Below are 57,671 nucleotides of genomic sequence, written 5' to 3'. Positions count from 1 at the left end.
TTGTGAATTGCTTTCAAATTATTAAGTAGCTTAGTTCTTTTACAACAGAAATTTGGTAAGTGCTTGTTTCTGAACTGTTTCAACGGATTTCCGGGATGGGAAAAATGGTTTTAACTTCGATTTTTTCAATCCTGGCCTTCCAAAAAGCTGCTTGATAAACCTATAAGGTTTGCAGGGCTGTATAGCAGGCTGCAAGCTTTATAGGTTTTTTGAAGCGCTCTAAAATAATTCCAACTGCTGTGCTACCGGCGGCGTATCCGTAAGTTCCTTTCCCCTGAAAATCTCCATCATGCTGAATTGTTTATCGGTAATGCACATAATGCCTACATGCCCTTTTTCAGGAAGGATTTTTTTCACTCTTTTAATATGCACATCGGCATTTTCCTTGCTGGCGCAGTGTCGCAGGTAAATGCTGAACTGGAACATATTGAAACCATCTGCCATAATTTCTTTACGGAATTTGGCATAGATCTTCCTGTCCTTTTTGGTTTCTGTGGGAAGATCAAAAAATACAAGTACCCACATAATGCGATATGCGTTAAGGCGTTCAAACATAAAATAAATGCGGTCGCTCCGGCTCCCCGAAGGGGGAGAGATGCTACTACGCACAGATCCATAGTTTCGGTGCGTAAAAAAGTATAAAAATGATGTATGCTGGGTTCGGTAATGAGGGTGTGCTGCAAACCTTATAGGGTTGAGATAGCCTTCAGCCCATCTCCGGGTACAGTATTTTCCTTGCCTTTCCTTCGTAACATTTTGCCAGGCTGGCGGTGGTACGCTGCACCGCATTCATTAAAGGGCTTTTCTGTCCGTCAATCTGCACATCCATTGCGGGAATTTCAAGCAGAGCTTTCTTCATAGAGGGTGTCATCTCAAGGAATTTTCCGTTGCCTCGTATAATCTGGCAGACGATCTTATCAACAAATGGCCGGTAGGGTTCCATAATATCATCTGCAAGGCAATAGGCATTGTATTGGTTACGGTGATGGATGCCAAGCGTTGGCAACAGTCCTGAGGCTGTAAGGCTTCGGGCAACCAATGCTCTCAGTATAGCATAACCGTAGTTCAGTAAGTTGTTGGGTGGAGGTCCATATCTTTCACGCCGGAATTCCAAAAATTCCGGGAATATCTTTTTCCAGTAATATGCGGCGGCTTTGGCTTCATGATTGTCGCTGTCGCCGCTTTTTACATCCCTGGCATAGGTGAGCAGTAGTTTGTGTTCTTCGCGTTCTAACTGCAATAACGCCGCCTGGTTTTCTATTTTGCAGGTTACGGTTTGCTGCCACAATTGCTTTTTTAAAGGTAAAGAAGCTTCTATCTGTGCCTGGAATTTCTGGCTTTGCAGCGTGTGCCCATCCAGGTTGAACATCATACCGGTTGGGTGATGTGTATCATCGCAGGTAATTACTGCTGTATTATTTGCCAGCAGTTTTGCCATCAGTGCCTGTGTAAGGGTAATTTGCTGATGATCCAGTATCAATAACCCTATATCTTCAATGGGCGCCGATTTTGTTTCGCCACTGTCCTGCATCTCAATCACCAATTGATCATTTCTGGTTTTGAGATAGGCCGGGTTACCGAAATAAAGGGTTCGCTTGATCATGGGAAGCAGGGTTTATAGTAAATGGATTGTATGCTTTACATTGCCGGGGTTAGCTGTGCAGTCTTCTAAGGGGTATTGCCGGAGAGTAAATATTTATCAGTAACTCAAAGTATTCTAATTTATTGTTTTTTTCTGTATTTATTGATTCTTTCCAGCTCTTCTATATCAGCTTTGTCTTTCATTCTGCCGGTGGTTAGCTTTGACAGGATCAAATGATTATAGTGTATTACAGGAATGTTTTTATTCTTCAACGGAAAATAATTTACATAGTTTATTATTTCCTCAAACTTTAGGTTGTCGATTAAAGTATGAAAATCAGTTCTGCGTGGCTTTTCTCCAATGCAGAATACAGATAATGGGTTGTTGAAATCCATACCATGGAGTGATGCTATATCTGTTTTCTCTATGCCAAAATCAATTAACGCATTTGCTAATCTTTCTTTATTGGCATTGCTCGATTTCAGCCAAATATCCAGATCTCCTGTAATTCGTTCATAACCATAATATATGACAGCATAGCCACCTACCACCATAAAATCAACCCTATGTTTGGCTAAACATAATAATAATTCCTGGTGTTCTTCTATGAGAATATTCATTATTTCTTAAATTTTATTCGCTTGCTCATGGGTTGTTTAAGCTTTTCGTCATATATATTTTTTATAAGTTTCGTAGTGTTTTTTAGATGCTCAACTGGGAGAATTACTGCCATTTGTTTGGCTTTGTCCTCATCCATTTCTTCAAAAGATGAAAATTGTTTGATTCTATAGTTAGAGTATGAGCTTTTAGATTTAGCCATAACAAAGATGGTTTTTTAGTTGTTCATCGAATTTTTATATGGTGATATATTGCCTATGCGACCAATCAATAATCCTATATCTTCAGTCAGCGCCGATTTGGTTTCGCCGCTGTCCTACATCTCAATAATCACGGATTGTTATTGGTTTTAAGAAAAGCAGGATTGGTGAAGTAAAGAGTTCATTTGATCATACTATTTCCATTGAATTGTACCGTCCATATTAACCACGAAATCATATTCTTCACCTTCAACTAAAAAATCATATTTGCTATAGCTAAACCTCAATGTTGGTTTTGGATTTTCCCAATCAATTTCTGATTCTAAATACTTTTCCTCTATTTTATTTCTTGCTTCTAAGTGATATTTAAAATTCAATCTTCCGTCCTTTTCAAAATTAGTATATACATAAAGTCGATTAAAAATATCAGCATGGCTTAGATCTTCCCTTATTTCTTCGTCTTTTACAAAAATTACCCTTGCCCCAGGTGTTAAAATGTATTTTAAATCTAATTGCTTCTCTGTTTTTCCTTTCTTGATGGAAATAAATGGCGTAAATAAATCATTCTCGGTTTCAATATTCTCTACCGAAAGTGCCTGTGCTACCTCCATTAGGTTTCTGAAATCAAAATCTTTTTTCGTTTTTTCTTTATCCTGATACAATGCAAAATAACTGTTGGTTGCATTTGCAGCGTAATAATGTTGCTTGTATACTTTTGAAGAAAGATAGGTTTGCTTCTTGATTTGCAATGGTTCGGAAACGCTTGCCCACACACGGATATGGCGAATTTTGCTACCATGAGGATCACCGTTTTTATCTAATAAATGAATACCTGCTTCAAAGGCTTCTTTCAAACCTCCAGCTTTATCAATTTGCTTTTTTATTTGGGCTTTCAATCCATTATCAACAACTTGTTTTTCGATTTCTTCCCAAGTTTTAAACCCAGGTGCATCAGGTTTCGATTTGTATTGAAATGGTACACGGATGGTAAACTTCAACTTGTCTTCCTGCATAAAATTACCGTTTTCATCTTTTTGCATTCTTCCATTTTCGTCAAGTTTGGCAGGTTTCATTGCCCCGTAGAATGTTTCCTGATGCAATTGCCCACGGATGCTATCGCCGGTTGCTATTTTCACCTTATCGGTGTCTTCTATAAATTGAATCTTTCCTCTTTTGCGAATCACTCTTTTTGCCCTGGAAAGGAACTGAATATTGTTCAGGCTATTAATAAGTACATTATCATCAATTTCAAAAATAGAACTGACATTGAATGCAGGAAATGGTTTTAATGTTTGGAAGTTTCTGCCTTGTTCCAAATCTTCAAAATACGCTTTCAGCATTTCTTCCCGCTTGGCTGCTTGCGGAATTAAGGTCAAAACGGTTGCATCTTTTGCATGATGTGAATGTTTGTTCCTGTCTTTTTTCCCATCGAAATTCTGTGGTTGAATAGCATAAATTTTTCTAAAAATGGCAGTTACTTCTCCTTTTTGCACATCCACTTTTTCGAAATAAGTTTTAAGATAGTGTAAAGCATATTTTGAGATTAATTGCGTATCTACTAATTGACTGTTTTTAAAGCCGGAAGTGATTTCCTGTACTTTAAATCGTTCAACTTTACTGCTCCAATATTCCAGTTCCATCTTCCAAAGATGCTTTTGCCTGATAGCTTCATCTTTCCATTGTTTGTCTGCTGCCTTTTTCGATTTGGTTTGCCAGAAATCTATTTGTTGTTTTATGCGTTCAATTTTTTCTTCCCAGGGTTTTATATTTTCTAAAACTAATTCATAGTCCTTTTCAGGCAACTGTGATGGGATTTTATTCTTCTTAACCGTTCGGTTGAACTGCATAAATGCAACTGTTTTATTCGCTAACGAATTATCAAAAGACTTGCTGCGAGGTAAGGTATGCTCAAAGTCAATTACGTTGGTGTTAAACAAATCGCTTATACTGATAATTTTTCCGGTATAAATGCAGATACATTTTTGTTCACGCCACAAGCGATATTTTTCAATATCTGTTTTCTTTGCAGTAATATCTTTGTATGATTGTTTTTTGTTTTCATTCCATCGGATGCCTTTAATTTCCTTTTTTACCTCTGAAATTTCCGGTACGGATTCTTCTTTGTTCTGTTCGTACCAAAGCCGCATTTTATCAATATCAGCTTCTTTTTTGCTATCGGCGCTCACTTTTTCCTGCTTCACTAATTCATCTATCGCCGCTGCAAACTCCATATTTTCTGCTTCTCTTTGCCGCTGCCAAGCCTCGATAGCCCAACGCTTATTTGAATCGCTTAATTGTCTGGCAACTTCAACCACTACTCTTGTATCTGAATCTATTTGGTTGGTTTCAATCAGGTAGTTCAATAATTTTTTCAGTTCCTGCAAAGTACGCATTGCCATTGGGTTCTTGAACGAACCCGTTTTGGGGCTACCCATTTTTACCTCACCATTTTCATCGGGCATTGCAGGTGGATAAATGCTAATGTCGGAATGATGATAAATCTTTTTTAGTTTTAAAACGTCAATTTTTAAGGTCTTTGAAGCATATTCAGCTAAGGTGTCTTTTAACTTAGGTTGTTTGTAGAAGCCGGAGTCCGCTTTGTAATAATTTTTGCCATTTGAAGTAATCAAAAAATATCTTTCTCCATCAATATCCACACGCTCCAATTCCTTTGTTTTGAAAAATGACTGATAACAATCTTTTACGGTTAAAAAAGTCATATCAGCTTCTTCTTTTGTTTTGGATAGCCAAACGCTTTCTCCATAATGGTCAATAATAGCATCTGTTATGTCTTGTACATCGCTTTCATCAAGTATATAGCCTTCATTTTTGAAGCCAAATTTCTGATCCAAATTTTTGTATTTGGCAACAAGGCCATTGATGATTTGAATAATGTGTTTTTCGTCCCGATTTTCTTTAATGACATCACCAATGTTTTGTATAAATAAAGCTTCACTTTTACTCCACAATTCTTCACCAACTAGTGAAGGTAAGTTAGCAAGCAATACCGATTCGGTGTATTGCAATCCTTTAAACAAAAAGCGATTAATTTTATCAATAGCATTAATGCTCAGCATTCCATAGCCAACAGGCAGTGCGTTCCATGCATATACGAATTGCTTGGTCTTTTCTTCATCTAATTTTAATTTCTCTAATGCAAACGCTGAAACAAACTCCTGGTCTTCAAACGAAAACAGAACATGCCAAATATCATAAATGTCGTAATGGCTTTTATTTTCTTTGGGTGATGGTACTTTTTCTATTTTTATATCCAGGTAATCATCGCCAAAAATATCCTTCAACCTTGCAGAAACCGGACAGGCTGTAACCGTTTGTTTTGATTTGTAATTTAAAATCCACTTATAACCCTTCTTTTTTATGAAGTCGGCAATTTCAGAAAACGGAAAATAGGCTTTAGATTTTCTGAAAAACTTTTCATTGAGTATTTCTACTTTTAATTCCAATGAAATCGGTTTCCAAATCGAATTTTTATTATTTTCTTCTTTGAATTTTATATTGTTTAAAAACTGCCACGCTCTGAACAATTCAAAACTTGGGTGACTTATCGGCGCCCGATATTTACCAACCTGAAAAGATTTATTTGTTTTTGGGTCTATACGTGTTTCCTGTTCCAGTGTACAAAGCCCAATCAATCCTTTTTGTGAGCGCAATGGACGTTTATAAAAAATAGCACCGTCATTTTTGTTTTTGCCGGTTTCAACCAATCCTTTATATAAATCACTATCTAAAGAAATGTTTTGAAACTTGAAAATTTCGTTGATTTCCTCTTTAAAATTTTCACGAATTGCATATTGCGCCATATTTTCCCGAATACGCACTCCATCATCTTCCAAATATGCAAACAACGAACCGATGGTTTTTGCTTGTGGATATTTTTGAAACTGAGTTACTAGTTCTTTATTTTTTTTCTTTTCAGAATACTGCAAGTCAATATCTGCACCTTCGGTATTTTCTTTTACATCATCACTACCTTTTCGGCTACTTTTAAACCCTCTTCGTTGGGCAATGTGATATAATGCCCTGCCTAATCTATATCGGTTTGCTTCTTTCGAAAAATCAAATTTCTCTTCCACTAAATTTCTCCTTAATTGATAAGGACTTTTGTAGTTGGGAATTCCATCGCCATCAAAATCCATCTTTATCCATTGCTCAAAAAGAATTTGATCTTTGGGATAAACCCTTCCGGCATTTTTATTTTTTCTTGCTTCTTCTTTTGAGTAATGTCTCCATTTATTTAAACCGTCTAATGACAACGGGCAATAGCCTTCCTTAATTAAAACATCAAGCGTTGCCCATAGCCTGTATTTTCTTGATTGGTACAAGCGACGGGTTGAACGCTTTTTGGTGCGTTCCGCAGCATAGGAGTATTCTCCGGTTTTGCTGTTGCCAACACCTTTGGTGTAGGTTATTACACCAGCTTTTTCTATCTGATTATCAGGTAATTGTGTATTTCTGATAGACCATCCAACACTATTTGTACCTAAATCCAATCCTAAAATTTTGCTCATATCTATACTTATTTTAGATTTGCAGTCGAAAGACAATTCACAATAAGGCTATAAGCCGAAGAAATTCTTAGCTCTGCCTCGGTGGAGCTTTTTTATTTGCAAAATAATAAAGAAATGAGGACATACTTAAACAACAAAATTCGTTTTGTATTAATTTTTTCATATTATTGTGAAGGCAGTAGATAAAAAGTTGCAAATTTTTAGGGCAAGTCTCCAAGCCTTGCCTATAATTTCCCCCAAGGATTATATATTGACTGCTCCTCTTATACACGTGTTACAATCTAAATATGTTGTTTAAGTGTTGTGAATTGCTTTTATTGGTGGCACTATCAAAGTGCCGCCTTTTTTATTCCCCGAAACTCTCTTACTTGAAATTACGGACAAGGGTTCATGTAGATGATATTGCAGGTAATGCAAGCAACGGGTTGAAGAGTTAAGTTACAAACTTTCAATCAAAAAAACCGCAAACATTGAAGGCACAATCCTATTTCCCAAACATCCTCTCCAGATAATCCTTCTTAAACGCAATATAGGTGGGGTTACCGGATGGCGTGATATTCGGTTGCGCGGTGGCAAACAGCTCTTCGCCTAATGTTTTCATTTCCTGTTGGGAGAGTGAGCGGCCGGGTTTTACAGCGTGCTGCCATGAAAGACTGCGGATCAGTTTTTCTCTTCTTGAAAATTTTACCTCGCTGTTAAAATGCTTGAACTGTTCCAGCATTTGCTCGATGGCGGTTTTTTCATTACCGGTTTCCACATCGGCAGGAGTGCCGTGTATTACAAATGTGTCTTTCCCAAAAAGCGCTATTTCATAACCTAATACGGCAAGATCCGGTAAAAGCTCCTGCAATAATGCTGCATCTGCTGCAGCAAGCGGCACGGTTAATGGAAACAAACTTCGTTGTATTGGAATAGGTTTACCCTTTGCTGCAATAATATATCGCTCATACAAAATTCTTTCATGCGCTGATTGCTGGTGTATGAGTATATAACCGGTGTTGGTGGAAGCCACTATATAGGTATTGTGCAATTGCAGCATGGGCACATCTTCCAGTAATTGCAATTTTTGATCGCCGCTTCCCTGCAGGCTTCGGTTAGCCGTAACCGTTTGTTCGTATTCTAATTTGTCAGACACCGGTTCAGTATGAGCGGCAAGCAGGCTTTTAAAGCCGCTTTGTTGTTTGGGTTCAGGATAAAAATCTTTCCAGTGCTTCAGCTCACTTTTGCTGTCAATAAAATGCGCCTGGTTTTTTTGCGTGAACGTATTGTAGAGCGAGGATGCTTCGGCATTTGTTTTCTTTTCTTCGGTAAAAGGCTTTTCCACGGCATCCAGCTTTTGTATGCCGGGATCAAGATCAAAATTTAGTGTGGGCATAATGCTGAATTGCGCCAGCGCGTGTTTTACGGCTGCCTGCACAAAAGCATATATGATCTTTTCATCTTCAAATTTTATTTCCTGCTTGGTAGGGTGCACATTAATATCAATCTGCGCAGGGTCAAGATCAATAAACAGCACATACATCGGGAAACTGTCTGCCGGTATCATTGCCTGGTAGGCGCTCATTACCGCGTGATTCAGATATGCGCTGCGGATAAAACGATTGTTTACAAAGAAATACTGGTCGCCTCTCGTTTTCTTGGCGGTATCAGGCTTTCCTGCAAAACCATATATGGTAAGGTAATCCGTTTTTTCCTGCACGGTTACCAGTTTGGCATTATAGCTTGCACCAAGCAAATGAACAATGCGCTGCTTGAGTGTGCCTTTTTCCAGATGAAAAATTTCCTGCCCGTTGGCAGTGAGCGAGAAAAATATTTCAGGAAAGGCCATTGCCACACGGATGAACTCATCCACGATATGGCGCATTTCCACGGGATTGCTTTTCAAAAAATTCCTTCTTGCCGGCACGTTGAAAAAAACATTTTTCATGGCAATGCTTGTTCCTTTCGGAAAAGCGATCATCTCCTGGTTTTTTACAACGCTGTTCTCTATTTCTATTAATGTGCCGGTTTCGTCTTCCGTTTTCCGTGTTTTGAGTTCCACCTGCGCCACAGCGGCTATGGAAGCAAGCGCTTCGCCGCGAAAGCCCATGGTACGTATGCGGAACAGGTCGTCTATATTATTTATTTTGGAAGTGGCATGGCGTTCAAAACTCATTCTCGCATCGGTTTCGCTCATGCCGCTGCCATTATCTATCACCTGTATCAATGATTTGCCTGCATCAGCCACAATCAGTTTGATCTCTGTTGCACCTGCATCCACCGCGTTTTCAAGCAATTCCTTTACCGCGCTTGCCGGCCGCTGAATCACTTCACCCGCAGCTATCTGGTTGGCAATATTATCCGGCAGTAATTGAATCTTATCTGACAAATGCTGAAAGTTTAAGCGGCAAAAATATGTGAAATTGAGGATAAAAGCCTATTACTGCCTGCTCCTGGCTGCCGGTAGGTGAGCTGCTGCTCCCTTTCACTGGGAAAGGGAGCAGCAGCTATAGAATAATATCAAACGCTATAACTACCACATCCGCATTTTAATATATCCAGATAAAACGTTTTCTGGTATTTGCTTACACTTTGGTATTCATAACCATCCGTGTACTGCATTTCATCAACCTGCTTTGAGTTGGAGCACCCCTCTACACTCGTAAAGAGGGTCCGGGAGTGAGGAATTTTCAAATTTTCAAATCAACAGATTTTCAAATTCATTCCCACATTTCCATATTCCCGTATTTCTTTAAATTCGCTTCATTATGAAGTATATTTTTCTTACATTATTCGCGTTACAGTCTCTCTCCATATTTGCACAGCGCAGTAGTAGTTTGCCCGAACAGGCATGGGTGGATAGTGTTTTTGCAACACTCAGTGAAAACGAAAAAATTGCACAGCTGATGGTGGTGCGTGTCTCTTCAATCAGTAATGGTAAAGTAACTTTTTATGGCGACGAAGTAAAGCAGGCAATCAATACCTACAATATCGGTGGCATCTGTTTATTCCAGGGAGGGCCGGTGCTGCAGGCAAATTATTTGAATGAATTTCAGGCTCTGGCAAAAACACCCTTGCTGGTTTGTATTGATGGCGAAAATGGTTTAGGCATGCGCATGGATAGTGTGCAAGCCCTGCCAAGACAGATGATGATGGGCGCTGTGCAGGATGCGCAATTGATTTACCAGTATGGCAAATGGGTAGGGCAGCAATGTAAACGTATGGGCATACAGGTGAATTATGCGCCGGTGGTTGATATCAATAATAATCCTGCTAACCCGGTCATCAACGACCGTTCCTTTGGTGAGAACAAATATAAAGTAGCGGAATATGGTGTTGCGTATATGAAGGGTATGCAGGATGTTGGCGTTATGGCTTGCGCAAAGCATTTTCCCGGGCATGGGGATGTGGCTGTAGATTCGCATTATGATTTACCGGTAATTAATAAAACAACAGAACAACTTGATTCGCTGGAACTATACCCTTTCCGCGAAATGTTTAAGGCAGGTGTAGGCAGTGTAATGATCGCTCATTTGTTTATTCCGGCAATAGATAATACCGCCAACAGGGCAACTTCCATCTCTTATAATAATGTAACCAAATTGATGCGGGAACAAATGGGTTATAACGGACTTTCATTTACCGACGCGCTGGAAATGCAGGGCGTAAAAAAGTTCTTCCCTGATGGAAAAGCTTCGGCAGAATCATTGATTGCCGGTAATGATATGCTTTGTTTGCCCGGCGATATACCCGGAAGTATTGAAGAAATAAAAAAAGCCATCCGTAAAAAAGACCTGACCTGGGCACAGATAGATGAGAGGGTAAAGAAGGTATTGCGTGCAAAATATCAATATGGACTAAGCAATATACAACCCGTAAATATAACAAGGCTTGCAGATGATTTAAATGCTCAAACGCCGCAGATCAGTAAAAGCATCGCAGAGAATGCCATAACAACATTAAAGAATGATGATAATATCATTCCGCTGGTTGTTCCTCAAAAAATTAAAAAAACAGATAAGGATTATAAGGTGGCTTACCTGGGAATTGGTATTGGTACAGATAATGCCTTTGCCCGGAGAATAAGAGCGGATTATAATGCAGACGCGTTTTATTTTAACTATAAGGAAGACGGAACACGCATTGCCACACTTGCCTCCCTGCTTCAGACAAGATATGATGTGGTAGTGATCGGGCTGCATAATTTTAATCGTTTCCCGGCAAATAATTTTGGCATCAGCGCATCATCTGTACAATTACTTAAGCAGGTGCAGTCCGGTAATAAAGCCATAACATTTGTATTCGGTAATCCTTACGCGGTAAAAAATATGTGTGATGCAAAAAACCTGGTAGCCTGTTACCAGGATGATGCTATTACACAAACTGCCGCCGCTGATGTTTTGAGGGGTGTAATAGTTGCAAAGGGAAAATTGCCGGTTACGGTTTGTGAAAATTTTCCTTATGGCTCTGGTATTGAAACAAAGCCCTTGCCCTTTGCACAAACAGTAAATGCAGATAATAACCAGTTGAAATTTGCAGCTATTGATTCAATAGCAACAGTAGCTATTACCCAGCGTGCAGCACCAGGTATGGAAGTGATGGTGGTAAAGAGCGGACGTATAGTTTATCATAAGGCGTATGGTTATTACAGTTATGATAGTACAGAGAAAGTAAAGCTTGAAACACTGTACGACCTGGCATCTGTTACCAAAATTTGCGCAACCACTATGTCGGTTATGCGTTTATACGATCAGGGCAGGCTTGACCTGAACAAAACACTTGGATATTATATTCCTTCTGTACGGGGAACGAATAAAGCTAACCTGAAAATTGACGATATATTGTTGCACCAGGCAGGGCTAAAAGCGTTTATTCCTTTTTACAGGGAAACAATAGATACAGCAACCGGCATTCCTTTTAATGGTTTTTATAGCAAAACACAATCACTGCAATACAGTGTACCTGTTGCCGATAGTATGTTTATGCGCAAGGATTGGGGTGATACCATTTATAAAAGAATCCTGCAAAGTGAAGTGATTCCTCCGGGGAAAAAATATATATATAGTGATAACGATTTTATTTTTCTCGGTAAAATAGTAGAGGCCATCAGCGGTATGCCTTTAGAGGAATATGTATATAAAGAATTTTACCGGAAGCTCGGGCTGACCACTACCGGTTTTCTGCCATTGAAACATTTTGCCGCAGACCGTATTTCGCCAACAGAGAATGAACAGGCTTTCAGGAGGCAATTGTTGCGCGGGTATGTGCACGACCCCGGCGCCGCAATGTTTGGCGGCGTTGCAGGACATGCGGGTTTATATAGCGATGCTTATGATCTTGCCGTATTAATGCAGATGGTGCTGAATGGTGGAACATATAATGGTTATTATTTTTTCTCTCCCGAAACAATTAAATTATTTACAGCATATAGTAGTAAGATCAGCCGACGCGGTTTAGGTTTTGATAAGCCTGAAAAAGATAATGCAACAAGAAAAGAACCCTACCCCAGCAAATATGCATCTCCCCAAACTTTCGGGCATACCGGTTTTACCGGCACCTGTGTGTGGGTAGATCCTAAGTACGACCTGATCTACATTTTTCTCAGCAACCGCGTAAATCCGGAAGGAGGAAGCAATGGAAGATTGTCGAAGCTGAACATACGGTCTGATATACAGGACGCGATTTATAAGGTGCTGGAATTGAAGTGAGGAAGGGATAAGGAGGAAGGTGTATGGCGTAGGGTGAAGTGTATAAAGAAAACGGGTGGCTGAAACACCATAACCGTCAATTCAAGCCCAAAGGGCTTGAATTTGAATAGCCGTGAGTGGAACTCACGGTAAAATGGCGGAGTTTTTGTTGAACCCCGCAGGGGTTCAATGTAAAAACCGTTTCATTCGACCACCGGTTGCACCGATGGCTATTCAAATTGAACCCCATTCGGGGTCTTTTGTTGCTCATATTTTTTAAGTTGACGGCTATGCTGAAACACCAACTGCTGATAGCTGAAGGCTGACTGCTGATACCCCTCACCTTTATTCTGCCTGTTTCATATGTATATACTGCGTAGGCGTCATGCCAAATTGTTTCAAAAAATTTCTCCCAAAATTATTTTGCGACTGAAAACCTGCCATGTCAGCTATTTCCGCAATTCTGTACCTGCCTTCCGCCAGTAGCTCCGCTGCCTTTTTAAGCCGGGTTATATTGATCAATTCATGAGGCGTAAGGTTTGATATGCCTTTGATCTTTCTATACAGTGTGGGGCGGCTCATATTCATGGCTGCTGCGAGCTTTTCTACATCAAGCATAGTGTCTTCCAGGTATTGTAAAATAATGCTGTGCAGTTGTTCAAGAAATGCTTCATCTGATTTTGAGTGCGCTATACTGTTGATATGCGCAAGTGGAGAATTAGCGAAATATTCTTTTACCCTGCTGCGGTTATTGAGCAGGCTGGCAATCTGTGCCTGGAGATGAGCAGGTGAAAAAGGCTTTTCGATATATGCGTCAGCGCCAATTTCCAATCCCTCAATTTTTGATTGAAGTGTATTTCTTGCCGTTAGTAATATTACAGGTATATGGCAATGATCAATATTGGTTTTTATTAACCTGCATAGTTCAAAGCCGTCCATCTGTGGCATCATCACATCACTTACAATCAACTGAACGGTTTCATGTTTTAGCATTTCCATGGCGCTTATTCCGTTAAGTGCAGTATGAATGGAATATTTTTCCTGCAGCTCGTCTTTCAGAAAATCCAGGATTTCTTCATCGTCATCAATCAACAATATAGAGGGCAGCATAGCAGTACTATTTTTTTATAGTATAGGTTTTGTGTGGTGCAACGGCAGCATTAAAACGAAGGTATTTACTTTTTCATTCATCCTTGGTTTCAGGTAAAGCCTTCCCTTGTGCAATTGTGTTAGTGAGCGGGAGAGCGCCAGCCCTATACCAGTTCCTTTTGACCGTTCGGTTTCTTTCAGCCTGTAAAACGGTTCAAAAATTTTTTCGCTCTTATCATCCGGAACCAGGTTACCATCGTTGGTCATCTCCATAATAAAATTATTTTCCTGTGCGTACAGGCGTATTGTAACAGCCCGCGCTGCATATTTTATGGCATTGCTTAAAAGGTTAGTGATTATTTTATTAAAGGCATCTTCATCTACCCATGCTATAATATCCGGGGTGGGCAAATCAAGCATGCAGGTAATATTTCTTTTTTCTGCCAGCAGGCGGAAATCATTATTGGTTTCAATAAGTATAGCGTTTATGTTACAACGGGTGAAGCTGAGGGTGAATGCATTTTCTTCTGTTTGCCTGAAATCAAGCAGTTGATTGGTGAGGTCTACGAGCCTGCCGGTGTTTCTCTCCATGATGTGAATGTTCTTTTGCACATCAGGTATATTTTCTGTTTGTTGAACTATTTTTTCGAGCGGTCCTTTAATCAGCGTTAATGGTGTTTTAATTTCATGAGCCACATTGGTAAAAAAATCTATTTTGGCTTTATACAATTCTTTTTCTTTTTCATGCTGCATTAATTCTATTCTGCGCTGATGTTTTTCCTGCTGGCGAAAGTGATATCTTCTTATAAAATAAAAAGCGATGCCCATTGCCGTTAGCGTATACAAAGCATATGCCCAGGCAGATTCCCATGGTGGAGGTAATACCTTGATGGTAAGCTGTGCCGGTATTGTGCTCCATGCTCCGTTTCCTGTATTGGCTTTTACATTAAATACATATGTACCTGCAGCAAGATTGGTGAAATACGCTTTTCTGTTGGTTTTTAATGCTGTCCATTCTTTATCAAGCCCGTGCATGATGTATGCATATTGTGTCATTTCAGGAGAAATAAAACTTAATGCGGCAAAATCAATACTGAAGGAGGATTGCAGGTAATTCAGTGTGATCTGTTCTGTTTGCAGTATAGATTCGGAAAGTAACCCGGATTGATCGCCCGCTTCTATTTCGCGGCCGTTTACCTGCAGTCCTGTTATATATACAGAAGGTATTTGCGTGTTGGTAACAAAGGTTGCGGGATTAAAGCTGATCATACCTTTAACGCTTCCAAAGTATAGCCTGCCATCCCTGGTTTTACAACCTGAATTATAATTAAACTGGTCATTTAATAATCCGCTGGATGCTGTATATACCCGGATGCTTCCCGCAGAAGCATTCATGCGCACCACTCCCCGGCTTGTGCTCACCCATATATTGCCTTCATCATCTTCCTGTATTTTAAAAATATAGTTACTGGGTAACCCATTGGTGATATTATACCTTGTAAAAGTTTGGGTTGCTTTGTTAAACCTGCATAATCCATTGCCTTCTGTGCCAACCCACAACACACCTTTACTATCTTCAAACAAAGTATTCAGCATATCCCCGCTTATGCTGCTGCTGTCACTGGATTGGTGCCGGAAATTGCCATATGTATTTTTATACCGGTTGTAATAATATAGTCCTTTATTCAACGTGGCAACCCATATCGTGCTGTCTTTGCCTTCAATAATATTGTAAACAAAATTGTTGCCCGGCAACTCCTGCACATGAGTAAAAGTTTTTTTCCGGGGGTCGTAGCTTGTAAGATCGAGCGTAGTGCCGATCAATATTTCTCCTGAGCTTATTTTACAAAGGCTCACAATAAAATCGCTTTGAAAAGTATCAGGTCCGCGCTTATAATGTTTGAGTATCTTCCCGCTATGTATATCCATCACATCAAGCCCCTGTTCAAATGTACCTACCCATATTTCATTATCATTAATGGCCAAGCCGTGAATATTATAGTGTGATAAGGTAGACGGAGTGCCATCAGGGTAAAACCTTGTGATCTTATTGGTGCGTGTATCAAGCTTATTCAAACCACCGTCTTCAATACCTATCCATAGATTGCCTTGTTTATCTTCTTTAATCTCCCGCACAGCATTCCCGCTTATACTATTACTGCTGCCATCCGGAAAATATTTTTGAAAATAATTGTACTGTTTTGAAAAATAATTTACGCCACCAAAATAAGTGCCTGCCCAAATACTGCCTTCCCTGTCTTTAAACAGGCAATAGGTAGCATTATCAGACAATGCATATGGGTTGTTGAATTGCTTATTGAGATTGGTGTGGCTGCCGGTACGTGTATTATATATGTGAATGCCGGACTCACTTGCAAGCCAGAATTCCTCTTCACTGATTGCAATGCAATCACGTATATAAATAGGAGAACGGTCTTTATTCCAGGTCAGTACATCTTTATATTCACCCGTGCTGATGATGAATAATTTTAAGCCCTGGTGAATAGTGCCTAACAATAAGCTGTCTTTACCTGCAGGCACAATTTTAAATATCCAGCCTGAAGATGCGGCAGGAGAATGATTGAACACATTATATGCAGAGGAGGTTCCTCCTGCAATATTATAACGGATCAGCGTTTCATACGTGGCGAGCCATATTATATCATCTTTATCAATGTATAAGGATGATATACTGGCATTGCCGGTAATATCAACACGTGTTGCTTTTGGAGTGCCGGAAGTATACCGGTATAATCTCCCTCCCATAATAAACCATATAACGCTCTTGCTGTCCTGCGCAATGCCGCTTACGATCGCGGAAGCGCTATCATCCGTTTGCAGTTGTTTAAATTTTTCCGTTGCAGATAAATAAGCATAGATACCGCTTTCAGTTCCTATCCATAATTGTTGCTTACTATCCTCAAATAACTGGTGTACAAAATTGTTGCCGATGCTCACGCTGTCATTTTCAGCATGCCTGAAAATTTTAAAATTATTGCCGTCATAGCGATTCAGCCCGTCTTTGGTACCAAACCACATAAACCCTTTATGATCCTGTAAAGCACAAAAAACAGTGTTGTGCGAAAGTCCGTCTTCTACCTGGTAATGCCTGAAGTAATAACCCTGGGCATAAACATGTTGAAGCAACAGCAATGAAATCGTTACCAATAAAATAATTGCTTTTTTCACAAATAGTAAACAGTCGTTTCAACAAAAATAGAATTATACAGGTAAATGGTATAAGAGAAAATGTTTATTCCTGTAAATAAAATATTGCCGGTGATACAAATTGAAGAAATTATGAGACAGATGAAACAGTATAACAGGTAAAATGTTTTTTTCTTCACATCGACAAAATAATGGAAACGATTCCATTTTATTTTTTAAAATAATAACTGCCATATGAGTGAAAATTTCCTTGCCAGGCGATGCGCTCAGATTTATGTCTCCTCACATAACGTTGCATCGGCAATTAAAAGGATAACAATGCTTTTTGCAATCCTTTTTTGTTTTTCTCAAATCTCTTTTTCTCAAAGCAACCCGGTTAATGTTACCGGTAAGGTAACAGATAGCACAGGCAATGGTATTGCCAATGTTACTGTTACCGAAAAAGGAAAGAAGCGTTCTGTTATTACAGACGGAGAAGGTTTATTCAGTATTGCGGTGGCCTCTCAGAATTCGGTGCTGGTATTTACCTCTGTAGGATTTGTGTCGCAGGAAAGAAAAGTAGGAGATCAGGCTGCATTGAACATTACACTCCAGGCTTCCAATACCAGTATGGAGGAAGTGGTGGTAGTGGGCTATGGAAGCAGGAAAAAGCAATCGCTTACAGGCTCCGTAGCTACGGTAACTGCTGATGATATCAGCAGGGTACATGGCGGCTCTACTGTGAGTACAGTGCTTGCAGGTAAATTACCCGGTGTAAGTTTCAGGATGCCTGATGGCAGACCCGGCGCTTCTGCCAATGTGCAGATACGTGGTATGGGCGATGCCTTATTTGTAATTGATGGTATACAGCAGGATGCCGGGCAGTTTAATAACCTGGCGCCAAATGATATTGAAAGTATTTCTGTGCTGAAAGATGCTTCTGCCGCTATTTATGGTATACGTGCAGCAAATGGTGTTGTTGTAGTTACCACCAAACGTGGGCGGTTGAATAGTGGCAACCGCATCAATTTTGATTCGTATGTAGGGTTTCAGAACTGGATGCGCTTTCCTGATGTGTTAACCAACTCTTATGATTTTATGCGCTACAGGGCCGAAGCGGAAATTAACCGTTATGGCTCTACTACCATTACACCAGAAGAGATTGAGAAATACAAACAGGGTACAGAACCCGGGTACCAGAGTTTTAACTGGAAAGATTTTATCATCAAACCTAATGCGCCCATCAATTCATTTAACCTGAATGCTACAGGTGGTACTGATAAACTGAACTATTATTTGTCTGCAACAAACCTGTATCAAAACTCTCCGCTCGGAAGGGAATACCTGTTTAAAAGAACCAATATCCAGAGTAATGTAAATGCTAAAGTAGCGAATGGCTTAAAAGTAGGTATGATGATCAATGGAAGAATAGAAACCCGTGAAAACCCGGGTGTGCCTGGTGGTGATGATTACTGGCTGGCGCGTTTTGCCATCCTGCGTAACACACCATTGGAGCGGCCGTATGCTAATGATAATCCTGAATACCTGAATGACATCAAACATAATGAAACAAACTGGGCTTATCTTAATTATAAAAATGCAGGTAAATTAAAAGATGACTGGCGTGTATTACAGGCCAACTTTACCGCGGAATATGACATTCCCTGGGTAAAAGGGTTATCAATAAACGGTATGTATTCCTATTATCTTGCCGATAATTTAATGAACAACCAGGAATTTACTTATAAAACCTATACCTATGATGCAGTAGATGATGTTTACAAACATACCGGCGGTAGCACTAACCCGTGGCGCGAAAGAAACCAGGTAAAACAAAATAATATTACCACGCAGTTACAGGTAAATTATAAAAGGTCATTTGGTTTACATGATATAGCCGTGACGTTCGTGAATGAAAGGATCTCTAACTCAAGGATACGCAACTGGATACACTCTGTACCCAGCAGTAACGCGTTGCCATTGATTTATTTTAATACTGCTGATACATATACAGATGAAGATAGCAAGGAAGCGAGAATTGGATATGTTGGAAGATTTAATTACGGCTATGATAACAAATACTTCCTGGAAGTTGCAGGCAGAAGGGATGCGTCTTATATCTTTCCTCCGGATAACAGGGTAGGTTATTTTCCTTCAGTATCTGCCGGGTGGCGTATTACAGAGGAATCTTTTGTGAGAAACCTGCTGGGCAATTCCAGGGTGATAAGCGATATCAAACTCCGTGCATCTTATGGTATATTGGGTGACGATGGTACGAGACTGGGGCTTGGTGCATTCAGGTATATTGAAGGGTATGATTATAACCAGGGGATAGCTATACTGGATGGTATTGCTGTTGTAGGCTCAAGAGACAGGGGTGTACCTACTACCAATATAACCTGGTTAAAAAGCCGGATGACAGATGTTGGTGTTGACTTTGCTCTGTTTAACAATAAGCTGACAGGTACTTTTGACTATTTCTACCGCAAGCGTTCAGGCCTGATCACTGCAAAAAATGATGTGCTGGTTCCTTCTGAAATCGGCTATACATTACCGATGGAAAACCTGGAAAGTGATGCGCAGTATGGACAGGAATTTTCACTCGCCTATAACGGACAGGTGAGGGATGTTGCAATAAGAATAGGCGGTAATGTTTCTTACTCAAGATCTAAATTCCTTCAACGGTATAATCCTCTTTTCTTTAACTCATGGGATCAGTACCGCAACTCAAGCGTAAACCGCTATACAAAAATTGCATGGGGGTATGAAGTGGTTGGCCAGTTCCAGTCTTTTGAAGAGATCAACAAATACCCTGTTAATATTGACGGACAGGGTAACCGCACATTACTTCCCGGTGATCTGATCTACAAAGATTTTAATAATGATGGAATGATCAATGATTACGATCAAAGACCTATTGGTTATGCAGGAGGAAGTCTGCCTAATATAAATTATGGATTGAGCATTGGTCTGGCTTATAAAGGTTTTGATTTTACTGCTGATTTCTCCGGTGGAGCAGGATACTCCTGGTATCAGGATTGGGAAACCCGATGGGCTTTTCAGAACGATGGAAACCTTAATACCATTTTTACGGATCGTTGGCACAGGACTGATATGTATGATTTGAATAGCGAGTGGATACCGGGCAAGTATCCGGCCAACAGGTTTAATGAATCCGGGCACAGTAATAATAACAGGATGTCAAGCTATTGGGCACACAACCTGAAATACCTGCGTGCCAGAACTATTGAATTGGGTTATTCGCTTCCTTCTCATTGGATAAGCAAAGTAAAAATGCAGCGTGCACGCATTTATGCAAATGTGTACAACCTGTTTTCGATTGACAACCTGAAAGAGTTTGAATTGGATCCTGAAGTAAATGACGAGAATGGCTTGCAGTTCCCGCAAAGTACAGTCTTCAATTTTGGCGTTAACCTTTCCTTTTAAAACTAACGAACTCAAAAGCGTATGAAAAAGTTAATCATATATTTATCCCTTGCAGCAACTACGGCAATAAGCAGTTGTAAAAAAGATAAGGATTTTATAAATGTGCAGCCACTATCTATACTGGATAATGAGCAGGCATTTTCTGACCCGGCACAGGTGCTGTCTATTCTTGCCAATTTATATAACAGGCAGATGGATTTCAGTACTGTTAAGGATTGGGCTACTATGGCAGATTTCAGTGAGAGTTTCCCTTCTGAAAATGGAAGAGTGAATATTGTACAACGTAATGGATGGGGTTATGGCGAATGGGGCTTCAACTGGTTTGATGCTTATGCTTATATGAGAGAGCTTAACCTGTTCCTGCAAAGATGTGCGGCAGCCCCTGCATTAACGGAAGGGGATAAAAAAAGATTTTTGGCTGAAGCAAGATTTTTGCGTGCGAACTATTATTTTGAAATGACAAAAAGAGTAGGTGGTGTACCGTTGATAACAGAACCTTTGATATATGATTTAAAAGGTGACCCCACTTACCTGCAACATGCCCGCGCAAAGGAATCTGAAATGTATGACTTTATTATATCAGAAGCAGAAGCAATAAAAGATGATCTGCCGGCAAATGCTACAGAAAAAAGCCGTGCATCAAAAGGCGCTGCACTGGCAATGGAAGCAAGAGCTGCATTATATGCAGGTTCAATAGCAAAATACGGCGCTTCAACGCCGCAGGTATCACTGCCCGGTGGTGAAGTGGGTATTCCTGCTTCAATGGCAAATGATTACTATACTAAAGCATTAACTGCCGCTAAAGCAATTATTGATGGCGAAGCCGGGGGGTATGCGCTGTATAAACTTAAACCAGACCTGGCAGAAAACTTCGCAAGTGTATTTTTGGATAAGGCAAGTAATCCTGAATCAATTTTCATTGAAGACTTTAAACTTAAAAGCGGTAAAGTACATTATTTCACAGGTTGGAATCAGCCTCGCTATGGCGCTGAAGAAGAAGAAGGCGGACGCATCAATCCCTCTCTCAACCTGGTAGAGGCTTTTGAAAAACTAGACAATACTTTTGCACCGTTACCGGTAAAAGATGGTTCCGGCAATCCAATATTCTATAATAACCTTACCGAAATTTTTTCGGGAAGAGATGCCCGTTTGGCCGGAACTGTTATTACACCTGGTTCAACCTTTAAAGGCAGGGCTGTAGATATATGGGCCGGTTACCAGCTTGCCGATGGAACTATTGTAACCGGCGATGACAGAGGTGCTCAGAAAACATTGCCAGGTGGAACTACACCGGTGCAGGTAGTAGGGTTTGACGGACCAGTGCCCGGAAAAGAATTTACCGCGCAATCAGGATTTTATATCCGCAAATATCTTGATCCTACGCCCGGAGCCGGTTCAAGAGGCACAAACAGTGAAGTGCCTTTTCAACGGTATCGCTATGCCGAAGTATTACTGAATGCTGCAGAGGCTGCATTCGAATTGGGACAGGCGGGTGTTGCAGCAGATTATATGAACCAGGTAAGGGCAAGAGCCGGCTTAACAATTCCGCTTGCCGCCGGCGATATTACATTCGACAGAATTGTGCATGAACGTCGTGTAGAGCTTGCGTTTGAAGGACATATATTCTTTGATATGAAACGCTGGAGGCTGGCTACCAAAAGATGGGATGGGAATAAAATGACGGAAGCTGATTTGCTGGCTAATATCGGCGATGCTGAAAAAAGAAGCACACAGCCATATTCTTTATGGCCGTATAAATATTATAATCCCGGCAATCCTAATCATGAAAAATGGTTGTATAAAATTGTATTACTGCCTTCTGTTACCGGCGCCAATAATTTTCAGCTGGGTAATTATTACACATTTATTGGTGATGACGTAAGAGCGAACAATCCGAAAATTGTAAGACAACCTAATCAATAAAAAAATTACACATGAAAAATTTATTCAAACATATAACGATAGCTGCATTGGCAGGTATGTTGTTTTTATCATGCAAGAAAGATAATTATGAGGCGCCATCCTCCATGCTGAGCGGTGCATTATTGTACGTAAAGGATACGGTATTTGTTGAATATGACCGGGTACCGTATCAGCTCTTCCAGTATGGTTTTGGAAAAGTAGGTCCTATTGGCAGCTCTTTTAAGCAGGATGGTACATATTCTTCTTTGCTGTTTGACGGAGATTATAAATTTACAATCCCTGGTGGGCAGGGACCTTTCCGCTGGAAAGAATTATCTGCCGGAACCCCGGATAGCATTGCTGTTACAGTAAAGGGCAATACCAGCCTTAATATTGATGTTACGCCCTATTATATGATAAGAGGAGCACAGTTTAATGTTTCGGGTGGTAAAACGCAGGCATCATTCAGTATAGAAAAGATCATTACTGATGCAGACGCAAAAAATATTGAAAGAGTTACACTGTACATCAATAAAACACAGTTTGTTTCAGGTGCAAACAATATTGGTTCAGCAAGTATAAATGGCGGAGATATCAGCGACCTTTCTTCCGTAAACCTGGAAGTAAATATTGAGATGCCGGCTAACCAGGCTACTCAAAGTTATGTTTTTGCACGTATAGGCTTAAAGATAGAGGGGATAGAAGATATGATTTTTTCCCGGATACAGCGCCTGGATTTTTAATGAAGAAATAAAAGAAGTAAACGCCGTCATCAATCACTTACATCTGTTTTCTTCTTATCTTGAACGGGTAACATTTTTATTCTGAAACATATAAATTTTACTGATGAAGTATTCCTTTTTGTTTTTAATGTTTTTTGTGAGTGTAACAGGTTTTACCCAATCTCAATGGCAGCCGGTTGCAGGAAAAATTTCAACAGAGTGGGCTGCAAAAGTTGACCCGGCGAATGTGCTGGCAGAATATCCCCGTCCGCAACTTACCCGTAGTAACAATTGGATTAATCTTAACGGACTATGGGAATATAATATACAACCGCGACAGGATGTGGAGGAATTCCCCTCGGCGTTCCAGGGAAATATTTTAGTGCCTTTTGCCGTTGAGTCATCCCTATCCGGTGTAGGCAAAACTGTGGGAAAAGATAATGTGCTATGGTATAAAAGAAAAATTGATGTGCCGTTGACATATAGAAAAGGCCGGGTGTTATTACACTTTGGTGCGGTTGACTGGGCAGCTGATGTGTTTGTAAACGGAAAAAAAGCCGGCAATCACCAGGGAGGCTATGATCCTTTTTCATTTGATATTACTGATCTTCTTAAAAAAGGAACAAGCCAGGAAATAGCTGTAAGGGTTTGGGATCCTTCTGATGAAGGACCACAGCCACGCGGTAAGCAGGTTAAAAAGCCGGAAGGTATCTGGTATACACCGGTTACAGGTATCTGGCAAACGGTTTGGATTGAAAGTGTTCCACAAACCTATATTGCTGCCACCAGGCAAACACCTGATATTGACAGCAAAAAACTTACATTAGGAGTAAATGTATTGAACCTGGCGGCAGGCGATGAATTGAAGGCTAGTGCCTGGGATGGCAGTCAACTGGTGGCGGAAGTTTCCGGTACAGCAAATACATTGATTGATCTGAATATTCCCAACCCAAAATTATGGTCACCGGCATCTCCTTTCTTGTATAATCTTAAAATAGCGGTTATACGTAAAGGTAAGGTGGTGGATGAGGTGGGCAGCTATTTTGCCATGCGTAAATCATCTTTGGCAAAAGATGCAGAAGGTATTTCAAGAATGATGCTGAATAACCAGTTTGTGTTTCAGTACGGTCCGCTTGACCAGGGCTGGTGGCCTGACGGATTATATACCGCTCCTACAGATGAAGCTTTAAAGTTTGATATCGTTAAAACCAAAGAACTTGGCTTTAACATGATCCGCAAGCATGTAAAGGTAGAGCCCGCCCGTTGGTATTACCATTGTGATAAAGAGGGTATACTGGTATGGCAGGATATGCCGAGTGGTGATATGGGTGGTAACGCATGGGATATGCGTGCCGGACAAATAACAGGACGGCAATTAGATAAAGACCGTACGCCGGTATCGGAAGAAATTTATCGTAAAGAATGGAAAGCGATTATGGATGCATGCCATAATTTTCCTTCTATCGTAGCCTGGGTTCCGTTTAATGAAGCCTGGGGACAGTTTAAAACCAAAGAAATTGTAGACTGGACTATGCAGATGGATCCGTCACGTTTGGTAAATGAATCAAGTGGGGGCAATTTTTTTGGCTCTGGTCATATACTCGATATCCACCATTATCCTGACCCCGAAATGCCTGATCCAAGAGTATTTGGAGATAAACCGCAGGCTTTGGTACTGGGCGAATTTGGTGGCTTGGGATTGCCGCTGGAAGGACATACCTGGCAGGATACCAAGAACTGGGGATACCAGAGCTTTAAAAATAAAGATGAGCTGTTTAACAAATATGCTGAATTTATAAACAGGCTTCCTAAGCTGATAAAGATGGGCTTATCAGCCGCGGTATATACACAAACAACGGATGTGGAAATTGAGACCAATGGTTTCTTTACGTACGACAGAAAAGTGTTGAAGATACCTGTGGAGAAAGCGCAACAGGTACACAGGCAGTTGTATCAGTAAGAATCCTCTCCAAAGGAGAGGAGGCCAAAGCAGAAAGGCCGGCTCTGTGAGGTGTTGGTAATTAGTAAAGTTGCTGAATGTTGGTCATATCACTACTATAGATGAATTGGAAGGTATAAAGCTTATTAAAGATATGCAGCGTTGCCCCTCTCCATTGTATGGAGAGGGGTTGGGTGAGGACAAATTTGAAGGCTATGAAGCTTAATACAGATATATGACAATACTTTTTCTAACCTGATTGTTATGGCGATAGAGAAGAGGAAAAAAAATATTCTACTGCTAAGATGGTGCATCGTGCTTTCTTTTCTTTTGATGTTCGCATCCTTCTGCCCTTTGCATCTGCATGCACAGCAAACCTTCACCAATCCACTCCTTCCTTCTGGCGCAGATCCTTATTCTTTTTATAAAGATGGATACTATTACTATACTAACACGCTCGGTAACAGGATAGGATTATGGAAAACCAGGCATCTTGCTGATTTGAAAAATGCTGAATACAAAACCATATATACTCCGCCTGCCGGTACTATGTATTCAAAAGAGTTATGGGCGCCGGAAATAATTTTCATTAACAACAGGTGGTATGCTTATTATGCGGCAGATGATGGTAATAACAACAATCATCGCATGTATGTGCTGGAAAATAAATCTCCTGATCCCATGAAAGGTGAATGGAAGTTCAAAGGAAAGGTTGCTGATCCTTCTGATAAATGGGCGATTGACGGCGACGTGTTTGAATACAAAGGGCAATGGTATATGATATGGAGCGGATGGGAGGGTGATGTAAATGAGCAGCAGAATATTTATATCGCGAAGTTGAAAAACCCATGGACTATAGAGGGAAACAGGGTTTGTATTTCCAAACCAACTTACGATTGGGAAACACATGGAGATCTGAATGACGCGAATAATCCGCCGCATGTAAATGTGAATGAAGGTCCGCAGGCTTTGATGAACAAGGATAAGCTGTTCATTATATTTTCCGCCAGCGGTTGCTGGACGGATTTTTACGCACTGGGTGTTTTAACGTTTGAAGGGAAAAACGATTTGCTTGATGCGTCAGCGTGGAAGAAACATGCTGAGCCTGTTTTTAAACAATCAAAGGAAAATGGTGTATATGCCCCGGGGCATAATTCATTTTTTAAATCACCTGATGGTACAGAAGACTGGATATTATACCACGCCAATGATCAACCCGGGCAGGGCTGCGGAAAATTCCGTTCGCCCAGGGCACAAAAATTTTCATGGAGCAGTGATGGATTCCCGGTGTTTGGTGAGCCTGGAAAAACAGGAACAGAGATAGCAATACCATCAGAGAAGAAGCCCCTCCCCGCCGCTCCGAAAGGGAAGTGATCCAAGCACGGAGGCCTGTTTTTCGAAGATGCTAAAAAGCAAAAACCTGTAGAGCGGTTGCAGCATAGAATTACCATAGTTGAAATGGGAGATATATAGTTCATTAAAGATATGCAGCACCGCTCCCTTTCCCGGGGAAAGGGAGAAGGAGGGATAGGCTGAGGAGGAAGGGAGGTGAGGCGGCTAAAAAGATTACGGCGGAGGGACTCTAAAACCTGTAAGGTTTGCAGCGCTGCAATGCTGCCCGGCAAACCGTATAGGTTTAAAGATGCTAGACACCATCGCCGTCATGGCGATCCCACCCGGATAGAAATTTGAGTTGAAAGAATGCTGCGGCGGGAAAAGCAGTCCTCGCAGCAGATAGTGTTTTATGAGCTCATTACACGCTTCGATAAAAGCTGCATAGAAATATGTAGTACAAGCGAGCGTGGCAAGGAACGCTGAAGCGTGATCTGCAGCCGGTCTCAAAAAAATATACACTAATTGGCACACTATTATATGAAAAAAAATATTTTATTTTTCACCTTTTCACTTCTCCTGTCTTATGTGTCTGCACAAAATTTCCGGGCACCCGCTTATCCGCTTATTACACATGATCCCTATCTGAGTATATGGTCTTTTACTGATTCTATAAATGCCTCGCCTACCAAACATTGGACAGGAAAGGATCAGTCCCTGGTAGGTATTCTTAAAGTTGACGGAAAGTTTTATAAGTTTTTGGGAGATGTTGAAAAAGTATATGATGCTGTTGTTCCGGCTTCTGATGAAAAAGCTTATGATATGATGTATACCGAAACAGAACCGCAGGGTGACTGGACTAACATAAGCTATGATGATAAAAGCTGGCAGAAAGGCGCCGCACCGTTTGGTGATGATGAATCAAGCGTAAAAACTTTATGGAAGTCGCACAATATATGGGCACGCCGGACCTTTAATATAAGCGAACTGACAGCAGATAAGCTTTTCTTAAAACTTCATCATGACGACAATGTGGAAATATACCTGAACGGACAAAAAGTATATGAACATTCCGGATGGACGAACAAATTCATTTACCTGCCGATTGACAATGAGATAAAAAATAAACTGTTGAAAGGTAAGAATGTACTGGCAATACATGTGGCCAATACAGCCGGCGGTGCCTGGCTTGATGCAGGTATTGTAAAAGAAGCTAAGAATATTACCAGCAAATTGCTTCAGCAGGCTGAGCAAAAAAAAGTAACGATTGATGCTACACAAACTACATATAATTTTACCTGTGGTGCTACCGATCTTGAGCTGACATTTACTTCTCCATTGCTGATCAAAAACCCTGATCTGCTGGCAAGACCGGTTTCTTATGTGTCAGTAAAAGTTAAATCAAATGACGGGGCTGCGCATTCAACCTCGTTATATTTGGGCGCTTCTACCGCGCTTGCGGTAAATAATAATTCGCAAACTGTAGTTGCCAATGGTTATACTGCCGGGCAACTGAATATCCTGAAAGCAGGAACAAAAGAACAACCCGTACTGCAAAAGAAAGGAGATGATCTTCGTATTGACTGGGGGTATATGTATGTGGCAATACCTGCAAAAGACAGGGCTGTACAATATATTACACCGGTTAAAAGTGCGTTCAATGCTTTTTTGAATGATACCTATCGTGCTAATACAGGTTCAATAGAAGGAACACAACTCATGCTGAACTCCGTTATTTCTCTTGGAAGAGTAGGCAATGAAATAGTGAATAAGATCGTGATGATCGGGTATGATGATCTGTATTCCATACAATACTTCGGGCAAAATCTTTTGCCCTGGTGGAAAGATGGAAAAAACACAACCATTGAAAAGGAGTTGTCGAAAGCTTTTACAGATTACGGCCCGGTAATTATAAAATGCAAAGAATGGAATACTAAATTATATAATGATGCGCTGAAAGCCGGCGGTGAAGATTATGCACGCCTTTGTGTGCTTGCCTACCGGCAAAGTATAGCCGCACATAAATTAGTGAAAAGCCCGCAGGGAGACCTGCTGTTTCTGTCGAAAGAAAATTACAGCAACGGATCAATCAATACGGTTGATCTTACCTATCCCTCCGCACCTTTATACCTTGCGTATAACCCGGACTTGTTGAAAGGGATGATGAACGGTATTTTTTATTACAGTGAAAGCGGTAAATGGGCAAAGCCTTTTGCAGCGCACGACCTGGGGACCTACCCCCTGGCAAACGGCCAAACATACCCGGAAGATATGCCTGTGGAAGAAGCCGGTAATATGGTTATTCTTGCAGCGGCTATTGCTAAAGCAGAGAAGAATGCGAAATATGCAGAAAAACACTGGGCTACTTTATCTACCTGGGCAAATTATTTACTGAAAGAAGGATTTGATCCGGCAAATCAATTGTGTACTGATGATTTTGCAGGGCATTTGGCACGTAATGCCAATCTCTCTGTAAAAGCCATTGTTGCATTAGGCTCTTATGCAATGCTGGCAGAACAATTGGGTAAAAAAGATACGGCTGAATTCTACAGGAAAAGCGCTGCTGAAATGGTAGCCAAATGGATGGAGCTTGCAAATGATGGCGATCACTATGCGCTTACATTCGATAATAAAGGAACCTGGAGCCAGAAGTATAATTTAGTATGGGATAAAATTCTTGGACTAAAACTTTTTCCGAAAGCAGTATATAATAAGGAGATTAAATACTACCTCACCAAACAAAACAAATATGGTTTGCCGCTGGATAGCCGTAAAACCTATACCAAGTCAGACTGGATTATATGGACTGCTACTTTAGCAGACAACAGCAATGATTTTAACGCATTGATAAAACCAGTATATCAGTATATAACAGAAACGCCTACACGCGTGCCGCTGAGCGATTGGCATGAAACAACTGATGGTAAGCAGGTGGGTTTCCAGGCAAGGAGCGTGGTTGGAGGATATTTTATGAAATTGTTAGATAAATAATAAATATAAACTGGTAGCAGCAAATGAAACAGTTAATGGTAAGATGTATATACAGTTGTACGCTATCTTTTTTTGTATTAATGGTATCTGCACGATCAAATGGCACAAAACCCCCTGCACCGGTAGCAGATAAATATATTGAGTTACCTGTAGGCGCTATTAAGCCTAAGGGGTGGTTATTACACCAGTTGCAGATAATGAACAATGGTACAACCGGGCATCTTGATGAAGTACATGATAAAATTAAGATTGATAATGGATGGCTTGGTGGCAAAGGTGATGCATGGGAGGAAACACCATACTGGCTTGACGGTGCTGTGCCATTGGCTTACCTGTTGGATGATGAACGTTTGAAAACAAAAGTGTTGCAATACATTAACTGGACAATTGAAAATCAAAGACCTTCAGGATATTTTGGACCTGTTACCAAATGGGAGAGAGAAACAGGAAATAAGATTTCTGTGAATGATTGCGATAAAGGAGAGGATTGGTGGCCAAAGATGGTAATGCTTAAAGTATTGCAGCAATATTATACTGCCACTAACGACATGCGGGTAATAAAATTAATGAATTTGTATTTCAATTATCAACGCCAAACACTCGCTGCCTGCAATATAGGCAAGTGGACAGAGTGGGCAACTTCTCGCGGCACTGATAATGAAATGATCATTCAATGGTTATATAATATTACCAAAGACAGGAATTTATTGACACTCGCTGAGCAGGTACACCAGCAAAGTTTTGCCTGGAGTGAATGGTTGGGAAATCGTGATTGGGTGATTAATGCAGCAACTTATCAGAACGGTGATAGATGGATGACAAGGCATGGAGTGAATGTTGCCATGGCTTTGAAAGACCCCTCTGTTCAATACCAGCGTAGCGGTGATGCAAAATATATTAAAGCACTGCAAACCGGCTTTAACGATCTGATGACCCTGCATGGGTTACCAATGGGTATTTTTTCAGCGGATGAAGATTTGCATGGTAACGATCCAACCCAGGGTACAGAACTTTGTGCAACCGTTGAAGCCATGTTTTCATTAGAGCATATTATTGCTGTAACCGGGGATCATCGTTATATGGATGCATTGGAGAGAATGACATTTAATGCCTTACCTCCTCAAACAACGGACGATTATAATAACAAACAATATTTTCAGATTGCCAATCAGGTGAATATCAAAAGAGGAGTATTCAACTTTTCTTTACCCTTTAACAGGGAAATGAATAATGTATTGGGGATGCGTAGTGGTTATACATGCTGTTTAGCAAACATGCACCAGGGGTGGACGAAGTTTACAACACATTTATGGTATGCTACACCTGCAAATGGACTGGCTGCATTACATTATAGTCCTAATACTGTTAAGGCAAAAGTAGGTGCTTCAAAAACAGAAGTGACGATTGATGAAGAAACAAATTATCCTTTTAGTGATAATATTCAGTTTACCATGCATACAAAGCAGGCAGTACAGTTTCCGTTTGTGTTACGTATTCCCGGTTGGTGCAATGAATCAATAATTACATTGAACGGAGAGCCTTTGGGAAAGGAAAAAGGCGGACAGGTAATAACGATTAACAGGCTTTGGAAGAATGGTGATAAAATTGTATTACAATTACCCATGACCGTTACAACTTCCAATTGGGGAAAGAACTCGAGGGCTATAGAAAGAGGACCATTGGTGTATGCTTTAAAACTTGGAGAAAGATGGGAAAAGCAAAAGGAGGAAGTTGAAGGCGATTATTTTAATGTTTTTTCGGAAGGTGATTGGAACTATGGTATAGTTGAACAAATAGTAAAAGACCCTGCTGCAAATGTTGACGTAACTGAAGTAAAACCTGTTTCCGGCAATTTTATCTGGAACCTGGTAAATGCACCTGTCGAAATAAAATTGAATGCAAAGAGAATTCCTGATTGGAAAATTGTGAATGATGTAGCGCCGCAGCCTGTAACAGCAAGAGATGGTTTATATATGGGTAAAGTAAATCCGCAGGTAGAAAAAATTACACTTGTTCCTTTTGGGTGTACCAAGGTAAGAATCGTTGCTTTCCCGGTGGTCAGGTAAAATTATATAAATGTTTCATTCTATATAGTATCGTACCAATATGCAGCAGTCTGTTACCATTAATGATATTGCCAAAGAATTGAAGATAGCTGTTGCTACCGTTTCAAGAGCATTGAATGATCACCCTGCTGTTAAAGAGTCTACCAGAAGAGCAGTGAAACAAACTGCAAAGCGGCTTAATTATCAGCCTAATACTATTGCGGCATCACTTCGCTCCGGACGTTCTAAAATTATTGGTGTACTTATTCCGAGTGCGGAGATAAATTTTTTCGGCTCTGTTATTCACGGTATTGAGAAGGTAATGAGTAATAATGGTTATAATGTACTCATTTATCAATCCAATGAGCTATATGAATTTGAGAAGAAAGGGATTGAAACTTTTTTAAGATCAAGAGTAGAAGGGGTTCTGGCGTCTATTTCAAAGGAAACCATCAATCTTGATCATTACGCTGCATTAAAGAAGAGAAATGTGCCGTTGATATTGTTTGACCGTGCCAATGATGCACTTGGCGTGCCGAGTGTGGTAGTAGATGATTACCGCGGCGCATTCGCGGCAACCAGTCATTTAATTCAACAGGGCTGCAGGCGTATTGCGCATATTGGCGGACAGCAGCATGTTGCTATATTTAACCAGCGGTTGCGGGGTTATATTGATGCATTAAACGTGTACAATATACCTGTTGAAGATGATCTGATCGTATATGGGAAAGTCAGTATTCAGTCTGGCAAAGAATGTATGCAGGTATTGCTGGAAAGAGATCCTGATGCTGTTTTTGCCGTAGAAGATTTTACCGCATTGGGCGCTATCCAGGCAATTAAAGCGGCAGGTAAAAAAATTCCCCATGATATTGCTGTAGCAGGTTTTGCCAATGAAGCTTTTGGTGAGTATATTACACCTTCTTTAACCACGGTAAACCAGCAAACAGGCCGTATGGGCGAAGAGGCAGCAAAACTTTTTTTTGAAATACTCAACAGCAAAAACAAAGATGCGCTGTATGCCCGTAAACTGGTATTGGAACCACAGCTCGTTTCCCGTGAATCGAGTTTAAAAATAAAAAACAATGACGATGAGTAAAAAGTTTAATTATCATGGTTTAATAGCGATGGCAGCCATAAGTTTATTCGCATGTAACAATACATCGCAGCAAACAGATTTTTCAGATGCTGCCGCCGCATCACAAACCACGGCAGATGCTGCTACAACATGTGTAAGTGCTCTTGAGAAAAAATCGTTTGAGGAAACTATTGATGGCAAGACTACCGGTTTATATGTGTTGAAGAATAATAACGGAGCCTGTGTGGCCATCACCAATTATGGCGGCAGGATTGTTAGTATTGTAGTGCCTGATAAAAATAACAATCCAACGGATGTTGCTGTTGGCTTTAAAACAGTAAAGGAATACCAGGGTCCCGGCGATGCGTATTTTGGCGCATTGATCGGCAGGGTGGGTAACCGCATAGCAAAAGGCAAATTTACTTTAGATGGTAAGGAGTATACATTGGCAACCAATAACGGACCCAACTCACTGCACGGCGGAAACAAAGGATTCAGCGCAGCAGTTTGGGATGCAACACAACCCAACGACACAACGCTTTCGCTTTCTTATGTATCAGAAGATGGTGAAGAGAGTTATCCCGGAACGCTTACCGCTAATGTAACCTACACACTCGGTGCTGATAATTCAATCAGGATTGATTACAAAGCAACTACCGATAAGAAAACGGTTGTTAATCTTACCAACCATACCTATTTTAATTTGAATGGTGAGGGTAGCGGCACTATATTGAATCATTTGGTGCAGATCAATGCAGATAAGTATACACCGGTTGATGCAACATTAATTCCTACAGGAAAGCTGGAGCCGGTGGCCGGCACGCCCTTTGATTTTACCAAACCAACCGCTATCGGTTCAAGAATTGATACGGTTAATAATATTCAATTAAAAAATGGTGGTGGGTATGATCATAATTTTGCGCTTGCCAATGCCGGCCCGGCTTTGCATGACGCCGCTGAAGTAACCGGTGATCAGTCTGGTATTGTAATGAATGTATTAACAACAGAACCCGGGTTACAGTTTTATATAGGTAATTTCATGAGTGGCAAAAACAGCTTCAAGAGTGGCGCTAAAGATGATTACCGCACGGCATTTTGTATGGAAACACAGCATTTTCCTGATGCGCCCAATCAGAAAAATTTTCCTTCCATAGTAATAGAACCGGGTAAGGAATATACATCAACAACAGTGTATAAGTTTGGAGTGAAGAAGTGAATAGGCAATGGTGAATGAGGAATGGTGAGAGGTGAGAAAATAGATGTGAGAGATGAGCAAGAGTGACAAAAGAGTAGTTTGCAGAAGGAAAATGAACCAGGCATGAATTACACCGCCCTTCAGGGCGGTGAAAAAAATTATCAGCAATGAACATTGACTTCCTTAGAAATAAAACCCTGGTTGCCGATGGGGAAACAAACTGGCAGGAGGTTGAAAAAGGTATATCAAGAAAAATAATGAGCTATACTGATGATATAATGCTGGTTAAGGTGAAGTTTGATAAGGGAGCTATAGGGGCAGAGCACCATCACCCGCATTTGCAAATGAGCTATATAGGTAAAGGTGTGTTTGAAGTAAAAATCGGGAGTGATATACGTGAACTAAAAGAAGGAGATGTGTATTTCGCACCATCAGATATTGAGCATGGAGTAGTATGTAAAGAAGATGGAATATTGATTGATGTGTTTTCTCCTGCACGCCAGGATTTCTTATAATGAAGATATTAAAACCTATTACTTCTAAAATAAAGAACTAAAAGGTTGCAGCGCTAATAGCTGATGCCTGATTGCTGATAGCTTAAACAAATACAACAATGAAAAAACTATTGTACCTGCCTTTTATCTGTGCTGCGGCGATACTGCTGCAAAACTGCGATGCCGGCAATGCTGATAAAAAAGCAGAAACTGATGCAGACTCAATCCCTGCTGCAAAGGAAAGAACCATTTGGACGAAAGAAGAAGCCAATGCCTGGTATGCAAAACAGGGCTGGCTGGTAGGCTGCGATTTTTTGCCCAGCACAGCCATCAACCAGTTAGAAATGTGGCAGGCAGAAACATTTGATACCACTACTATTAACCGTGAGTTAGGTTGGGCCGCGGCAATCGGCATGAATACAGTTCGTGTATACCTGCACGATTTATTATACCAGCAGGATGCTGCAGGGTTCTTACAACGCATGGATATATTTCTGCAGATTGCATCCAGGCATGGCATAAAACCATTGTTTGTGTTATTCGATTCTGTTTGGGATCCCTATCCAAAATTGGGTAAGCAACGCGATCCAAAACCAGGTGTGCATAATTCCGGGTGGGTACAAAATCCGGGTAAAGATGCGTTGCTGGATAGCACACAATATCCACGCCTTGAGCAATACGCAAAAGGAGTGGTAGCAAAGTTTGCAAAAGATGATCGCGTATTAGGCTGGGATGTATGGAATGAACCCGAGAATATGAACAATGAATATTACAGGAAAATGGAACCCGCCAATAAACCCCAGATTGTTGAAATGCTATTGAAGAAAGTATATGAGTGGGCTCGCTCTGTTAATCCGCGGCAACCGCTTACCGCAGGGTTATGGTCCGGCGATTGGTCTGCACCTGAAAAATTAAAAACCATTGAGACGTTAATGGTCGAAGAATCAGATGTAATTTCTTTTCATAACTATGACGATAGTGCATCATTCGAAAAAAATATCAAAGAATTACAACGCTATGGTCGCCCATTGCTTTGCACAGAGTATATGGCAAGAGGAAACAAAAGCACTTTCCGGGGCTCATTGCCTGTAGCAAAAAAGTACAATGTTGCCGCATACAACTGGGGACTGGTTGATGGAAAATCACAAACCAAATATGCATGGGATAGCTGGAAAAAAGCATATACCGGCGAACCCCCTATATGGTTTCACGATATTTTCCACAAAGACGGCAAACCATATAAGCAGGAGGAAGTTGATTTGATAAAACAACTTACCGGAAGATAAAAATTGTAATGGCGCACGGGTTCCCGAATAATATTTGTGAACCGGGCTTAATTGCTGCTATTATGCTGCTGTTGCATCGCACTCTTGTACGTTTATATCGCTATTCGGCATTATGAAGCAGCACTGTAATTATCTCAGCTTTTCCCGGTAATACTTCCTTGCTAGCGGTTAAATAAAGCTGTATTATCAAAATGAAAGTATCAAAAGCCTTACATACAATATTATTGCTTATTTCGGTTATACTTTACCGTGAGGGTTCCTTCGCACAGCAAATCCGTAAGGCGCCGGCACCATTATACCGCGACCCGGTATATGATGGTCCTGCTGATCCTGTTTTAATATGGAACAGGGAAGAGAAAAACTGGTGGATGCTCTACACGCAGCGACGGGCTAATATGGAAGGTGCTGATGTGGCTTATTGCTACGGCACTTCAATTGGTGTTGCAGTGTCTGCTGATAACGGCCACGACTGGGTATATAAGGGTGCTTTATCCCTGGATTTTGAGGAAGGTCAGAATACTTTTTGGGCGCCTGATATTGTGTTTGATAAAGGACTGTATCATATGTTCGTTACATATATTAAAGGGATGCGTAATCATTGGGGCGGGCAGGCAAGGCTTGTGCATTATACAAGCACCAATCTGTGGAACTGGAAACGCATAGGTGATCTTACGCTCACTTCTGATAAGATCATTGATCCGTCTTTAATTAAAACACCTGATGGCGTATGGCATATGATGTATAAAGACGAGCACAACAATAGCGATGGCAATATGTTCATGGCAGAGAGCAAAGACCTGGTGCAATGGAAAATCAATAACAAGCCCGTATTTCCCGGAAGCCGGCAGGAAGGGCCTAAACTGTTTTACTTCAAAAATTTTTATTGGTTGCTTACCGATGAGTGGGCAGGCATGCGGGTATACAAATCAAAAGATATGAAAACCTGGGAAAAGCAGGGTGTGATATTAGACAGACTGAGTAACCGCCCGGATGACACACCTTCAGGAGCGCATGGAGATGTGGTGGTGGTAAATGATAAAGCGTATGTTTTTTACTTTACACATCCAGGCCGCAAAAAGCATACAGCATCACCTTTAGACAGCAATGGAAATGTTCCATATAGTATGCGCCGCTCTTCCATACAGGTGGCAGAGCTAAAAGAAGAAAATGGCAGGCTTACCTGCGATCCGGGAGCTGATTTCGATTTCTGGTTGCCTTAGGGATTTTGCTTTTAGAATAATGTTTTATATCTCAAAAGAAAAATTACTTAGCCAAGCAATTAAAAAATTTATAATAGAAATGAGATTGATTTACCGCGCAGGAGGCTAAGTTATATGTTTGCCCAAGTGGCACGCAATGACGTGCGGGAAGTTGAATAGTAATATACTTTGATTCAAAACTGATAGTACAATTAAAGCACTTTTTCCGTCATTGCGAACCCGCCGGCATGAAGATTTGAGTTGAAGATATATTGCGGCGGGTGTGGCAATCTCCTGTGGTTGCTGCAATGGAGATTGCCTTGCTTTTTCTAAAAGTAAAATCCCTGTTGGCTTCCCGCTATTGCGTAATAATGAAATATATAACAATGAATAAATTACTTTTATACAGTTGTGTTTTAATACTTGTTTTGTCAAATACATTAAAAGCGCAAACCACACAGGATGATGCCATTTATTTTGCCGATCCCACTATATTTCATCATAAAAACAAATTCTATCTCTGCGGCACAAACGGGTTCAATTCAGATTCCGGGTTTTACATGGCGGTTTCCGGTGATCTGCAGCATTGGAAAAAAACAACAGGCAATAAAAGAGTTTTATCCAAAGGAGAGAGCTTTGGCACAAAGGGCTTCTGGGCGCCACAGTTGTTTGTGCATCACAACAAAATATACATGGCATATACAGCCAATGAAAATATTGCTATTGCAGAGAGTGATGCTCCCGAAGGGCCATTCAAACAAAATATTTTTACCCGGCTTGCAGCACCGGTAAAACAAATTGACCCCTATATATTTAAAGATGATGATGGCAAACTGTACCTGTATCATGTGCGGCTGCAGGATGGTAACAGGATTTTTGGCGCGGCTTTAAAAGACGATCTCTCTGCAATTGACACCTCAACCTTACGGGAATGTATAAGCGCAGTTGTTGATCCTCAATCCTGGGAAAATACCCAATATGTAAAATGGACGGTTACAGAAGGTCCAACGGTTTTAAAGCGCGGTAAAAAATACTACATGTTCTATTCAGCTAATGATTTTCGTAATCCTGGTTATGCGGTTGGTTATGCTACGGCAGATCACCCGTTGGGTCCATGGAAAAAATCAGAACAGAATCCCATTATTAGCAGGCAGATGACAGGCATTAATGGCCCGGGGCATGGCGATATTTTTACAGACGATAAAGGGACGATGTATTACGTATTCCATACCCATAATTCAAACGAAAAAGTTGCACCAAGAAGAGCAGCCATCATAAAAATCTCTTTTGAAAGAAAAGCTGGTTATGAGAAAATAAGAGTGGATGAAGCTTCTTTCAGGTATTTGAAATATGAATGAAACGAGGTAACGATAGAACATGAGGATTTTGCTTTTAGAATAACGTTTAATATTTCAAAAGATAAATCACTTACTTAAGCGATAAAAAAAGTTTTATAAAGGAATTGAGATTGCTTTATATTTTTATAAAAGCGAAATCCCTGTTAACTCAAATGCGGTTTCAGAAAAACTGTTATTATATATTACCCAATAATAAATCTCCGGTTTTATAAAGTAAAATCAATGCTCCTTCGTCTTCAGTATCATGTTGATTGATCAAAAGAAAATTGCAATAATCGGCGGTGGTCCCGGTGGACTTACGCTTGCAAAGCTTTTACAAATAAAGGGCGCGGAAGTAAAATTGTATGAACGTGATGAAAGTAAAAATGTGAGGGTACAGGGTACTACGCTCGACCTCCATGAAGAATCAGGTCTTGAAGCACTAAGGCGTGTCGGGCTGATTGATGCTTTTTATGCGAACTACCGTCCCAATGCCGGACGCCTGCGCATTACAGATAAGCATGCTGTTATTCATTTAGACGATCATGCTGCTGAGAATGCTTATGCAGAGACCCGTCCTGAAATTGACCGGGCACCGCTGCGGCATATTTTACTTGAATCATTACGGCCCGGCACTGTTGTATGGAACAGTTATTTTGTTTCTATGGAAAAGCAGGATAAAGGCTGGATATTACATTTCAAAAATGGTGCATCTGCTTATGCAGATATAATCGTTGCTGCTGATGGCGCTAACTCAAAAGTTCGTTCATACATCACCGGTATTAAGCCTGTATATTCAGGCGTAACCATTGTGGAGGGTAATGTATATGATGCAGAAATAAATGCACCGGAACTTTTTAAGCTTGTGAAAGGCGGAAAACTTTTTGCTTTTGGTGATGAGCAATCTTTGATTTTAAGCGCCAAGGGTGACGGTAGTTTATCATTTTGTACGGGCTGTAAAGTAAGGGAGAATTGGGTGCAGCAAACCGGTATTGATTTTAACGATAAGCAGCAGGTATTCACCTGGTTTAAAACCGCATTTGGCACATGGAATGATATTTGGCAGGGATTATTTAATGGCGATGACATTTGGTTTATACCGCGCCCACAATATCATTTTCCTTTAAATCAGCAATGGGCTGCTTTGCCTGATGTAACAATGCTTGGCGATGCGGCGCATCGCATGCCGCCGTATGCCGGTGAAGGTGTAAACCAGGCCATGCAGGATGCATATGAATTGGCAGATAGTTTAACAGGATATCAATTTGCAAATACACAGCAGGCCATTGCATATTATGAAAGCAAGATGCTGAAAAGAACTTCGGAAGTAACTGCTTTTACATTGCATAATACTGAAATGCTTCATGCTGAAGATCCGATAAACAGGATGCTTGAAATAATGGGTGGTTGATATTGTCTGATAATAGCATTCATTCAACATTATTTTGGCTTATCAGTGTGTACTACAAAGTCTGTTTACCTGTTGAACATTGTAGATTCGCGCTCTATTATTTTCCCGTTAACATTCACTATCATTGGAATGTGATGTTTGTTTTTTATTCGTCTTATGGCCAGCTCAACACTGATATTTGCCATTTCTTCACAAGGTTGAAGATAGCTGGTAAGCGGATATTTTAAGTATTGGGAATACTTCATATTATCATAACCGCAGATAAGGCAGTCTGAAGTGATCTTTATATTTGCTTTTTCTAATGAAGAGAGTAAGACCGCGGCAGTAGAATCATTGGCGCAAATAATCCCGGTTTTGCCAGGCACGATCTTTATTGTTTTTATAAAATTAAGGTCAGAGGGGTCTCCACAATATATGTTCTCTTCAGTAAATTTTAAATGATGCTTTAATACGGTATCCCGTATGCCCGATAACCGGATGTCTACCGAGTTAGCTGAGTTTGGTCTATAAAAAAAATGAATTGTTTCACAACCGTTTTTTATAAGATGGCGCGCCATTGCACCCCCGGCAGACAGGTTATCTAACCATATTATATCATAACCTCCTACGTCTGGTTGAGTTTTAATGCCGCGATCAATTAAAATAAGCGGAATATCAGCGTCAATAATTTTATTGAATATTCTTAAATTTATTTCATCTGCATCTGGAAGTCGTTCAAGTGGTGAGAAGAGGATGGCATCAACTTTTTGGGATATATAATGTTCACAATAATGCTCAATCTGTGTTCTTCTTATTTCTGCATTACTTACTGTAGCGCCTTCCCATAAACAATTCAAATGATTTTTTTTCGACAATTTCAATATCTGATCATTGATTATTGTAAAAATTTCTGACTCACCGGAACCCGGAAGCAATAACCCTATAGTATATGTTGACCTGGCATTATTATGTATAACCTGGGATCCGTATCCTCTCGTTTTCTTGATATATCCTTTATGCTGCAATTGGTTATATACTTTAGCAATAGTAGGACGTGATACTGCATATTGTTTGGCAAGTGTATCTTCTGAAGGCAACAGTGTTCCATTTTTATAGACGCCTGTAATAATACCCTCCTCTAATGATTCCAGGATATTGAGTTGTTTTCTACGCAATTGTTGTGAGCTTTTATATTGATAAAAATATAATTTTTCTATATACTGAAGCAGATCCACTGTTATTTACAGTATGGCTTAAAGATAATTATTATTTCAACTTTACTTTAAATGATAACTAAATGTAAACATTATAAACAATTCACTATTTATTTTAATTATGCAATAAGATATAATAGATTTTAAAAATTATTATTATATGTAATATTTTAATTATTGTTAATAAATAAATTAAAACATTATTAATGGATTTTTTGGAATTTGAAAAGCAGCTTTTATTGTTAATTAAAAGTTAATACAATTTTGTTTTGTAAATATATGTTAACTATTTGTACGATATTTTACTAATATTTATTTACATTTACTGTACATATAATTATCTTATTTTTTACTAATCAAAATCTAACGACATGCTTGTGTTTACATTTGGAAGAATGAGGATTGCGGCTATGCTTTTCTTCCTGCCTCTTGCAACGTTATCAAATCCGCTGCCAGGTATCGGGAACATAAAACCCCGGGTTAATCAACAAACAGACATTTTTGCCAGTGGGAAAGTGCTTGGTGAAAACGGCGAACCCTTGTCGGGGGTAACGGTTTCTGAAAAAGGATCCGCAAACCATAGCACATTAACGGATGAAAATGGTTCTTTCTCGTTTAAAATATCATCAAAAAGCAGCATCATAGTTATAAGTTATGTGGGGTACAAAACAATTGAAATGCCTGCATCAAAACTGGATGGCGCTGCAATTTCAATGGCAAGAGATAAATTAAATCTTGATGAAGTAGTAGTAACAGGTTATGTGTCGCAGAAAAAGGCAGATCTTACCGGCGCTGTATCAGTTGTAAATGTTAACCAGATAGCATCAAATACTTCGGGGAGCGCTATGAGAGCGCTGCAGGGAAAAGTTGCCGGCATGTCTGTTAGCGCCAATGGTTCGCCTGATCCAACAGCAACAATAAGAATACGCGGAGAAGGGACTTTAAACAATAATAATCCGCTGTATATAATTGATGGAACCCCCACCACACGATCAATGGGTGAGCTGGCACTAATGGATATTGAATCAATACAGGTATTAAAGGATGCGTCCTCCGCATCAATTTACGGATCACGTGCTGCTAACGGTGTTATTATTATAACAACAAAAAAAGGTAAGAAAGGTACAGTTATAAATGCCAGCGCTTCATATACATCGGTAAGCAGCAAAAAGCCACTCAATCTTATGAATACCGAGCAGCGTGGTATTGCACAATATTGGGCAATTAAAAATGATAACCCAAATGCAGATCCGACTGCCGTGGGTATCGGCGGTATTTATAGCTATACAGATCACCAGGATGCTAACGGAAACTTTGTATTAGATAAGGTTACCTGGAGAGAATACCTCGATCCCGTTGAAAAAACCATGAAATCCGCTGATACAGACTGGCAGAAAGAAATATTAAGAAGAGGACAGGTACAACAGTATAATGTTAGCTTATCAAACGGCAACGAAAATTCTCATGTTTTCTTTGATCTTGATTATTATAATAACCAGGGTACTATAAAGGGCAGTTTTTTTAACCGCTATAGCGCAAGAATTAACAGCGATTACACTTTCCTCAATAAACGGGTAAAAATTGGCGAAAATCTGAGCATTTCAAAATGGCGGAGAAGTACCAATATAGGTGACGGCAATCTTGGTTCTACCAAATCCCTGATGTCTATTGTGCCCGTGCACACTGTTGACGGCATAGGCTGGGGTGGCCCTATAGGAGGAATGAGCGACAGGCAAAACCCTGTGAGGTTAATTGAGGATAATCTTCAGAACTACCAGGATCTACTGAGGTTATTTGGTAATGTGTATGCTAATGTGGAAATATTAAAGGGACTGACATTTCAATCATCACTCGGTTTGGATTTAACAGGCAGTTGGCAAAGGACCATGGATCTCACCTATCAATCCGGCTTTCTCAGCGAAGATAGAAGTAAAGTAACGCAAACATCTGCTTATGATTTCAGTTGGAATAACAGTAACGTGCTGCGTTATGTGTTTGATAAGAGCAGGAATAATTTTGATATAATGCTTGGTCAGGAATCAATAGGCTACCAGGGAAACGGTTTTTGGGCCAGCCGGAGAGTGTATGCGTTGGAAACACCCAATTATATGCAACTGGATCGTGGAGAAACTGAAAGAGATAACGGAGGAAATGAAAGCAGGAATGCAATGAGCTCATGGTTCGGAAAAATTAATTACAATTACGACGGCCGCTACCTCGCTTCATTTACTTTACGCCGCGATGCTTCTTCAGTATTCGGGGAAAATAACCGCTGGTCTACCTTCCCTGCATTTTCATTGGGATGGGTGCTCTCCAACGAGAAGTTTCTCGGAAATCTGGCGCCAGCTTTATCGCACTTAAAACTAAGATATGGATGGGGGCAAAACGGAAACTCCCAGATAGATAATTATGCAGCATTTCAGATGTATGAGTTTTTGTATGACTATAACAGTGTTTGGGATTGGAATTGGGGAACTGCATATGATTTTACAGGACAGGGGGGAAATTTACCTTCCGGGTTCAGAAGAACTCAGAGAGGCAATCCGAATCTGAAATGGGAAGCCACATCACAACATAATATAGGCGTGGATTTTGGTTTTTTAAATTCAACATTAAACGGATCATTTGATTATTATCTCAAGTACACCAAAGATATTTTAATGAAGCCCGGCTATGTTGCTACTTTAGGTGAGGGTGCCGGAATGTGGTTAAATGGCGCAGACATCCGTAACAGGGGATTTGAGTTGTCGCTCAATTATCAAAACAATATCGGCACAGTTGGAACCAACATAGGCGTAGTGCTTGCGCATAACAAACAAAGGATTATTAAAGTACCTGACGTCGTGATCAACAATTTTGCCGGCGATGGTAAGGATGATAATATACTTGGACGATCAAGAAACTCATTGTACGGATATATTGCAGACGGACTATTTCAAACACAGGAAGAGATAGATAACGCTCCCGCTCAGGTTGGGGCTGCGCCGGGCAGGATAAGATACAGGGATATTAACGGGCCTGATGGAAAACCTGATGGAAAAATTGACAACTACGACAGAACCTGGATAGGTGTACAGGATCCAAAACTGGAGTATGGCTTCAATATCGGGCTTACATGGAAAAACTTTGACTTTAACCTGTTCTTCAACGGAATATTGGGTAAAGACCTGAACGTTCAATCATGGAAAAGCTGGACAATATACTCTTTGGGAACTGTAGGAGAAAATTACGATGTTAGATTGCTTGATGCATGGACCCCCACAAATACAGGCTCAAAAATACCTGCCATTTCGGTTAATAACTATAATGAAGAGAACCGGTTTTCAACTTATTATGTTGAAAGTGGAGCTTACTTAAAAATCAGGAATGCAGAATTGGGTTATACCTTCTCAAAATCGCTGTTGAATACAATAAAAACATCCAGCCTCAGAGCGTATTTAAGGTGTGATAATATTTTAACGATAAAGAAATCCCGGGGTAAAAATGCATATACAGGTCTTGATCCCGAAACGCCTGGCACAAGCTATCCATTACCTTTTTCAATTACAGCAGGAATAAAATTAACCCTTTAAATTATTTATATAATGAAAGCAATAATATACTCAGGCATCGGGCTACTGATGTTATTTTCAATTGCCTGTAACAAAAATCTTGATCAAACCCCAATGGGTTCTATTTCCAGTGCCGATTTGAATACGCCGGAAGGTGTGGAGCAAATGATCAATGCTGCATATTCATTTTGTGGTCAAAACCATTTTAATAAACAAATGGGCCTGCCCTATGAGGAAGGTTCAGTTCGCGCCGGTGAGGCTTACAAAGGGGGCTCTGGTACTAATGATAATGCAGAGAGAAATCTTTGGGAAACATTTGTGTTTATGCAACCTACCACAACAGGCGATCTGGACAATTTGTGGTGGGTTCATTATGTTGCTGTAGGCAGAATTCATGATGCTTTACGCAGAGCCAAGGATTTGGATGAATCAGTTTATCCCTTAAAAAATGAGAGAATAGCGGAATTGCGCTTTCTGCGTGCGCATATCTACTTTTATATGAAAGTGTGTTTTAAGTTTTTCCCTTACATTGATGAAGATACACCAGAGGAAGAATATGATAAAGTAAGTAACGATGCATTAAGTGACCAGGAGCTTTGGAACAAATTGATTGATGACCTGAGATATGCTGTTAGTATTTTACCAATAACACAGGAAGAAGTAGGCAGACCTACAAAATTTGCAGCGGAGGCATATTTAGCAAAGGTTTTACTTTTTGCAGCATATGAACAGGACGCTACAAACAATGTAACCTCTGTAAACAGAGACAAGCTTACAGAAGTTGCAGATCTTTGTAAAGATATTATTGATAACTCCGGCAAGTCTTTGTACAACGACTTTGCTAAAAATTTTCTCTCGGCTTATGAAAATGGCCAGGAATCTATCTGGGCTATTCAGTACTCTGCCAATGATGACAATTCGCCAACCGGAAGGCTTAACGCATGGTTAATATACCCTGTTAACTCAGAATATGGTTGTTGTGGTTTTTTGCAACCTTCAGAAAATTTAATGAACAGCTATAAAACAGTTAATGGTGTTCCGGATTTTGAGCATTACAATTCAGGTGATGTACTGAACAATAAAGCGGCCTTTACAAGCCACACTATTGATCCGAGGTTGATGCACACGGTATGTGTTCCTGAAATGCCCTGGAAATATGATCCAAATTTTATAATGCAAAAAAGCTGGGCAAGAACCCCGGAAGTATACGGGTATTCTATGAGCCAGAAAATGATTGTATTGCCTACAGATCCCAGCTTCAGAAAAACAAATCCATTTATGGGCAGTGGATTAAATTGGGATGTATTGCGTTTGGATGAAATAATACTGATGAGAGCGGAAGCCTTAATTCAATTGGGCGACCAGGCAAAACTTGATGAAGCACTTTTACTGATAAACCAAATAAGGACGCGGGCTGCCGGCAGTACAGGTATGTTAAAATTCTCAGATGGTACTCCTACGGGAAATTTTTCTGTGCAACCATATCAACCAGGCGTAAATTGCCCGGTATGGAACCAGGAATTTGCTTTTAAGGCACTACGCTGGGAACGTTTGCTTGAGTTTGCTACAGAGGGTAAGCGCTTTTTCGACCTGGTACGTTGGGGAATTGCATCGGAGGAAATGAATACGTATTTTAATACAGAAAGAACAAGAAAAAGTTATTTAAAAGATGCGAAGTTTACCAAAAATCGGGATGAATATTTCCCGGTTCCGCAACAACAGATTAATTATGTAAAGGGATTGTATAAGCAAAACCCGGGGTGGTAACTGCATTAAAACGGAAACCTGTATTTTCCATAAAACCCAAACCATTTTTAATGTTAAGAGTATTATGTTATTTATCAGTCTGCTCCCTGTTGCTTTTATCCTGCAATTACAAAACATCGCTGGTTCAGGATGCGGTTGCAGCCTGGTCTTTTGCCGATCAAAACGATCAGGCTGGTTTTAACAGCTCGTTATTGGAACAGGGATCAGTAAAGTTTCTTAATCTGGAAGGTGATGAAAAGCGTAGCTCAATAGAAAGTGGCAACGATGGAAAAGCAGTATACCTCGATGGATCTTCATGGCTTGATGCAGGGCAGGGAATAAATGATGAACTTAATATAACCGGTAAGGGAATAACGCTGTTTGTAAGAATGAAATCGGATTCCATTAAGGAGTATAACCCGCTGCTGACCAAATCCGGCAACGATCAAACCATTGCTTACAGCGTGGCTTTGCGTAAAATAGAGCAGGATGTGTATATTGAAGCAATGCTTGGAAGTGATGATATTGGCGGGGCGCATCTTTTAAAGTATAAATTGCCAAAAGAAGAATCATTAAACTGGCACAACATCCTGTTCCGTTTCAATGGCAAAATTTCAGAATTATATATTGATGGTATTTTACGGGATAACGAGGTTACCGTTGGTGAAACAAGGGATTGGAATAATCATCCAGCATTGATTGGCGCTCAGTATGAGCAACCTTATACAAATGGAGATAGCGCAAAAAATACCATTGAAGCTACTTTTAGAGGATGGGTTGATTGTATAGCCATCTGGAATCAGTTTCTGCCGGATGAAAGGGGTGCATCTTTATCAGGTGTGGCGGCGTTAAAAAAAGACGGATTACCCGAATACTATAATGAAAAATACAGGCCGCAGTTTCATTTTTCTGCAAGGAAAAACTGGATCAATGATCCCAACGGCCTGGTATATTATGATGGCATGTATCATCTGTTTTTCCAGTATATGCCTCCACATCGGCCCGGGGCTTATAAGGATTGGGGACATGCTGTAAGTAAAGACCTGGTGCATTGGGAGCAATTGCCTTCGCACATTACGCCGCATAAAGTTTGGGCAGGTTGCTGGTCTGGTTCTGCAGTGGTGGATAAATACAATGTGTCCGGCTTTAAAAAAGGAAATGAAAGCCCGATTGTTGCATTCATCACCAATGGTGGTAATCCTAACGATGGTTTGGGACCAAAGTGTACGCAAAATATTGCCTATAGTACTGATGGTGGAAAATCATTTACGTATTATGATCAAAACCCAATAATCAAAAATATCCATGAAGCTAACCGGGATCCTAAAGTGGTGTGGGATGAAGATTCTAAGAAGTGGATTATGTCTATCTACATGGACAGGGGGTATGAGTTTGCGCTGTTTTCGTCTTCTAATTTGCTTGACTGGAAGCAACTGTCTACTATTTCTTTAGATCGTATTGCTGAGTGTCCGGGCTTTGAACCTTTTCCATTGGATGGAAATAAGAATAATAAAAAATGGGTGTTTTCCGGCGCCAATGGCAACTATGTTGTAGGAACTTTTAACGGTAAAGCATTTAAACCGGAAACAGGTACTCTTGTTGGGGATTATGGTAATAATTTATATGCACCGCAGATATGGGATAATGCTCCTGAAGGTCGCAAAATTCAGATAGCGTGGCTATCAACAAACAGGTATCCCGATATGCCATTTGAACAACAGATGAATTTTCCTGCAGAACTTGAATTAAAAACTACACCTGGAGGGATCCGGTTGCTTAGAACGCCGGTAAGAGAAATAAGAAACCTGTACGATTCGGAAATCAAATGGCAAAGACAGGTTATTCCACAGGGAGATAATCCTTTAAGTGAACTTAAAGGAGATTTGTATGATATGGATATGGAAATTGATTTGAAAAAAGCTACTTCTTTTGATTTTAGTATCAGGGGTGCAACTATTAAGTATGATGTGGCCAAACAAACACTTCGTTGTGGCGGTACTGCAGAACGGAGTGGTTTCCCGCCGGACAATTGGAAGGCTTATATCAGGAAAAATCCGGATCAGCTTAACAATATGGGAGAAGCGCCACTGGCGCCGGTTAATGGAAAAATAAAATTGCGGGTACTGGTAGATCGTACCACACTCGAAATATATGCTAATGACGGGCTGGTGGTGATGACTTCCTGCTTTATGCCGGATGAAACAAAACACTATGCGTTAACTGCAGATGAAACAATAAATGTTGAGGCAACCATTCACTCTTTAAAATCTGCATGGACGCTAAACCGAAAATAACAACAGCACCCTTTGCAGGTGTGCCTGATAAAGCATTCGTTTTAATATCTATTATTTGACAGTTTAATATGCCTTATATGAAGAAAATAATTCTGGTTATAACAAGTTTTTATCTTTTGCAATCGGGGCTCGCCCAGTCTGGTGCTGTGTCAGCAAAGCTTCACACACTAAGTCCTTATTTTTTATTTACTGCATCCGGCACACCATCTGCTACGCTGAGTACCAGCCGGCCCAAGGGAGATTTCACAACAGACAATACCAGACAGGAAAGCTTTACCATAAAGATGTTGGTAAATTTTCAACCTTTTAGTGGGGAACAAACGTTACTGGAAGTGCCGGGGATGATAACCATTAAATTACGCCAGGCTGATCCTGAAAATCGTAACCGGCAAAATTATCCGGCTGCTAAAATGCAGGATGGATCCTTGCCGGTTCTGGAGGCTGGCATCATGCTGAATTCTCCCGGAATAAATTTATTTACGCGCCAGTTGGAAATAGGACACCCGTTGGCTTCATTAAAAAATCCATGGGGAAAACATGAGGTAATTGTACATTTTACAAAAACACACTGGACCATATATGTAGACAATGAGCTTATGGATAACGATTTTGTTGTAGGGTATCCGCATTGGTGGCATCAACGTTCCTGGCAAATTAATCCGGCGGTGGTGAGTGAAGCCAGCCTGTATTTGCCGGGCATGAACGTAGAGCGTGACAACAAGAGAAATATTGAGCAGATGCCGGGTCTGCAATACTGGACTCCCCGCGGACATAATAGTTGGGTAGGCGATGTGGCTACCATTTATCACGATGGACGCTATCATGTTTTTTATCTTTATGACAGGCGACATCATGCCAGCAAGTTTGGAGTAGGCGGACATTACTTTGAACATTTTTCTACTACAGATTTTATTACATGGACAGAGCATGAGGCAGCAACTCCTATTGAAGAACAATGGGAGACTATCGGAACCGGTAGCCCTTTTGTATATAATAACAAGCTGTGTATCTCTTACGGTTTGCACACATCGCGTATTTATCCTGATTCTCTTACAGAATATCCGGATATGCTCAGGTACTTTAATCAACATAAAAAATCTGGAAGCTTTTCTTCAAATCCTGAAGAAGCATATCCTTCAGGAGCTACTTACTCAGTAAGTCAGGATAATGTCAGTAATTTTAAAAAAAGTGGTGCTTTATTTCACTACAGCGAAAATCCCAGTGTGTTCACCACTCCTGAAGGTAAATTAAAAATGTACGCCAATTATAAGGCAAAAGGTACGTGGGAATCAGCTTCGCTTGACAGCGGCTGGTATTGTACCGATCCGGATTTTCCATTGGGTGGTGATTGTACGTTCGATTTCAGGTGGGGCAAATATGAATACGTGGTAGGTGGTTTTACAAGCTTATGGAGAAGAACGATAGGTAAAAATGAACCCTGGAAAGATATAGTAGCGGAAGGAAAAGATTTTTATAATGGTGTAGGCGTTCCATCTGTATCTCCGATTGGTAATGGTCGCTATATAATGGCCGGTTGGATGCCCATTACCGGGTGGGGTGGTCCGTTCCTGATTCATGAACTGATCCAGTATCCTGATGGAAGAATAGGAACAAAATGGATGAAAGAGTTGATACCGGCCACCACTGATGCTGTTCTGTTGGCCAAAAATGTAGAACAGAAAAATGCTTTCCCGGTTAAAGATGAAAACTTCATCCTCACTTTTGATGTGGTTCCTCAAAAGAAAAAGAATGGTAAGGTAGCGCTTTCGTTTTTGCCTGCTGACGGCAGCAACAAAAAGGGTTGCGAAATGCAAATCAATATCGCAGCATTTACGGCTCAATACAGCGATGCGGTTAAAGACGGCTTTGGCGAGATGCAAAAATCTATACGAAATGGTGGCAATCCGAGCCTGGTAGGCAATTACGCTATTGAAAATATAATGGGTGTTGAAAAACCATTTACCGTAAGGATATTAGTAAAAAGCAATACTAAACTGGGCGGCACCATTATAGATACAGAAATTGCCGGGCAGAATACCCTGGTTACTTATCGTAATGGATTAAATGTTGACAATATCCTTTTTAATCAGGAGCGGATGGATATACATAACCTCAAAATCATGAAAATTGTTGATTGACCTGGTATTGATATTTGCTTAAAAGGTCTCCTGAAATACTTTTATTAGTAATAAACTATTAACAGCGTTACATGAAAGATTTGCTCCATCCTGAAAACAAAGACTACATTGTTACAAAAACACTCATACGCGCAGCCATTGTTGCATCATTAGGCGGTTTGTTATTTGGTTTTGATACCGCAGTTATTGCCGGAACAACTGCTTCTATTGAAAGATTATTCCAGCTTTCTGACTGGGCAATGGGATTTGTTGTGTCTTCCGCCCTGATCGGAACAATTACTGGCACGGTTATATCTTCAAAACCGGGCGATATATGGGGCAGGCGGCAAAGCTTAAAAGTTTTAGGATTTTTATTTATTGTATCTGCTGTAGGTTGCGCATTGGCATGGGACTATTGGTCGCTCTGTTTTTTTAGATTTATCGGAGGACTGGCCATCGGCGGCTCTTCTGTACTCGGGCCAATGTACATTGCAGAAATTTCTCCTGCAAAGCTCCGTGGACGGTTGGTTATTTTATTCCAGTTTAATGTATGCCTGGGCATCCTTCTTGCTTATTTATCAAATACGTTGATCGAAGTATTAAACCTTGATGTGCTTCATGTTCAGTGGAGAGTAATGTTAGGCATTGGAGCCGTGCCTGCTTTAATCTTTACCATTATGTTATATACTATTCCAAGAAGTCCGCGGTGGCTGGTATCGGTTAATAAATATGATGAAGCCCGGAGAGTGCTGGGGCAGATAGGTGAGGTTCAGATAGACCGGGAGATGGAAGAAATAAAAGCATCATTAAAATCAAATGTGGGACAGTTTAAAGAAAAGCTGTTTCAAAAAAAATATCTGTATCCGATTTTCCTGGGAGTTGCAGTGGCAGCCTTTAACCAGTTTTCATTCGTTAACGGGTTCTTATATTATTTAAACGATACGCTCAACGAGATAGGCGCTAAGTTTGGCGGTAAATTTCAACCTGTTATTATTGGTGTTGCAAATGTAATTGCAGTGAGTATCGCTTTGTTAACTATAGATAAAGTAGGCAGAAAAAAACTCTTATTGATTGGTTCCTGGGGAGCAGCGATTCCTCTGGTTTTATGCGCCTACATAGCATGGAGCAGAAACTTGATTGAATTGTTTCCATGGAGTATAGCAACTTTCATTTTATTTTTTTCATACTCCCAGGGGGCAGTGATATGGGTTTATATAAGCGAAGTATTTCCGAACAAGGTCAGAAGTAAAGGCCTGGCTTTAGGCAGCTTTACACATTGGGCGTTGGCAGCCATTGCGGCACAGGTATATCCGGTGATTGTAGCTATTCCTGCAATTGGTTTATCAATTCCCTTTATTGTAGGAGCAGTTATGATGATTGTACAATTCTTTGTTGTGTGGTTTTGGTTTGTGGAAACCAAAGGTGTTCCGTTAGAACAATTAGAAGAGAAATTGGGAGTAAAATCCAAAGAATAATAAAAGAAGATTATGCATTTTATTGGAATTGATATTGGTACAACTTCTATTTGCGGTGTTATATACGACTTTTTAAATCAAAAAACAGAAGCGATTAATGTAGAAAATGAATCTGGGATCGCTGTTGATAACTCCTGGGAAAAGATACAGGATCCTCAATGGATAGTTGCATGTGTTATTCAGATAATTAAAAAATTTGAATCGAAATACAGCGATATTAAGGGCATAGGTATTACGGGACAAATGCATGGAATAGTTTATGTAGATAATAACGGGAATGCGGTAAGCCCTTTATATACCTGGCAGGATAACAGGGGTAACCTGATTTTAAATAATAACATTACCTATGCTGAATTTTTAACGGATTATTCCGGGTACGATCTTTCTACAGGATATGGATTGGTGACACATTTTTATAATATTAAAAATTCAATGTTACCCCAAAGTGCTGTAAAGCTCTGCACCATTATGGATTACACTGTAATGAAATTAACCGGGAGAACAGAACCTTTAACGGATCATACAAATGCAGCCGGGCTGGGATTTTTTAATGCCCGGGAAAAAAAGTTTGACCTTTCATCTTTAGGCAGTATTGGTATTGATATTTCTATGTTACCTGAAATTGGTGAATCTGCTGCGCTTACAGGTTATTACAATTCAAATATTCCTGTATATTCTGCTATCGGTGATAACCAGGCAGGTTTTATCGGTTCCGTAAGAGACAGGAAAAAATCGATACACGTAACCATTGGAACCAGCAGCCAGCTCTCAATATTTTCAAAAGAGTTTTTTAAGGTAAGCTCGTTAGACACCAGACCTTTTCCCGGAGGAGGGTATATCCTTGTAGGGGCTGCATTGTCAGGAGGTCAATCGCTATCTGTTTTGCAATCATTTTTTGATAGTGTTATCAGGGTAAGCAGCAGAAATACAACAGAGGTTGCTGACTTTTATGAAATGATCAATGCTCTTGATTATACAAAAGGCGATCCGGCGGGGCTTACCGTTACAACCTTGTTTAATGGTAGTCGTTCTAACCCTTTTGGCAGGGGAAGTATTTCAAATATTTCAACAAAAAATTTTACTGCGAGAGATTTGATCCTCGGTTTTATGCGGGGCATTTGTAATGAAATATATGATTTTTACAGTAAAATGCCTTACGAACTGAAAAAGGATAAGCATATAGTAATTGGATCTGGGAACGCTATAAAAAAGAACAACCTTCTTTGCCGGGTGCTTGAAGAAACTTTTAACTTCAGGGTTGTTAAATCCGGGCATGATGAAGATGCTGCTTTCGGTGCATGCATTGCTGCTGTAGTAGGGGGCAACTATGTTCCGGGCTTTGATACAATACAATAATTACAGATTTCCTGTCCTTATTTTTTTGATATCACCTTTTTTCTTTCAGCTATTATATTCATTACCCCTTCCGCATCACTGCTGGCGGTGCCTGTTAGTGCATTGTCTTTATGCTGAAGTTTTATTAATACGGAATTCCCATCTACATTGATCCTGAATTGCACCTTATTATGCTCCACTTTTATTTCCTGTGCTGTAAATGTCTGGTAGTTAACCGTCACTTTTGCAGTCCATTTATTTGCCGCTTTTTTAAGCTCAATGGTACCCTTCTGATATTCAGAAGGCGCCTCTGGCGATTTGTATTCATATATCCCCTCCATTCCTGCAGGAGGATTTACAGACGGGTTCAAAGCAAATGTAGGCAGGGCATAAACGATCAAAGCGCTGAAAAGGAAAAGGATTGTTTTCATTGTTTTTCTGATTAAAGTTTACTTCAAACGTACATGAAATTTTTCATTCCTGAAATACACAAAAGATGAATGAAAAATTTTACGGGAGTTCCTCTTGGCTAAAAAATATTAATGAATATTCAGGATAAACTTACCAAAAAGCTTTTGAATTATATATACTCTTTAGCACGGCTTTGCTCCCTTTGCGTAATTCCTTCGCACGCTTTGCGGTTAAATTTTTGCGGGTTGATAATTATCACTATCAGACCATTGAAATTCATTTTTGAATTCTTGTTCGAGCACTATTCCTTCTGTATGGATACCTGTTTGCCTGAGTTTACTTTTTTTGATTCCAAAGAATTGATAACGAAATAAACACTATACCGATGAGTAAAAGAAGCAGGGATAATGTTCAGCAAATATGTTTTGAATCATTGTGGTTACACTTAAGTAATGAAAATAATAATTCTATATTTGAACACCCTGGCATAAAAAATAAACATGCTGCCGGAACCACAGCTTTAAAACTTATCGCCGTTACGCTCTTGACCCGCATACTCCATTTGTGCTAAATTTACAGTGCTGTCCCGTTGCAGTTTTCCTGCAATATTCAAATTAGCCAGGTCAATCATTTTGAGAATAGATGCTTTAATAGCTGGTCTTTCAGAAAAAGCGATGAGGTGTCCACGATGAGGGATCATATTAATATCAAGGTAAGGCGCGCTGGTTAAATGTGTTTTCGCGAATTTGGCATTGGTAGTATACACAAGGTCATCGTTGGCGCCCTGTATATAAATAACCGGCACTTTAATATTGCTCCAGTAAGGCAGCATTTTAGCCAATTCTTCTTTGTGCCGGATTTTTTCTTTATTGGCAGTTTGCAGCATCCGCGGAATAAACCAATGAAAGATGGGCCATTCAATATAAGGTGTAACCCAGTATATTTTTTCCTCGCCCGGTGCAAGTGCAGGTGCAATCAACACCAACCCGTCTACCAGATCAGGATGATCCATAGCAAGGCGGCAGGCTATAGAAGTGCCATAAGATGCACCAACAACAATCAAAGGATGATGTATCTTATTCAGGCTGTCAATAACAGGCATGATCAGTTGCACCTGTTTTTCAAGAGAAGGTTCAGCCTGGCCAAATCCGGAGAATCCATAACCGGCACGGTCAACTGCAAACATTGAAGCATGTTGCAGCAGTGTACTGTCTGTCATGTAATCCCTGTAATAGCTTAACGAGCTGGGCGCTCCATGTATAAATAAAATGGAGGCAGAAGATGTGTCGTTGCCGGATGAAGCGTAACGTATTGTTCTGTTTAGTTTGTTGTAGTAAGATATGTTTGCCTTTAATCCTTTATCAGCAAAATATTTGTTGTATTCCTCATCAGTCATGCGAAACTGAACAAACCTGTCTGCAATTAGAAGAAAGATAATAAAGAGTGCGATCGATATAATAACGATCCTCAAAAAAATCCTGGCAGCTCTTTTCATAGTTCAAACTTAAGCATAACCACCTTAAATTCCGGTTAAAGAAAGTTGCTTTTGTGTTAATGAATAAATGGCAGGCTGGAAGATTTCAATTTTCCACATATAGGTGCTCCTGCTACGGCAGAGGCCTCGTGCCTCGGCATAACAAGCGACATTACGATGTTCGGTGTTTGTGCTATTGTTCAGCATTTGTACCATTGTTCAACATACATTCTCCTGCCTGTCATGCCGAGGCACGAGGCATCTGCACTCTGGCTGGACGAGCATTCGTGAGATATGAGACGTCAGACATAAGCACCATCTTCACGTCTGACGTCTCACCATTGACTATTCACTAATTCCTCTTACTTACCACCAGGTTGTATCTTATATAAAACTGAAAGGCCTGGTTGCGTGCCTGAGTAGGCGGAAGAATATTATTCACTTTCAGGTTAACAAAATTATTCAGCGCCTGGTTATAGCGGAACCCAAACATAAACCTGTCCACATAGTAATTTGCATCAAACAGGTAGCGCCATTCAGATGCATTTATTTTTGAGGAAAGCGAGTCGTCTTTAATTTTAAAGGTTTGAGCATTTAAGATGGTATTGTTATTAGATAGCTGCTCCCTGTAAGCCAATCCGCTGTTGAAAGATGAAAATTGCAATCCACTACCCAGGTAGAAATTTTTTACCGGGCTATAGTAAAAGCTCAGTGGCATATTAAAATAGTACAATTTTTTAAGGTATATGTTTTCAGTATATCCCACATTGTTCATGGGAATGGTTGTGTTGTTCTGAGCCAGCAACAGATTAGGTGTTGCCTGGGGAGCATTAAACTGAAATTCACTTAAAAGATATATTCTGTCAGTTACGTGCAACTGAAGGTATGGCGAAGGAATATAATCGGCAATCATATTTTTTCCCGCGCCTGAGTTGTAATTATAGCTTTGCTGAGCTGCGATAGCGAAGTTTTGATATGGCGCTATACCTGCTGCAAACCACCTTTCGGTTTCATTGCCCCAAAAGCTCCAATGACTTTTATATGATTTTGCAAGCGCTCTTTCCTGCTTTCTTTCCAGGCGTTTCATTTCCTTCAGTATCGTTTTTTTCTTTGCTGTTACATCAGGCAATTGCCAAACATTGCCAGGCACAGTTAATGTTATGTCAGATGCCGGCGCAGGAAGCGCATCATTTTCAAGTTTTGCAGGTGATGCTGTTATAGATTGCGGTGAAACAATACTATTGTTTTCATTGTTGCTAACGGTAAACTCATTGTTTGCAGTATTTACCTCTTCCCTGCTGATGGCATTTATTTGTGATTGATTGTGCTGAACAATGGATGCAGCTATATCTTCTTTTTTCGATGCCTCATCTTTTGAATTGTTAGCTATTGCTTTACTGTCTTCCCGGTTGTTTGTTACAACTTTACCCGGAATATCAGCAGCGGTATTGCTTTTTGTTTTGTCGTTTTTTGCAGGAGGAACATTATTAAACAAAGCATGTTCTTCATTCAGCGTATGAGATGGTTGATTGTTTATTAGGTTATTATTATGCTTCGGGATAGAAGGAGGAGCAGTAAAACTGGTTTCTTCCTTTTGTAATGAAGCAATATTTTTATCAGGCGATGATACTGTTTTATTTTCCTTTTCTACCGGCAGGATTATTTCGTTGGAAGGCAAAATGCCTTCCTTGTTATCTGTAGTAGAGGAATTGATTTCTGCCGTAGCATTATTGTTGGGTTTATCAGCGCCTGAAAAATATACACCTGAGCCAATAATCCCTATCAGCAAGAGCGTAAGCCAGCCAATATGCTTCCATCTCCCGTCAAAGCGTTTTTTACCTGCAGGTTCTTGTGGCATTTCCTTATTCAGCATATCCTGCATTTTTTGCCATGCTTCATCCTTTTCAGGAAGATGGAGTTCCTGCATTTTTCCTGCAATCAGTTCTTCGTATGGTAGTTTCCGGTTCATTATGCCACCTGTAACGTTTTGAGTGATTTCTGTAATAAGCGCCTCGCTTCGCTAAGATGCCATTTGCTTGTGCCCTCACTTATACCCATTTTTGCTCCTATTTCTTTATGCGTAAAGCCTTCCACAACATACAGGTTAAAAACAAGCTGTGTTGATGGAGGTAATTTTCTTATTAATGCAAGTAACTCTTCGGCATCTAATTTCTGCATTGCTTCACTATCCGTATAAGGTTCTGCTGCCCTGCTTAATTCAACTTTGTTAAGGTGCTTTTGGTTCTGGCGGATAAAATCGATAGCTGTATTTATCATTATCTTCCTTATCCAGGTATATAAGCCCGCTTTTTCTTTATCAAACTGGCGCATGTTTTTAAAAACCTTCAAAAATCCATTGTTCAATACCTCTACAGCGTCATCTTCATTTTGAGTGTATCGCATACAGATTAACGCCATCGCATCATAGAATTGCTTATACAACAATTCCTGCGCACGGCGGTCATTGCGGATGCACCCGTTTATAAGGTCAATATCTGTTGCTGTATTGCTCAAAAATGGTTTAGTTTAATCACCTGCTTATTTATAGCCTACTCTCAGGCAAAAAACTGCTCACCTTGAATTTAAAAATAAAATTGCTTCATACCAATTGCATTGACCCTTTTTTGAAACACTATAACATTATTTAAACATGTGATAGTTTATATATTACGGGTAAAGGCTATAAAAGGTTGGTGGGGTGAAGGTTACAGGTATCAGCGGTTGGCTATCAGCTATCAGGTTTCAGTGTCTTGTCCTAGCATAAGTAGACAGATTTAAGAACAAAAAAATCTGTAATACCATGACAAGAGATGTCCAAACGGTGATCCGGTATAGTATTAGCTTTAAGCAAAAAGTAGTCAGAGAGTTA

35 protein-coding genes and 1 CRISPR repeat array (1 of these 36 running past the window's edge) are annotated in these 57,671 nt (G+C 40.2%); of the genes, 22 read left to right on the top strand and 13 right to left on the bottom strand.

All coding sequences use genetic code 11. The annotated features are described in order from the left end of the window. A CRISPR array of direct repeats spans window positions 1-46; the repeat unit is 47 nt; it reaches 1,922 nt to the left of the window's first position. A 173-nt stretch (window positions 47-219) separates the two neighbouring features. The 6 genes from cas2 to mutL form a co-directional block, all read right to left on the bottom strand. Then, window positions 220-609, bottom strand: coding sequence for a CRISPR-associated endonuclease Cas2 (gene cas2 / locus DC498_RS22940; protein WP_240628080.1), 390 nt, complete (start codon window positions 607-609; stop codon window positions 220-222). 97 nt (window positions 610-706) lie between these two features. Next, window positions 707-1,603, bottom strand: coding sequence for a type II CRISPR-associated endonuclease Cas1 (gene cas1, locus DC498_RS22935; protein ID WP_116876490.1), 897 nt, complete (start codon window positions 1,601-1,603; stop codon window positions 707-709). Between the two features lie 119 nt (window positions 1,604-1,722). Continuing rightward, window positions 1,723-2,202, bottom strand: coding sequence for a nucleotidyltransferase (locus DC498_RS22930; RefSeq protein ID WP_116876489.1), 480 nt, complete (start codon window positions 2,200-2,202; stop codon window positions 1,723-1,725). Beyond that, window positions 2,202-2,402, bottom strand: a complete 201-nt coding sequence (locus tag DC498_RS22925) for a hypothetical protein (protein WP_116876488.1) — start codon at window positions 2,400-2,402, stop codon at window positions 2,202-2,204. The genes DC498_RS22930 and DC498_RS22925 overlap by 1 nt, the downstream gene beginning before the upstream one ends. Before the next feature lie 192 nt (window positions 2,403-2,594). Next, complete coding sequence (gene cas9, locus DC498_RS22920; protein ID WP_116876487.1) at window positions 2,595-6,929, bottom strand: type II CRISPR RNA-guided endonuclease Cas9; 4,335 nt, start codon at window positions 6,927-6,929, stop codon at window positions 2,595-2,597. A 484-nt stretch (window positions 6,930-7,413) separates the two neighbouring features. Beyond that, window positions 7,414-9,297 (bottom strand): DNA mismatch repair endonuclease MutL, encoded by a 1,884-nt coding sequence (gene mutL, locus DC498_RS22915; RefSeq protein WP_116876486.1) that lies wholly within the window; start codon window positions 9,295-9,297, stop codon window positions 7,414-7,416. 379 nt (window positions 9,298-9,676) lie between these two features. Here mutL and DC498_RS22910 point away from each other — a divergent pair, with 379 nt between their 5' ends. Then, the gene (locus DC498_RS22910; protein WP_116876485.1) at window positions 9,677-12,616 is read left to right on the top strand and encodes a glycoside hydrolase family 3 N-terminal domain-containing protein; all 2,940 of its coding nucleotides are present in this window, start codon (window positions 9,677-9,679) and stop codon (window positions 12,614-12,616) included. Window positions 12,617-12,940: 324 nt separating this feature from the next. Here the strand turns inward: DC498_RS22910 and DC498_RS22905 are convergent, their stop codons facing one another. After that, window positions 12,941-13,705 carry a response regulator transcription factor gene (locus tag DC498_RS22905; protein WP_116876484.1) on the bottom strand — a complete coding sequence of 255 codons (765 nt, stop codon included), beginning with the start codon at window positions 13,703-13,705 and terminating at the stop codon, window positions 12,941-12,943. Between the two features lie 15 nt (window positions 13,706-13,720). Further along, complete coding sequence (locus DC498_RS22900; protein WP_116876483.1) at window positions 13,721-16,873, bottom strand: ligand-binding sensor domain-containing protein; 3,153 nt, start codon at window positions 16,871-16,873, stop codon at window positions 13,721-13,723. 297 nt (window positions 16,874-17,170) lie between these two features. Between DC498_RS22900 and DC498_RS22895 the strand changes: the two genes are divergently transcribed. From DC498_RS22895 to DC498_RS22830, 15 genes are all read left to right on the top strand, one after another. Then, window positions 17,171-20,278: a SusC/RagA family TonB-linked outer membrane protein gene (locus tag DC498_RS22895; protein WP_116876482.1), complete on the top strand. Its 3,108-nt coding sequence runs from the start codon at window positions 17,171-17,173 to the stop codon at window positions 20,276-20,278. A gap of 21 nt (window positions 20,279-20,299) precedes the next feature. Then, the gene (locus DC498_RS22890) at window positions 20,300-22,201 is read left to right on the top strand and encodes a RagB/SusD family nutrient uptake outer membrane protein (RefSeq protein ID WP_116876481.1); all 1,902 of its coding nucleotides are present in this window, start codon (window positions 20,300-20,302) and stop codon (window positions 22,199-22,201) included. An 11-nt stretch (window positions 22,202-22,212) separates the two neighbouring features. Continuing rightward, window positions 22,213-22,923, top strand: coding sequence for a DUF3823 domain-containing protein (locus DC498_RS22885; protein ID WP_116876480.1), 711 nt, complete (start codon window positions 22,213-22,215; stop codon window positions 22,921-22,923). Window positions 22,924-23,026: 103 nt separating this feature from the next. Beyond that, window positions 23,027-24,862 carry a glycoside hydrolase family 2 protein gene (locus DC498_RS22880; protein ID WP_116876479.1) on the top strand — a complete coding sequence of 612 codons (1,836 nt, stop codon included), beginning with the start codon at window positions 23,027-23,029 and terminating at the stop codon, window positions 24,860-24,862. Between the two features lie 70 nt (window positions 24,863-24,932). After that, window positions 24,933-25,067, top strand: a complete 135-nt coding sequence (locus DC498_RS26675) for a hypothetical protein (RefSeq protein WP_255415864.1) — start codon at window positions 24,933-24,935, stop codon at window positions 25,065-25,067. Window positions 25,068-25,105: 38 nt separating this feature from the next. Continuing rightward, window positions 25,106-26,215 carry a glycoside hydrolase family 43 protein gene (locus DC498_RS22875; RefSeq protein ID WP_240628079.1) on the top strand — a complete coding sequence of 370 codons (1,110 nt, stop codon included), beginning with the start codon at window positions 25,106-25,108 and terminating at the stop codon, window positions 26,213-26,215. Between the two features lie 498 nt (window positions 26,216-26,713). After that, a complete protein-coding gene (locus DC498_RS22870; RefSeq protein WP_116876493.1) occupies window positions 26,714-29,164 on the top strand; it encodes a glutaminase family protein in 2,451 nt (816 codons plus the stop codon). A gap of 23 nt (window positions 29,165-29,187) precedes the next feature. Then, window positions 29,188-31,230, top strand: a complete 2,043-nt coding sequence (locus DC498_RS22865) for a beta-L-arabinofuranosidase domain-containing protein (RefSeq protein ID WP_116876477.1) — start codon at window positions 29,188-29,190, stop codon at window positions 31,228-31,230. 40 nt (window positions 31,231-31,270) lie between these two features. Next, a complete protein-coding gene (locus DC498_RS22860; protein ID WP_116876476.1) occupies window positions 31,271-32,305 on the top strand; it encodes a LacI family DNA-binding transcriptional regulator in 1,035 nt (344 codons plus the stop codon). Further along, on the top strand, window positions 32,298-33,500 hold the full coding sequence (locus DC498_RS22855; RefSeq protein ID WP_116876475.1) for an aldose epimerase family protein: 1,203 nt from the start codon (window positions 32,298-32,300) through the stop codon (window positions 33,498-33,500). Before DC498_RS22860 ends, DC498_RS22855 begins: the two co-directional genes overlap by 8 nt. Window positions 33,501-33,646: 146 nt before the next feature. Beyond that, window positions 33,647-33,994: a cupin domain-containing protein gene (locus DC498_RS22850; protein WP_116876474.1), complete on the top strand. Its 348-nt coding sequence runs from the start codon at window positions 33,647-33,649 to the stop codon at window positions 33,992-33,994. Between the two features lie 98 nt (window positions 33,995-34,092). Then, on the top strand, window positions 34,093-35,259 hold the full coding sequence (locus DC498_RS22845; protein ID WP_116876473.1) for a cellulase family glycosylhydrolase: 1,167 nt from the start codon (window positions 34,093-34,095) through the stop codon (window positions 35,257-35,259). Between the two features lie 191 nt (window positions 35,260-35,450). After that, the gene (locus tag DC498_RS22840) at window positions 35,451-36,479 is read left to right on the top strand and encodes a family 43 glycosylhydrolase (protein ID WP_116876472.1); all 1,029 of its coding nucleotides are present in this window, start codon (window positions 35,451-35,453) and stop codon (window positions 36,477-36,479) included. Between the two features lie 365 nt (window positions 36,480-36,844). Next, window positions 36,845-37,816, top strand: a complete 972-nt coding sequence (locus tag DC498_RS22835) for a glycoside hydrolase family 43 protein (protein ID WP_116876492.1) — start codon at window positions 36,845-36,847, stop codon at window positions 37,814-37,816. Between the two features lie 244 nt (window positions 37,817-38,060). Next, window positions 38,061-39,206 carry an FAD-dependent oxidoreductase gene (locus DC498_RS22830; RefSeq protein WP_116876471.1) on the top strand — a complete coding sequence of 382 codons (1,146 nt, stop codon included), beginning with the start codon at window positions 38,061-38,063 and terminating at the stop codon, window positions 39,204-39,206. A gap of 65 nt (window positions 39,207-39,271) precedes the next feature. Here the strand turns inward: DC498_RS22830 and DC498_RS22825 are convergent, their stop codons facing one another. Then, the gene (locus DC498_RS22825; RefSeq protein ID WP_116876491.1) at window positions 39,272-40,360 is read right to left on the bottom strand and encodes a GntR family transcriptional regulator; all 1,089 of its coding nucleotides are present in this window, start codon (window positions 40,358-40,360) and stop codon (window positions 39,272-39,274) included. A 410-nt stretch (window positions 40,361-40,770) separates the two neighbouring features. On the opposite strand from DC498_RS22825, the gene DC498_RS22820 reads away from it, so the two are divergent. The 6 genes from DC498_RS22820 (at window position 40,771) to DC498_RS22795 (ending at window position 52,938) form a co-directional block, all read left to right on the top strand. Further along, entirely contained in the window at window positions 40,771-43,971 is a 3,201-nt protein-coding gene (locus tag DC498_RS22820; RefSeq protein ID WP_116876470.1) for a SusC/RagA family TonB-linked outer membrane protein, read from the top strand. A 12-nt stretch (window positions 43,972-43,983) separates the two neighbouring features. Continuing rightward, complete coding sequence (locus DC498_RS22815) at window positions 43,984-45,717, top strand: RagB/SusD family nutrient uptake outer membrane protein (RefSeq protein WP_116876469.1); 1,734 nt, start codon at window positions 43,984-43,986, stop codon at window positions 45,715-45,717. 50 nt (window positions 45,718-45,767) lie between these two features. Next, window positions 45,768-47,990 carry a GH32 C-terminal domain-containing protein gene (locus DC498_RS22810; RefSeq protein ID WP_133176955.1) on the top strand — a complete coding sequence of 741 codons (2,223 nt, stop codon included), beginning with the start codon at window positions 45,768-45,770 and terminating at the stop codon, window positions 47,988-47,990. 77 nt (window positions 47,991-48,067) lie between these two features. After that, window positions 48,068-50,128 (top strand): hypothetical protein, encoded by a 2,061-nt coding sequence (locus DC498_RS22805; RefSeq protein WP_206197728.1) that lies wholly within the window; start codon window positions 48,068-48,070, stop codon window positions 50,126-50,128. Window positions 50,129-50,199: 71 nt separating this feature from the next. Further along, window positions 50,200-51,582, top strand: a complete 1,383-nt coding sequence (locus DC498_RS22800) for a sugar porter family MFS transporter (protein WP_116876466.1) — start codon at window positions 50,200-50,202, stop codon at window positions 51,580-51,582. A gap of 12 nt (window positions 51,583-51,594) precedes the next feature. Then, window positions 51,595-52,938 carry a sedoheptulokinase gene (locus DC498_RS22795; protein WP_116876465.1) on the top strand — a complete coding sequence of 448 codons (1,344 nt, stop codon included), beginning with the start codon at window positions 51,595-51,597 and terminating at the stop codon, window positions 52,936-52,938. Window positions 52,939-52,955: 17 nt separating this feature from the next. On the opposite strand, the gene DC498_RS22790 is transcribed toward DC498_RS22795, so the two are convergent. The 4 genes from DC498_RS22790 to DC498_RS22775 all read right to left on the bottom strand — a co-directional run bounded on the left by DC498_RS22790 (window position 52,956) and on the right by DC498_RS22775 (window position 57,316). Then, window positions 52,956-53,348 carry a hypothetical protein gene (locus tag DC498_RS22790; RefSeq protein WP_116876464.1) on the bottom strand — a complete coding sequence of 131 codons (393 nt, stop codon included), beginning with the start codon at window positions 53,346-53,348 and terminating at the stop codon, window positions 52,956-52,958. 500 nt (window positions 53,349-53,848) lie between these two features. Beyond that, window positions 53,849-54,823 (bottom strand): alpha/beta fold hydrolase, encoded by a 975-nt coding sequence (locus DC498_RS22785; RefSeq protein ID WP_116876463.1) that lies wholly within the window; start codon window positions 54,821-54,823, stop codon window positions 53,849-53,851. Between the two features lie 331 nt (window positions 54,824-55,154). Next, window positions 55,155-56,771: a hypothetical protein gene (locus tag DC498_RS22780; RefSeq protein WP_116876462.1), complete on the bottom strand. Its 1,617-nt coding sequence runs from the start codon at window positions 56,769-56,771 to the stop codon at window positions 55,155-55,157. Continuing rightward, window positions 56,771-57,316: an RNA polymerase sigma factor gene (locus tag DC498_RS22775; protein WP_116876461.1), complete on the bottom strand. Its 546-nt coding sequence runs from the start codon at window positions 57,314-57,316 to the stop codon at window positions 56,771-56,773. Before DC498_RS22775 ends, DC498_RS22780 begins: the two co-directional genes overlap by 1 nt. Window positions 57,317-57,671: the final 355 nt, after the last annotated feature.

The sequence above is a fragment of the Terrimonas sp. genome, from assembly GCF_003075435.1.
Taxonomy (GTDB): Bacteria; Bacteroidota; Bacteroidia; order Chitinophagales; family Chitinophagaceae; genus Agriterribacter.
This window is presented reverse-complemented; position numbering and strand designations above follow the sequence as displayed.

Coding starts and splice junctions, on each gene's coding strand:
- DC498_RS22930 (WP_116876489.1), bottom strand. CDS start 2,202: ATGAATATTCTCATAGAAGAACACCAGGAATTATTATTATGTTTAGCC.
- DC498_RS22870 (WP_116876493.1), top strand. CDS start 26,714: ATGAAAAAAAATATTTTATTTTTCACCTTTTCACTTCTCCTGTCTTAT.
- DC498_RS22820 (WP_116876470.1), top strand. CDS start 40,771: ATGCTTGTGTTTACATTTGGAAGAATGAGGATTGCGGCTATGCTTTTC.
- DC498_RS22830 (WP_116876471.1), top strand. CDS start 38,061: ATGTTGATTGATCAAAAGAAAATTGCAATAATCGGCGGTGGTCCCGGT.
- DC498_RS22800 (WP_116876466.1), top strand. CDS start 50,200: ATGAAAGATTTGCTCCATCCTGAAAACAAAGACTACATTGTTACAAAA.
- DC498_RS22905 (WP_116876484.1), bottom strand. CDS start 13,705: ATGCTGCCCTCTATATTGTTGATTGATGACGATGAAGAAATCCTGGAT.
- DC498_RS22850 (WP_116876474.1), top strand. CDS start 33,647: ATGAACATTGACTTCCTTAGAAATAAAACCCTGGTTGCCGATGGGGAA.
- DC498_RS22810 (WP_133176955.1), top strand. CDS start 45,768: ATGTTAAGAGTATTATGTTATTTATCAGTCTGCTCCCTGTTGCTTTTA.
- DC498_RS22890 (WP_116876481.1), top strand. CDS start 20,300: ATGAAAAAGTTAATCATATATTTATCCCTTGCAGCAACTACGGCAATA.
- cas1 (WP_116876490.1), bottom strand. CDS start 1,603: ATGATCAAGCGAACCCTTTATTTCGGTAACCCGGCCTATCTCAAAACC.
- DC498_RS22790 (WP_116876464.1), bottom strand. CDS start 53,348: ATGAAAACAATCCTTTTCCTTTTCAGCGCTTTGATCGTTTATGCCCTG.
- DC498_RS22880 (WP_116876479.1), top strand. CDS start 23,027: ATGAAGTATTCCTTTTTGTTTTTAATGTTTTTTGTGAGTGTAACAGGT.
- DC498_RS22860 (WP_116876476.1), top strand. CDS start 31,271: ATGCAGCAGTCTGTTACCATTAATGATATTGCCAAAGAATTGAAGATA.
- DC498_RS22895 (WP_116876482.1), top strand. CDS start 17,171: ATGCTTTTTGCAATCCTTTTTTGTTTTTCTCAAATCTCTTTTTCTCAA.
- DC498_RS22910 (WP_116876485.1), top strand. CDS start 9,677: ATGAAGTATATTTTTCTTACATTATTCGCGTTACAGTCTCTCTCCATA.
- DC498_RS22875 (WP_240628079.1), top strand. CDS start 25,106: ATGGCGATAGAGAAGAGGAAAAAAAATATTCTACTGCTAAGATGGTGC.
- DC498_RS22865 (WP_116876477.1), top strand. CDS start 29,188: ATGAAACAGTTAATGGTAAGATGTATATACAGTTGTACGCTATCTTTT.
- DC498_RS22845 (WP_116876473.1), top strand. CDS start 34,093: ATGAAAAAACTATTGTACCTGCCTTTTATCTGTGCTGCGGCGATACTG.
- DC498_RS22795 (WP_116876465.1), top strand. CDS start 51,595: ATGCATTTTATTGGAATTGATATTGGTACAACTTCTATTTGCGGTGTT.
- DC498_RS22780 (WP_116876462.1), bottom strand. CDS start 56,771: ATGAACCGGAAACTACCATACGAAGAACTGATTGCAGGAAAAATGCAG.
- DC498_RS22805 (WP_206197728.1), top strand. CDS start 48,068: ATGAAGAAAATAATTCTGGTTATAACAAGTTTTTATCTTTTGCAATCG.
- DC498_RS22925 (WP_116876488.1), bottom strand. CDS start 2,402: ATGGCTAAATCTAAAAGCTCATACTCTAACTATAGAATCAAACAATTT.
- cas9 (WP_116876487.1), bottom strand. CDS start 6,929: ATGAGCAAAATTTTAGGATTGGATTTAGGTACAAATAGTGTTGGATGG.
- DC498_RS22785 (WP_116876463.1), bottom strand. CDS start 54,823: ATGAAAAGAGCTGCCAGGATTTTTTTGAGGATCGTTATTATATCGATC.
- DC498_RS22835 (WP_116876492.1), top strand. CDS start 36,845: ATGAATAAATTACTTTTATACAGTTGTGTTTTAATACTTGTTTTGTCA.
- DC498_RS22815 (WP_116876469.1), top strand. CDS start 43,984: ATGAAAGCAATAATATACTCAGGCATCGGGCTACTGATGTTATTTTCA.
- DC498_RS22840 (WP_116876472.1), top strand. CDS start 35,451: ATGAAAGTATCAAAAGCCTTACATACAATATTATTGCTTATTTCGGTT.
- DC498_RS22855 (WP_116876475.1), top strand. CDS start 32,298: ATGAGTAAAAAGTTTAATTATCATGGTTTAATAGCGATGGCAGCCATA.
- DC498_RS22885 (WP_116876480.1), top strand. CDS start 22,213: ATGAAAAATTTATTCAAACATATAACGATAGCTGCATTGGCAGGTATG.